The organism is Aeromonas sp. AE23HZ002T15, assembly GCF_054165525.2.
On the sequence record NZ_CM201342.1, the window covers coordinates 2,970,001 to 3,024,812 of the forward strand.

59 protein-coding genes, 2 rRNA genes, 1 other RNA gene and 1 riboswitch (2 of these 63 only partly in view) are annotated in these 54,812 nt (G+C 61.1%); of the genes, 38 read left to right on the forward strand and 24 right to left on the reverse strand.

Annotated elements, in window-relative coordinates:
- The 4 genes from ACT5M9_RS13805 to ACT5M9_RS13820 form a co-directional block, all read left to right on the forward strand.
- Positions 1–2,598, forward strand: a 23S ribosomal RNA gene (locus tag ACT5M9_RS13805) (it extends 291 nt beyond the left edge of the window).
- Between the two features lie 122 nt (positions 2,599–2,720).
- A 5S ribosomal RNA gene (rrf, locus tag ACT5M9_RS13810) occupies positions 2,721–2,835 on the forward strand.
- A gap of 270 nt (positions 2,836–3,105) precedes the next feature.
- Positions 3,106–3,423, forward strand: a complete 318-nt coding sequence (gene tmaR / locus ACT5M9_RS13815) for a PTS system regulator TmaR (protein ID WP_050718773.1) — start codon at positions 3,106–3,108, stop codon at positions 3,421–3,423.
- A gap of 214 nt (positions 3,424–3,637) precedes the next feature.
- Positions 3,638–6,721, forward strand: a complete 3,084-nt coding sequence (locus tag ACT5M9_RS13820) for a transglycosylase domain-containing protein (RefSeq protein ID WP_457982054.1) — start codon at positions 3,638–3,640, stop codon at positions 6,719–6,721.
- Between the two features lie 90 nt (positions 6,722–6,811).
- On the opposite strand, the gene yjgA is transcribed toward ACT5M9_RS13820, so the two are convergent.
- Positions 6,812–7,336: a ribosome biogenesis factor YjgA gene (yjgA, locus tag ACT5M9_RS13825; protein WP_438550826.1), complete on the reverse strand. Its 525-nt coding sequence runs from the start codon at positions 7,334–7,336 to the stop codon at positions 6,812–6,814.
- A 112-nt stretch (positions 7,337–7,448) separates the two neighbouring features.
- Between yjgA and pmbA the strand changes: the two genes are divergently transcribed.
- Positions 7,449–8,792, forward strand: a complete 1,344-nt coding sequence (gene pmbA, locus ACT5M9_RS13830; RefSeq protein WP_457982056.1) for a metalloprotease PmbA — start codon at positions 7,449–7,451, stop codon at positions 8,790–8,792.
- An 89-nt stretch (positions 8,793–8,881) separates the two neighbouring features.
- On the opposite strand, the gene murA is transcribed toward pmbA, so the two are convergent.
- From murA to mlaF, 7 genes are read right to left on the reverse strand one after another with little or no spacing between them, the layout of a single operon-like run.
- The gene (gene murA, locus ACT5M9_RS13835) at positions 8,882–10,138 is read right to left on the reverse strand and encodes a UDP-N-acetylglucosamine 1-carboxyvinyltransferase (protein ID WP_457982058.1); all 1,257 of its coding nucleotides are present in this window, start codon (positions 10,136–10,138) and stop codon (positions 8,882–8,884) included.
- A gap of 18 nt (positions 10,139–10,156) precedes the next feature.
- Positions 10,157–10,414: a BolA family iron metabolism protein IbaG gene (gene ibaG / locus ACT5M9_RS13840; protein ID WP_005306001.1), complete on the reverse strand. Its 258-nt coding sequence runs from the start codon at positions 10,412–10,414 to the stop codon at positions 10,157–10,159.
- Positions 10,414–10,686: an STAS domain-containing protein gene (locus ACT5M9_RS13845; RefSeq protein WP_438550823.1), complete on the reverse strand. Its 273-nt coding sequence runs from the start codon at positions 10,684–10,686 to the stop codon at positions 10,414–10,416. Before ACT5M9_RS13845 ends, ibaG begins: the two co-directional genes overlap by 1 nt.
- Positions 10,683–11,321 (reverse strand): phospholipid-binding protein MlaC, encoded by a 639-nt coding sequence (gene mlaC / locus ACT5M9_RS13850; protein ID WP_438550822.1) that lies wholly within the window; start codon positions 11,319–11,321, stop codon positions 10,683–10,685. The genes ACT5M9_RS13845 and mlaC overlap by 4 nt, the downstream gene beginning before the upstream one ends.
- A gap of 2 nt (positions 11,322–11,323) precedes the next feature.
- Positions 11,324–11,824, reverse strand: a complete 501-nt coding sequence (mlaD, locus tag ACT5M9_RS13855; RefSeq protein ID WP_457982060.1) for an outer membrane lipid asymmetry maintenance protein MlaD — start codon at positions 11,822–11,824, stop codon at positions 11,324–11,326.
- Positions 11,825–11,831: 7 nt separating this feature from the next.
- Positions 11,832–12,611, reverse strand: a complete 780-nt coding sequence (mlaE, locus tag ACT5M9_RS13860) for a lipid asymmetry maintenance ABC transporter permease subunit MlaE (protein WP_438550820.1) — start codon at positions 12,609–12,611, stop codon at positions 11,832–11,834.
- On the reverse strand, positions 12,611–13,411 hold the full coding sequence (gene mlaF / locus ACT5M9_RS13865; protein WP_438550819.1) for a phospholipid ABC transporter ATP-binding protein MlaF: 801 nt from the start codon (positions 13,409–13,411) through the stop codon (positions 12,611–12,613). Before mlaF ends, mlaE begins: the two co-directional genes overlap by 1 nt.
- Positions 13,412–13,618: 207 nt before the next feature.
- Here mlaF and ACT5M9_RS13870 point away from each other — a divergent pair, with 207 nt between their 5' ends.
- The 10 genes from ACT5M9_RS13870 (at position 13,619) to npr (ending at position 20,425) form a co-directional block, all read left to right on the forward strand.
- Positions 13,619–14,614, forward strand: a complete 996-nt coding sequence (locus ACT5M9_RS13870) for a KpsF/GutQ family sugar-phosphate isomerase (protein ID WP_457982062.1) — start codon at positions 13,619–13,621, stop codon at positions 14,612–14,614.
- Positions 14,614–15,168: a 3-deoxy-manno-octulosonate-8-phosphatase KdsC gene (gene kdsC / locus ACT5M9_RS13875; protein ID WP_457982063.1), complete on the forward strand. Its 555-nt coding sequence runs from the start codon at positions 14,614–14,616 to the stop codon at positions 15,166–15,168. The genes ACT5M9_RS13870 and kdsC overlap by 1 nt, the downstream gene beginning before the upstream one ends.
- Positions 15,165–15,725: an LPS export ABC transporter periplasmic protein LptC gene (gene lptC / locus ACT5M9_RS13880; RefSeq protein WP_438550816.1), complete on the forward strand. Its 561-nt coding sequence runs from the start codon at positions 15,165–15,167 to the stop codon at positions 15,723–15,725. Before kdsC ends, lptC begins: the two co-directional genes overlap by 4 nt.
- Positions 15,712–16,230, forward strand: coding sequence for a lipopolysaccharide transport periplasmic protein LptA (lptA, locus tag ACT5M9_RS13885; protein WP_438550828.1), 519 nt, complete (start codon positions 15,712–15,714; stop codon positions 16,228–16,230). The genes lptC and lptA overlap by 14 nt, the downstream gene beginning before the upstream one ends.
- Positions 16,231–16,242: 12 nt before the next feature.
- Entirely contained in the window at positions 16,243–16,968 is a 726-nt protein-coding gene (lptB, locus tag ACT5M9_RS13890) for an LPS export ABC transporter ATP-binding protein (RefSeq protein WP_438550815.1), read from the forward strand.
- A 66-nt stretch (positions 16,969–17,034) separates the two neighbouring features.
- Positions 17,035–18,474: an RNA polymerase factor sigma-54 gene (locus ACT5M9_RS13895; RefSeq protein ID WP_457982064.1), complete on the forward strand. Its 1,440-nt coding sequence runs from the start codon at positions 17,035–17,037 to the stop codon at positions 18,472–18,474.
- 20 nt (positions 18,475–18,494) lie between these two features.
- Positions 18,495–18,782: a ribosome hibernation promoting factor gene (gene hpf / locus ACT5M9_RS13900; RefSeq protein ID WP_042001473.1), complete on the forward strand. Its 288-nt coding sequence runs from the start codon at positions 18,495–18,497 to the stop codon at positions 18,780–18,782.
- Between the two features lie 2 nt (positions 18,783–18,784).
- Positions 18,785–19,231, forward strand: coding sequence for a PTS IIA-like nitrogen regulatory protein PtsN (gene ptsN, locus ACT5M9_RS13905; RefSeq protein ID WP_349920773.1), 447 nt, complete (start codon positions 18,785–18,787; stop codon positions 19,229–19,231).
- Positions 19,232–19,270: 39 nt separating this feature from the next.
- Entirely contained in the window at positions 19,271–20,137 is an 867-nt protein-coding gene (gene rapZ, locus ACT5M9_RS13910) for an RNase adapter RapZ (protein ID WP_457982066.1), read from the forward strand.
- Between the two features lie 15 nt (positions 20,138–20,152).
- Entirely contained in the window at positions 20,153–20,425 is a 273-nt protein-coding gene (npr, locus tag ACT5M9_RS13915; RefSeq protein WP_438550812.1) for a PTS phosphocarrier protein NPr, read from the forward strand.
- Between the two features lie 12 nt (positions 20,426–20,437).
- Here the strand turns inward: npr and ACT5M9_RS13920 are convergent, their stop codons facing one another.
- The 12 genes from ACT5M9_RS13920 to ACT5M9_RS13975 form a co-directional block, all read right to left on the reverse strand.
- Complete coding sequence (locus ACT5M9_RS13920; protein WP_457982067.1) at positions 20,438–22,342, reverse strand: BglG family transcription antiterminator; 1,905 nt, start codon at positions 22,340–22,342, stop codon at positions 20,438–20,440.
- Positions 22,343–22,444: 102 nt separating this feature from the next.
- On the reverse strand, positions 22,445–23,182 hold the full coding sequence (gene dagF / locus ACT5M9_RS13925) for a 2-dehydro-3-deoxy-phosphogluconate aldolase (RefSeq protein WP_457982069.1): 738 nt from the start codon (positions 23,180–23,182) through the stop codon (positions 22,445–22,447).
- Positions 23,182–24,297 (reverse strand): DgaE family pyridoxal phosphate-dependent ammonia lyase, encoded by a 1,116-nt coding sequence (locus ACT5M9_RS13930; protein ID WP_457982070.1) that lies wholly within the window; start codon positions 24,295–24,297, stop codon positions 23,182–23,184. The genes dagF and ACT5M9_RS13930 overlap by 1 nt, the downstream gene beginning before the upstream one ends.
- On the reverse strand, positions 24,281–25,420 hold the full coding sequence (locus tag ACT5M9_RS13935; RefSeq protein WP_457982072.1) for an EF_0837/AHA_3915 family putative deacetylase: 1,140 nt from the start codon (positions 25,418–25,420) through the stop codon (positions 24,281–24,283). The genes ACT5M9_RS13930 and ACT5M9_RS13935 overlap by 17 nt, the downstream gene beginning before the upstream one ends.
- A 42-nt stretch (positions 25,421–25,462) precedes the next feature.
- Positions 25,463–26,113, reverse strand: a complete 651-nt coding sequence (locus ACT5M9_RS13940; RefSeq protein ID WP_438550807.1) for an EF_0833/AHA_3914 family membrane protein — start codon at positions 26,111–26,113, stop codon at positions 25,463–25,465.
- 10 nt (positions 26,114–26,123) lie between these two features.
- A complete protein-coding gene (locus ACT5M9_RS13945; RefSeq protein ID WP_457982073.1) occupies positions 26,124–26,900 on the reverse strand; it encodes a DUF4311 domain-containing protein in 777 nt (258 codons plus the stop codon).
- 21 nt (positions 26,901–26,921) lie between these two features.
- The gene (locus tag ACT5M9_RS13950) at positions 26,922–27,218 is read right to left on the reverse strand and encodes a DUF4312 family protein (protein ID WP_457982075.1); all 297 of its coding nucleotides are present in this window, start codon (positions 27,216–27,218) and stop codon (positions 26,922–26,924) included.
- Positions 27,218–27,583 (reverse strand): SFCGS family glycine-rich protein, encoded by a 366-nt coding sequence (locus ACT5M9_RS13955; protein ID WP_438550805.1) that lies wholly within the window; start codon positions 27,581–27,583, stop codon positions 27,218–27,220. Before ACT5M9_RS13955 ends, ACT5M9_RS13950 begins: the two co-directional genes overlap by 1 nt.
- Positions 27,584–27,599: 16 nt before the next feature.
- Entirely contained in the window at positions 27,600–27,956 is a 357-nt protein-coding gene (locus ACT5M9_RS13960) for a transcriptional regulator (RefSeq protein ID WP_457982076.1), read from the reverse strand.
- Positions 27,957–28,264: 308 nt separating this feature from the next.
- Complete coding sequence (gene degS, locus ACT5M9_RS13965) at positions 28,265–29,386, reverse strand: outer membrane-stress sensor serine endopeptidase DegS (protein WP_438550803.1); 1,122 nt, start codon at positions 29,384–29,386, stop codon at positions 28,265–28,267.
- A gap of 89 nt (positions 29,387–29,475) precedes the next feature.
- Complete coding sequence (locus tag ACT5M9_RS13970; protein ID WP_457982078.1) at positions 29,476–30,834, reverse strand: Do family serine endopeptidase; 1,359 nt, start codon at positions 30,832–30,834, stop codon at positions 29,476–29,478.
- Between the two features lie 81 nt (positions 30,835–30,915).
- The gene (locus ACT5M9_RS13975) at positions 30,916–31,296 is read right to left on the reverse strand and encodes a Z-ring associated ZapG family protein (RefSeq protein WP_438550801.1); all 381 of its coding nucleotides are present in this window, start codon (positions 31,294–31,296) and stop codon (positions 30,916–30,918) included.
- A gap of 140 nt (positions 31,297–31,436) precedes the next feature.
- On the opposite strand from ACT5M9_RS13975, the gene zapE reads away from it, so the two are divergent.
- The 8 genes from zapE to ACT5M9_RS14015 all read left to right on the forward strand — a co-directional run bounded on the left by zapE (position 31,437) and on the right by ACT5M9_RS14015 (position 37,612).
- Positions 31,437–32,531 (forward strand): cell division protein ZapE, encoded by a 1,095-nt coding sequence (gene zapE / locus ACT5M9_RS13980; protein ID WP_457982079.1) that lies wholly within the window; start codon positions 31,437–31,439, stop codon positions 32,529–32,531.
- 266 nt (positions 32,532–32,797) lie between these two features.
- Positions 32,798–33,226, forward strand: a complete 429-nt coding sequence (gene rplM, locus ACT5M9_RS13985) for a 50S ribosomal protein L13 (protein WP_005305895.1) — start codon at positions 32,798–32,800, stop codon at positions 33,224–33,226.
- Between the two features lie 14 nt (positions 33,227–33,240).
- Entirely contained in the window at positions 33,241–33,633 is a 393-nt protein-coding gene (rpsI, locus tag ACT5M9_RS13990) for a 30S ribosomal protein S9 (RefSeq protein ID WP_005336286.1), read from the forward strand.
- A 298-nt stretch (positions 33,634–33,931) separates the two neighbouring features.
- Positions 33,932–34,522, forward strand: a complete 591-nt coding sequence (petA, locus tag ACT5M9_RS13995) for a ubiquinol-cytochrome c reductase iron-sulfur subunit (RefSeq protein ID WP_438549443.1) — start codon at positions 33,932–33,934, stop codon at positions 34,520–34,522.
- A gap of 2 nt (positions 34,523–34,524) precedes the next feature.
- Positions 34,525–35,742 (forward strand): cytochrome b, encoded by a 1,218-nt coding sequence (locus ACT5M9_RS14000; RefSeq protein WP_456501928.1) that lies wholly within the window; start codon positions 34,525–34,527, stop codon positions 35,740–35,742.
- Positions 35,739–36,473 (forward strand): cytochrome c1, encoded by a 735-nt coding sequence (locus tag ACT5M9_RS14005; RefSeq protein WP_457982080.1) that lies wholly within the window; start codon positions 35,739–35,741, stop codon positions 36,471–36,473. The genes ACT5M9_RS14000 and ACT5M9_RS14005 overlap by 4 nt, the downstream gene beginning before the upstream one ends.
- Positions 36,474–36,560: 87 nt before the next feature.
- Positions 36,561–37,190: a stringent starvation protein SspA gene (sspA, locus tag ACT5M9_RS14010; RefSeq protein WP_438549440.1), complete on the forward strand. Its 630-nt coding sequence runs from the start codon at positions 36,561–36,563 to the stop codon at positions 37,188–37,190.
- A complete protein-coding gene (locus tag ACT5M9_RS14015) occupies positions 37,187–37,612 on the forward strand; it encodes a ClpXP protease specificity-enhancing factor (protein ID WP_438549439.1) in 426 nt (141 codons plus the stop codon). The genes sspA and ACT5M9_RS14015 overlap by 4 nt, the downstream gene beginning before the upstream one ends.
- A gap of 51 nt (positions 37,613–37,663) precedes the next feature.
- Here ACT5M9_RS14015 and dolP read toward each other — a convergent pair whose 3' ends face one another.
- From dolP to ACT5M9_RS14035, 4 genes are read right to left on the reverse strand one after another with little or no spacing between them, the layout of a single operon-like run.
- Positions 37,664–38,242, reverse strand: coding sequence for a division/outer membrane stress-associated lipid-binding lipoprotein (gene dolP / locus ACT5M9_RS14020; RefSeq protein ID WP_457982081.1), 579 nt, complete (start codon positions 38,240–38,242; stop codon positions 37,664–37,666).
- A gap of 4 nt (positions 38,243–38,246) precedes the next feature.
- Positions 38,247–38,837 (reverse strand): D-sedoheptulose-7-phosphate isomerase, encoded by a 591-nt coding sequence (locus tag ACT5M9_RS14025; protein WP_457982082.1) that lies wholly within the window; start codon positions 38,835–38,837, stop codon positions 38,247–38,249.
- A 9-nt stretch (positions 38,838–38,846) separates the two neighbouring features.
- Positions 38,847–39,239 carry a YraN family protein gene (locus ACT5M9_RS14030; RefSeq protein ID WP_457982084.1) on the reverse strand — a complete coding sequence of 131 codons (393 nt, stop codon included), beginning with the start codon at positions 39,237–39,239 and terminating at the stop codon, positions 38,847–38,849.
- Complete coding sequence (locus ACT5M9_RS14035) at positions 39,160–41,067, reverse strand: penicillin-binding protein activator (protein WP_457982085.1); 1,908 nt, start codon at positions 41,065–41,067, stop codon at positions 39,160–39,162. Before ACT5M9_RS14035 ends, ACT5M9_RS14030 begins: the two co-directional genes overlap by 80 nt.
- Before the next feature lie 79 nt (positions 41,068–41,146).
- Between ACT5M9_RS14035 and rsmI the strand changes: the two genes are divergently transcribed.
- The 15 genes from rsmI to lfiI form a co-directional block, all read left to right on the forward strand.
- Complete coding sequence (gene rsmI, locus ACT5M9_RS14040; protein ID WP_457982086.1) at positions 41,147–41,980, forward strand: 16S rRNA (cytidine(1402)-2'-O)-methyltransferase; 834 nt, start codon at positions 41,147–41,149, stop codon at positions 41,978–41,980.
- A 164-nt stretch (positions 41,981–42,144) separates the two neighbouring features.
- Positions 42,145–42,530, forward strand: an RNA gene (gene rnpB, locus ACT5M9_RS14045) — RNase P RNA component class A.
- Between the two features lie 244 nt (positions 42,531–42,774).
- Entirely contained in the window at positions 42,775–43,632 is an 858-nt protein-coding gene (gene lfiM, locus ACT5M9_RS14050; RefSeq protein ID WP_457982087.1) for a lateral flagellar motor switch protein LfiM, read from the forward strand.
- Positions 43,633–43,639: 7 nt separating this feature from the next.
- On the forward strand, positions 43,640–44,017 hold the full coding sequence (lfiN, locus tag ACT5M9_RS14055) for a lateral flagellar motor switch protein LfiN (protein WP_457982088.1): 378 nt from the start codon (positions 43,640–43,642) through the stop codon (positions 44,015–44,017).
- Entirely contained in the window at positions 44,017–44,751 is a 735-nt protein-coding gene (gene fliP, locus ACT5M9_RS14060) for a flagellar type III secretion system pore protein FliP (RefSeq protein ID WP_438549431.1), read from the forward strand. The genes lfiN and fliP overlap by 1 nt, the downstream gene beginning before the upstream one ends.
- 1 nt (position 44,752) lies before the next feature.
- Positions 44,753–45,022 carry a flagellar biosynthesis protein FliQ gene (fliQ, locus tag ACT5M9_RS14065; RefSeq protein WP_438549430.1) on the forward strand — a complete coding sequence of 90 codons (270 nt, stop codon included), beginning with the start codon at positions 44,753–44,755 and terminating at the stop codon, positions 45,020–45,022.
- The gene (gene lfiR, locus ACT5M9_RS14070; RefSeq protein WP_456501920.1) at positions 45,019–45,801 is read left to right on the forward strand and encodes a lateral flagellar biosynthetic protein LfiR; all 783 of its coding nucleotides are present in this window, start codon (positions 45,019–45,021) and stop codon (positions 45,799–45,801) included. Before fliQ ends, lfiR begins: the two co-directional genes overlap by 4 nt.
- Positions 45,798–46,934, forward strand: coding sequence for a flagellar biosynthesis protein FlhB (gene flhB / locus ACT5M9_RS14075; protein ID WP_457982090.1), 1,137 nt, complete (start codon positions 45,798–45,800; stop codon positions 46,932–46,934). Before lfiR ends, flhB begins: the two co-directional genes overlap by 4 nt.
- A gap of 3 nt (positions 46,935–46,937) precedes the next feature.
- Positions 46,938–49,013 carry a lateral flagellar biosynthesis protein LfhA gene (lfhA, locus tag ACT5M9_RS14080; protein WP_457982091.1) on the forward strand — a complete coding sequence of 692 codons (2,076 nt, stop codon included), beginning with the start codon at positions 46,938–46,940 and terminating at the stop codon, positions 49,011–49,013.
- Positions 49,014–49,207: 194 nt separating this feature from the next.
- Positions 49,208–49,295, forward strand: a riboswitch (cyclic di-GMP riboswitch).
- A gap of 253 nt (positions 49,296–49,548) precedes the next feature.
- Positions 49,549–50,811, forward strand: a complete 1,263-nt coding sequence (lafK, locus tag ACT5M9_RS14085) for a lateral flagellar response regulator transcription factor LafK (protein WP_457982432.1) — start codon at positions 49,549–49,551, stop codon at positions 50,809–50,811.
- Positions 50,812–50,822: 11 nt separating this feature from the next.
- Entirely contained in the window at positions 50,823–51,149 is a 327-nt protein-coding gene (lfiE, locus tag ACT5M9_RS14090) for a lateral flagellar hook-basal body complex protein LfiE (RefSeq protein ID WP_438549426.1), read from the forward strand.
- Positions 51,150–51,166: 17 nt separating this feature from the next.
- Entirely contained in the window at positions 51,167–52,906 is a 1,740-nt protein-coding gene (fliFL, locus tag ACT5M9_RS14095) for a lateral flagellar M-ring protein FliFL (protein ID WP_438549460.1), read from the forward strand.
- Positions 52,893–53,921 (forward strand): lateral flagellar motor switch protein FliGL, encoded by a 1,029-nt coding sequence (fliGL, locus tag ACT5M9_RS14100; RefSeq protein WP_438549425.1) that lies wholly within the window; start codon positions 52,893–52,895, stop codon positions 53,919–53,921. Before fliFL ends, fliGL begins: the two co-directional genes overlap by 14 nt.
- Positions 53,922–53,933: 12 nt before the next feature.
- Entirely contained in the window at positions 53,934–54,626 is a 693-nt protein-coding gene (lfiH, locus tag ACT5M9_RS14105) for a lateral flagellar assembly protein FliH (RefSeq protein ID WP_457982093.1), read from the forward strand.
- A protein-coding gene (lfiI, locus tag ACT5M9_RS14110) for a lateral flagellar FliI-like assembly ATPase LfiI (protein ID WP_457982094.1) crosses the window boundary here: on the forward strand, positions 54,619–54,812 show its start. Its footprint extends 1,138 nt past the window's final position; 194 of the gene's 1,332 nt are visible here — the first part of the coding sequence; it begins with the start codon at positions 54,619–54,621; the stop codon falls past the right edge of the window. Before lfiH ends, lfiI begins: the two co-directional genes overlap by 8 nt.

Consider the following 54,812-nt stretch of genomic DNA (forward strand, 5'->3'; position numbering starts at 1 on the left):
GGAACGGTCCTGGAAAGGCCGGCGATACAGGGTGATAGCCCCGTACACGAAAACAACCTTGATGTGAAATCGAGTAGGGCGGGACACGTGACATCCTGTCTGAATATGGGGGGACCATCCTCCAAGGCTAAATACTCCTGACTGACCGATAGTGAACCAGTACCGTGAGGGAAAGGCGAAAAGAACCCCTGTGAGGGGAGTGAAATAGAACCTGAAACCGTGTACGTACAAGCAGTGGGAGCCCTTCGGGGTGACTGCGTACCTTTTGTATAATGGGTCAGCGACTTACATTTTGTAGCGAGGTTAACCGTATAGGGGAGCCGTAGGGAAACCGAGTCTTAACTGGGCGTCTAGTTGCAAGGTGTAGACCCGAAACCGGGTGATCTAGCCATGGGCAGGTTGAAGGTTGAGTAACATCAACTGGAGGACCGAACCCACTAACGTTGCAAAGTTAGGGGATGACCTGTGGCTGGGGGTGAAAGGCCAATCAAACTCGGAGATAGCTGGTTCTCCCCGAAAGCTATTTAGGTAGCGCCTCGGACGAATACTACTGGGGGTAGAGCACTGTTTGGGCTAGGGGGTCATCCCGACTTACCAACCCCATGCAAACTCCGAATACCAGTAAGTAATATCCGGGAGACACACGGCGGGTGCTAACGTCCGTCGTGAAGAGGGAAACAACCCAGACCGCCGGCTAAGGTCCCAAAGTTCTGGTTAAGTGGGAAACGATGTGGGAAGGCTCAGACAGCTAGGATGTTGGCTTAGAAGCAGCCATCATTTAAAGAAAGCGTAATAGCTCACTAGTCGAGTCGGCCTGCGCGGAAGATGTAACGGGGCTCAAACCAGGCACCGAAGCCGCGGATTCACGCTAAGCGTGAGTGGTAGGGGAGCGTTCTGTAAGTCTGCGAAGGTGTGTCGAGAGGCATGCTGGAGATATCAGAAGTGCGAATGCTGACGTAAGTAACGATAAAGGGGGTGAAAAGCCTCCTCGCCGGAAGACCAAGGGTTCCTGTCCAACGTTAATCGGGGCAGGGTGAGTCGACCCCTAAGGCGAGGCCGAAAGGCGTAGTCGATGGGAAGCAGGTTAATATTCCTGCACGACTTGTAATTGCGATGGGGGGACGGAGAAGGCTAGGTGGGCCAGGCGACGGTTGTCCTGGTGAAAGTGCGTAGGTGGTGTTTCTAGGCAAATCCGGAGACACAACACTGAGACACGAGACGAACGCACTACGGTGCGGAAGCCATTGATGCCCTGCTTCCAGGAAAAGCCTCTAAGCTTCAGATTACAAGTCATCGTACCCCAAACCGACACAGGTGGTCGGGTAGAGAATACCAAGGCGCTTGAGAGAACTCGGGTGAAGGAACTAGGCAAAATAGAACCGTAACTTCGGGAGAAGGTTCGCTCTTGATGGTGAAGTCCCTTGCGGATGGAGCTGTCGGGAGTCGCAGTGACCAGATGGCTGGGACTGTTTATCAAAAACACAGCACTCTGCAAACACGAAAGTGGACGTATAGGGTGTGACACCTGCCCGGTGCCGGAAGGTTAATTGATGGGGTTAGCGCAAGCGAAGCTCTTGATCGAAGCCCCGGTAAACGGCGGCCGTAACTATAACGGTCCTAAGGTAGCGAAATTCCTTGTCGGGTAAGTTCCGACCTGCACGAATGGTGTAACCATGGCCATGCTGTCTCCACCCGAGACTCAGTGAAATCGAATTCGCCGTGAAGATGCGGTGTACCCGCGGCTAGACGGAAAGACCCCGTGAACCTTTACTACAGCTTGGCACTGAACATTGAACCTACATGTGTAGGATAGGTGGGAGGCTTTGAAGCGATGACGCCAGTTGTCGTGGAGCCGTCCTTGAAATACCACCCTTGTATGTTTGATGTTCTAACGCAGGGCCCTGAATCGGGCTCGCGGACAGTGCCTGGTGGGTAGTTTGACTGGGGCGGTCTCCTCCCAAAGAGTAACGGAGGAGCACGAAGGTTGGCTAATCCTGGTCGGACATCAGGAGGTTAGTGCAATGGCATAAGCCAGCTTAACTGCGAGACGGACAGGTCGAGCAGGTACGAAAGTAGGTCATAGTGATCCGGTGGTTCTGAATGGAAGGGCCATCGCTCAACGGATAAAAGGTACTCCGGGGATAACAGGCTGATACCGCCCAAGAGTTCATATCGACGGCGGTGTTTGGCACCTCGATGTCGGCTCATCACATCCTGGGGCTGAAGTCGGTCCCAAGGGTATGGCTGTTCGCCATTTAAAGTGGTACGCGAGCTGGGTTCAGAACGTCGTGAGACAGTTCGGTCCCTATCTGCCGTGGGCGTTGGATGATTGAAGGGAGTTGCTCCTAGTACGAGAGGACCGGAGTGAACGAACCTCTGGTGTTCGGGTTGTCACGCCAGTGGCACTGCCCGGTAGCTAAGTTCGGAATCGATAACCGCTGAAAGCATCTAAGCGGGAAGCGAGCCCTGAGATGAGTCATCCCTGACCCCTTGAGGGTCCTAAAGGGCCGTTGGAGACCACAACGTTGATAGGTGGGGTGTGTAAGCGCGGCGACGTGTTGAGCTAACCCATACTAATTACCCGTGAGGCTTAACCATACAACACCCAAGAAGTGTTCTGAGACTTGTAACAAACCCCAAGAACTACTCAAAAATTCAGTGATAACGACAAGCCACGAGCAACATCGTTATTCACGTCAGCTTTCTGGATTAAGAATTTGCCTGGCGGCCATAGCGCCGTGGAACCACCTGATCCCATGCCGAACTCAGAAGTGAAACGCGGTAGCGCCGATGGTAGTGTGGCATTCGCCATGCGAGAGTAGGACACTGCCAGGCACCCAATTGAAGAAGCCCGCTCAGATGAGCGGGCTTTTTTATTGCCTGAAATTCTTATCGTAGATCTCATACCCATTCACGATTCCCACTTGGCGACATTGCCGATTTCTTTCTCACAACCGCACCGTGCTGGTCTGGATTGGGGTTGTATCTGCACCATAACTCGGTAGAGTAAGGGGCATTCAGGGCCACCCGTACCATGTCTTCATCTTCTCTCTGGTATGGTTCTACCCGACCCGTTTTCATTCACCTTCTGTTAGTGGTATCGATATGGAACAAGTAAACAAATCTACCTTCAACGATGTGTTGGAATATGTGCGTATGTCCCGTCGCCAGAACAAGCTCAAGCGCGAGATCGTCGATAACGAGAAGAAGATCCGTGACAACCAGAAGCGGGTGCTGCTGCTCGACAACCTGAGCGACTATATCAAGCCGGGGATGAGCATCGACGACGTGCAGGCCATCATCGCCAACATGCGTGCCGATTACGAAGAGCGCGTCGATGACCACATCATCAAGAATGCCGAGCTGTCCAAGGAGCGCAAAGAGCTGAGCACCAAGCTCAAAGGCATGAGCTCCAGCAAATAATATTGGTCTGATCTCACAAAACACCGGCTTTTGGCCGGTGTTTTGCTTCTGCGTATCAGCTCGGATCTCTCGGTGCACCGCAACAATCGACTCCCATTTTCATAATCGCCCTGTTAACATCCCTTCAAAGCGGTCAATAGTTTTCAAGCCCTTGACTTGAAACGACTAAGCTTGAATGAAATACAATAAATTGCGCAACCATGGTGGGGCTGATATGGGCGCATCAAAACAGACGGATTTGAAGACAGTGGCATCTCAGGATTCATCCGTACCGCATGCGGACGGGCAACACAAGCGAAAACGCCGTCCCTGGTGGCGTTGGCTGTTCTGTTTCATCTTCTTGCTCTGCCTGGCGGCGGTCATCGCTCTGGTTGGCTACGAGATGAAGACTTCCCGCCTGCAATCGCAGGAAATATCTCATTACGCCGCCAAGCTGACCTATCAGCTGGAGCCTGGTCCCAGCAAGCAGATCACCTTCCCGGATGATGGCCCCTTCGACAAACGGCTCGGCTATGTGCTGATGCCGATGATCCAGGAGCGCCTCATCCAGCGCGGTTATCAGGTGACCGAGCAGGTTCGTTTCTCTGACGCGCTCAACAACTACGCCAGTCACGGCTTCTTCGTGCCCTATACCGAGAAGGTGCAGGCCGGACTGACCCTGCACGACTGCCGTGCCGAGCCCTTCTATCAATACAAGTACCCGACCCACTACTACCCTGACTTCAACTCTATCCCTCCGCTGGTGATCCAGTCGTTGCTGTTCATCGAGAACCGGGATCTGCTGAGCAATGAGCAGCCCCTGGCCAACCCGGCGGTGGACTGGCCCCGCTTCGGCAAGGCGGCCCTGTCGCAAGTCGGCAAGGCGCTGGATATGCAGGATCAATCCGCCGGGGGCAGTACGCTGGCGACTCAAGTGGAGAAGTACCGCCACTCCCCGGATGGGTTGACCCTCTCCCCGACCGAGAAGATCCGCCAGATGGTCTCAGCTAGCGTCCGTGCCTACCGGCTGGGCCCTGAGACACTGGAGGCGCGTAAGCTGGTCGCCTGGGCCTATCTCAACTCGGTACCGCTTTCGGCGGCTCCTGGTTACGGCGAGGTTCATGGTCTGGGGGACGGTCTCTGGGTCTGGTTCGGTGCCAATGTGGATGAGGTCAATCGTCTGTTGGATCCCGAACGCAATCAGGATGCCACCCTGGCTGAGCAGGGGCAGGCCCTGCGTCAGGTCGTCTCCCTGATGATCGCTCACCGCCGTCCCTCCTACTACTTGGCACAGGGGCGGGAAGCGCTGTCGACCCTGACGGACAGTTACCTGCGTCTGTTTGTTCAGGAAGGGATGATCACGCCGGCGCTGATGGAGTCGGCGCTCAAGGCCAAACTGGGATTCCGTGACTTCCTGCAGGCACCGGCGATCACCCGGGTCAACAACAACAAGGGGCTGCAGGTAGCGCGTACCCGCCTCAGCCGCCAGCTCGGGGTGCAGCTCTACGATCTGGACCGCATGGATCTGACCGCAGATACCACCCTCAACATGCCGCTGCAAAACGAGATTTCCCGCTATCTGCAGCAACTGGCGGATCCCACCTTCGCGGCTCAGGTCGGTCTATTTGGTGAGCGTTTGCTCTCGCCGGAGAAGACGGGGGACGTGAAGTACAGCTTCACCCTGTTCGAGAAGACGCCGGAAGGGGTCAAGGTGCGGGTGCAGACCGACAACACGGATCAGCCGTTCGACATCAACGAGGGCAGCAAGCTGGAGCTGGGCTCCACCGCCAAGCTGCGGGTGTTGACCACCTATCTGGAGATCGTCACCGAACTGCACGACAGCTATGCGGAGATGCCGGCGGAGACCCTGCGCAAGATCGAAGTCTCCAACCAGGACAATATCAGCCGCTGGGCCATCGGTTATCTGATGACCGCCAGGGACAAGAGCCTGCCCGTGATGCTGGAGGCGGCGCTGGATCGCAAATACTCCGCCAGCCCCTATGAAGGCTTCTTCACCGGTGGTGGCATGCACACCTTCAACAACTTCCGCAAGGAGGACAACGGTCGCATTCCTCCCATCCGCGATGCCCTGCGTGAATCCATCAACCTGCCCTTCGTACGGCTGATGCGAGACATAGTGCGCTATAGCCTCTACAAGGAAGGCAACCGCGCCCAGTTGCTCAAGGATGACAAGGATCCACGCCGTACCGAGTACCTGGCCAGGTTCGCCGATAAGGAAGGGCAGACCTATTTGCTGCGCTTCTGGCGCAAGTATCAGGGCAAGACCCCGGATGAGCGGCTGGATACCTTCCTGGATGGTCTGAAGCCCAGCGCCGTGCGCCTCGCGGCCGTCCATCGCTATCTGATGCCGGAAGCCTCCCAGGCGGACTTCGCCGCCTTCCTGGCCACGCGGCTGCCACGGGAGAAGCTGACGGACAAGCGGATAGAACAGCTCTATACCAGCTATGGGCCGGGCAAGTATTCGCTGCCGGATCAGGGCTATATCGCGCGGGTTCACCCGCTGGAGCTGTGGCTGCTCTCCTACCTCAAGGAGTTCGACAAGGCGACCTTTGCCGATGCGGTCGCGGCCAGTCGCGACGAACGCCAGGAGGTCTACAGCTGGCTGTTCAAGACCCGCCATCGCAGCGCCCGGGATACCCGCATCCGTACCATGCTGGAGGTCGAGGCCTTCCTCGATATTCATCAGCGCTGGGCCAGGCTGGGTTATCCGTTCGATCACCTGGTGCCGTCCCTGGCTACCGCTCTCGGTAGCTCGGGCGACAGACCGGCGGCCCTGGCAGAGCTGATGGGGATCATCCAGAATGGCGGGCTGCGGGCCCCGACCCAGCGTATCGAGTACCTGTCGTTTGCCAAGGACACGCCCTTTGCGACCGTGTTCGAGCCGGCCAACGTGCAGGGCTCCCGGGTGATGGCGCCCGAGGTGGCGAATGCTCTGCGCAATGCGCTGTCGAAAGTGGTGGAAGGGGGCACGGCAAGGCGCATCGCCGGGGCCTTCGCCCTGCCGAATGGCACCATACTGCCGATGGGGGGCAAGACGGGGACCGGGGACAATCGGATAGAAACGGTGGGCCGCTATGGCAACGTGACCAGTTCCCTGGCACGCAACCGTACCGCGACCTTCGTGTTCTACATCGGCAACGATCACTTCGGCACCCTGACCGCCTATGTGCCGGGCAGCCAGTCCGACAAGTTCCGCTTCACCTCGGCTCTACCGGTGCAGGTGCTCAAGGGGATGGCGCCGCTGCTGATGCCCTATCTGCAGCCAGGGACCCATACCCAGTGCATGGCGGGCAGCTGATGCCTGTGTTCAGAAGATAAAAACGGGGCCATATTGGCCCCGTTTTTATCTATCGGCGACGACCCTGGGTCATCGCTGGTGAGTCATCACTCACAGCTGATCTTCGATCTCGCCGCGCAGATACTGGTACATCTCGCGGAAGGCCACCGGCGGCTTGTTCAGCTCCCGCTCCTTGTTGGCGGTGCGGATCAGCTGGCGCAGCTTCTGGCGATCCAGCTCGTGGAACTGGGCCATCAGCTCGTTGAGGGCACTGTCCCCTTCGCTGATTAGCCGCTCGCGCCACTGCTCCAGGCGGTGCAGGCGAGCATTCACGGTGGAGTGACGCATCTTGATGATGGAGAGCGCCTCGGCGATGGGCTCTATATCCCTGCTGCGCATCAGGCGGCCGATGAACTGCAGGTGGCGGCGGAAGGATTCATCCTTCTTGGGCTTGAGTTTGCGACCCAGTTCGACGGCTTCTGCCAGTTCTTCGTCCAGGGGGAGCTTTTCCAGCTCGCTGTGGCTCAGGGATACGATCTCTTCCCCCATCTTCTGCAGCGCTTCGGCATCGCGCTTGAGCTGACTCTTGCTGGGACCCCAATCGTCCAGTTCGTTGTCGTCTTGATACTGACTCATCGGTCTCTTGATTCCTGTCATTCACGTTGGTGGATATGTTACCAGCTTCTCCCGCTGGGCGCAGGGGTCTGATATGCTTAGCCCCTTTCCTTTCTTCATACAGATGTGAGTTATGGACCAGCTAGATCAAATTCGCCAGGATCAAGCCCACCTCGAGGCCGTGGTGGCCGAGGCACTGGAGATCGCCAAAGGGCTGGGTGCCGGGCTTGCCGAAGTATCTATCAGCAAGCAGACAGGTCTGTCGGTGAATACCCGGGGCTGCGAGCTGGAAAGCATCGAATTCAACAAGGATGGGGCGCTCGGCATCGCCGTCTATCGCGACGGCTGCAAGGGCTCCTCCTCCACCACGGATCTGGGCAAGGCCGCCATCCGTGCCGCCGTCGAGGCGGCGATGGAGATTGCCCGTCACACCTCCCCCGATGACTGTGCCGGCCTCGCCGATGCCGAGCTGCTGGCCTGGGACGCCCCGGATCTTCAGCTGTGCCATCCCACCTTGCTGGACCCGCAACAGGGCATCGAGTTGGCCATCGAGTGCGAGCGGCTGGCGCTGGGGCGGGATGCCCGCATCAAGCACTCCGACGGCGGCAGCTTCTCCAGCCACCTGGGGGTCAAGGTCTATGGCAACAGCCACGGCTTCGTCAAAGGCTATGCGGCGTCCCGCAACTCCTTGAGCTGTGTGTTGATCGGCGAGCAGGATGGGGACATGCAGCGGGACTATGGCTACTCCTCCAGCCGTACCCTGGAGGGGCTCTGGAGCCCCCAGCGCATCGCCGATGAGGCGGTGGAGCGTACCCTCTCCCGGCTCGGCGCCCGCAAGATCAGCACCCGCCAGGCACCCGTGCTGTTTCACCCCGATACCGCGGCCGGTCTCTGGGGCCACCTGGTGATGGCCATCAGCGGTGGCAACCTCTATCGCAAGTCGAGCTTCCTGCTGGACAAACTCGGTGAGCAGGTGTTGCCGCAGTGGCTCAACATCCAGGAGTTCCCGCATCTGCTGGGAGGCTTGGCCAGTACCCCGTTCGACGGGGAAGGGGTGCGTACCCGCGACATGGACATAGTCCGCGACGGCCGCCTGATGAGCTGGCTGCTCACCTCCTACTCGGCCCGCAAGCTGGGTCTGACCACCACGGGCCATGCCGGCGGCATCCACAACTGGCAGGTGTCGAACACGGGCCAGGACTTCCAGGGCATGCTCAGGGAGATGGGGACCGGTCTGCTGGTGACCGAGCTGATGGGGCAGGGGGTCAACATCGTCAACGGTGACTACTCCCGTGGCGCCGCCGGTTTCTGGGTGGAAAATGGTGAGATTGCCTATCCGGTGGAAGAGATCACCATTGCAGGTAATTTGAGCGACATGTTCCGCTCCATGGTCGCGGTGGGGACGGATGTGGATGAGCGATCCAGCCTCAGGACAGGTTCAGTGCTGATCGAGCAGATGAAGCTGGCAGGGCACTGAGCCGGGTCCAGTCAGTCTGGAACGATGAGATGAAAAAGGCCCCCTCACGTGAGGGGGCCTTTTCTATGGGTCGAGCTAGGGAGGGTCACTTACTCCTTGATGCGCTCGATGCGACCGCCCAGGCCTTGCAGCTTGTGCTCGATGTCTTCGTAGCCACGGTCGATGTGATAGATGCGCTCTACCATGGTCGTGCCTTCGGCGACGAAGCCGGCCAGCACCAGGCTGGCAGAGGCGCGCAGATCGGTGGCCATCACCTGGGCACCCTTGAGCTGCTCGGTATCACGGCAGATGGCGACATTGCCCTGCAGCTCGATGTCGGCGCCCATGCGTACCAGTTCCGGCACGTGCATGAAGCGGTTCTCGAAGATGGTCTCGGTGACCATGCCGGTGCCCTTGGCGACCGCGTTCAGCACGGTGAACTGGGCCTGCATGTCGGTGGGGAAGGCCGGGTAGGGAGCGGTCTTGATGGTAACCGGCTTGAGGGTACGGCCGGTCATGTCCAGACTGATCCAGTCCTCGCCCTTCTCGATCAGCGCGCCTGCCTCTTCCAGCTTGACCAGCACGGCCTCCAGCAGGGAGGGATCCGTCTTGCGGCAGGTGATCTTGCCACCGGTGACGGCGGCGCCCACCAGGAAGGTGCCGGTCTCGATGCGATCGGGCTGCACGCTGTAGCTGCCACCGTGCAGACGCTCGACCCCGTCGATGATCAGGGTGTCGGTGCCGGCACCCTGGATCTTGGCACCCAAGGCATTGAGGAAGTTGGCCAGATCCACGACTTCCGGTTCACGGGCGGCGTTCTCGATCACGGTGCGGCCATCCGCCAGGGTGGCGGCCATCATCAGGTTCTCGGTGCCGGTGACGGAGATCATGTCCATCAGGATGTGGGCACCCTTGAGGCGACCATCCACCCGGGCCTTGATGTAGCCATCCTCGATGGCGATCTTGGCGCCCATCAGCTCCAGGCCGTGGACGTGCAGGTTGACCGGACGGGCACCGATGGCGCAGCCACCGGGCAGGGAGACGTCGGCCGCCCCGAAGCGGGCCGCCAGCGGACCCAGTGCCAGGATGGAGGCGCGCATGGTCTTCACCAGCTCGTAGGGAGCGACGTGATTGTTCACGGCGCCGGTCAGCACGGTCACGTTGCCGTTGACCTTGGTGCTGGCACCCAGCATCTCCAGCAGCTTGAGGGTGGTGCCCACGTCTTTCAGGCGCGGCACGTTGGAGAGCTGGATCTCCTCATCACACAGCAGGGTGGCGAACAGGATCGGCAGGGCGGCGTTCTTGGCGCCGGAGATGGTCACTTCACCGGAGAGGGTGCAGGGGCCGGTGATCTTGAATTTGTCCATGTTTACTTCGTTACCAAATCAGGAGGGCAATAGGAATTTACGTTCGCGTTTCCATTCGGCATCGGTAAAGGCCTTGATGGAGAGAGCGTGGATGGCGTTGCTGGCGATCTTGTCCATCAGCGGGGCATAGATGGCCTGCTGTTTCTTGACCCGGCTCATGCCGTCAAACATGTCACCGACGGCGATCACCTGATAGTGACTACCGTCCCCTTTGACATGGACTTCGGACAATGGCAAGGCCTCGAGGAGTATCGCTTCAATTTCAGAGACTTGCATTATGCGTCCTCAGTTGTGAGCGGGGTTGATTGAAACAAGTTGGCCACCCCGTACAGGTTGGCCAAGGTAAAGAAATCGGCGGAGGCGCCCACCAGTGTCGGCGTGGCGCCCCGGGCCAGCACGGCCTTGGCCCATTTGACCAGGAGCGCCAGGCCGGCGGAGTCCAGGGTGGTGACCTCGCCGAGGGCTAGCTCATCCTCCTGCCACCACTCGGCGCGGCGCTGCCAGAGCGCGATCACCTGTGGGGCCTGCAGCTCGCCGCTCAGCGTCATGACTTGATGACCAGCGGTTTGGCGTTGTGCTCGCGCAGCTGGGCGATCACTGCGTCGATGCCGTTCTGGCGGATGAGGCCACCGAGCTCGTTCTGCTTGGCAGAGAGCAGGCTGATCCCTTCGGCCACCATGTCAAACGCCTTCCACTCGCCGGTCTTGTTGTTCTTGCGCAGCTTGAACTCGAGGAAAATGTCCGGCTTGCCCGCCTCGGTCACGCTGACGTTGACGGCGGTGATGTTGCTGTCACCCACGGCCTTGCCCGGCTGCACCTTGACGGTCTGCTTGTCGAAGTGGGCGAGGGCATCGGCGTAGGAGCTCACCATGTACTCGGTGAACACATCGACAAAGGCATCACGCTGGGCCGGGGTGGTCTCTTTGATCTGGTTGCCGAGCACCTTGTAGGCGGCGAAGCGGTTATCCACGTAGGGCAGCAGCTCCTCGCGGATGATGACCCTCAGGTGATCCGGGTTGCTCTTGACCTGCGCCTGATCGGCCTTGAGGCGGGCGAAGGTCTGCTTGGCGGCTTGATCCACCAGGGCATAGGGATCCGTGGCATTGGCGCCTGCGGCCTGAGTGGTCACGGAAAACAGCATGCTGGTCATCAGGCCCAGCAACAGGGCGATCTTCTTGAACATGGTTACTCCTTGCTTGCAGGCGGATTGGTGGCCGGAGACGACTGGCTGTAGAGGAACTTGCCAATCAGATCTTCCAGCACTATGGCTGATTTGGTGTCTGCGATCATGTCGCCATCCTTGAGCATGCTGGTGCCCATCTCCTCATCGCTGAAACCCGGCGCCAGGCCGATGTACTGCTCACCGAGCAGGCCTGAGGTCAGGATGGAGAGGGTGCTGGTATCGGCAAACTCACCGGCCTCTTTTTGCATCTGCAAGGAGACCACGGGGACCTGGGTCTTGGCGTCCAACGTGATGTCACTGACTCGGCCGACGACGACCCCGCCGACCTTGACCGGCGAGCGCACTTTCAGGCCGCCGATATTATCGAAATGGGCGCGCAGGGTATAGGTTTCTCCTTCCGGTTTGAAACTCAAACCCGCCACTTGCAGGGCCAATGCCAGAATGGCGGCGATGCCAGCCAGCATGAAGGCGCCAACCAGGAATTCTACTTTGCTGAACTTCATCTTTACCTTATCCAAACATGACTGCGGTGAGTATAAAATCCAGACCGAGCACGGCCAGGGATGAGTGGACCACGGTACGGGTGGTCGCCTGACTGATCCCGGCCGAGGTCGGCTTGGCATCATAGCCATTGAAAAGCGCAATCCAGGTGACGACCAGCGCGAAGATCACGCTCTTGATGGCCCCCTGCATGATGTCATCCTGCCAATCGACGGACGCCTGCATGGCGGACCAGAAGCTGCCCTCGTCCACCCCCAGCCAGTCGACACCGACCAGCTTGCCGCCGAAGATGCCGATCAGGCTGAACATGAAGGCCAGCAGCGGCATGCTGATGACCCCGGCCCAGAAGCGCGGTGCCACCACCCGGCGCAGGGGGTCCACCGCCATCATCTCCAGGCTGGAGAGCTGCTCGGTAGCCTTCATCAGACCTATCTCGGCGGTCAGCGCGGAGCCGGCCCGGCCGGCGAACAGCAGGGCGGTGACCACGGGGCCCAGCTCCCGCAACAGGGAGAGGGAGACCAGAGGCCCCAGGCTCTGCTCGGCCCCGAAATCCTTCAATACGTTATAGCCCTGCAAGGAGAGCACCATGCCGATGAAGAGGCCGGACACCAGTATGATGGCGACAGACTGTACCCCCACCACATAGAGCTGCTGGATCAGCAGGGGGAAGTGCTTGCGTGGCTGCGGGCGACCCGCCAGCGCATGAAACAGCATGATGGTGGCGCGACCGATGGCGTTGATGAAACGCACGCCGACCCGGCCCAACTTGCTTACTTGGCTTATCAACATCAGAGATCCTGTAGCAGTTCGCCTGCCGGAAAATGAAACGGAACAGGACCGTCAGGCAATCCACGCAGGAACTGCTCGACCTCGGGATTGCGCTCCTCGCGCAGCTCGGCCGGGGTGCCGTGCGCCACCACCTTGCGGTTGGCGATGATATAGGCGTAGTCGGCGATGCTCAGCACCTCCTTCACGTCGTGGGTGACGATGACGGAGGTGATGCCGAGGGCATCGTTCAGATCCTTGATGAGCTTGACCAGTACCGCCATGGTGATGGGATCCTGGCCCACGAAGGGTTCGTCATACATGATGAGATCCGGATCCAGCGCGATGGAGCGGGCCAGGGCGGCACGGCGCGCCATGCCGCCGGAGAGTTCCGAGGGCATCAGCCTGGCGGCGCCACGCAGCCCCACGGCCTGCAGCTTCATCATGACGATGGTGTGGATCAGCTCCTCCGGCAGGCCGGAGTGCTCCCGCAGCGGGAAGGCCACGTTGTCGAACACCGTCATGCCGGTGAACAGGGCGCCGCTTTGGAACAGCATGCTCATCCGCTTGCGCACCTCGTACAGGCGGGAGCGGGAGAGGGTGGGGATGTCTTCCCCGTCAAACAGGATATGACCAGATTCAGGCTTCAACTGGCCACCGATCAGCCGCAGCAAGGTGGTCTTGCCGATGCCACTCGGCCCCATGACGGCGGTGACCTTGCCACGGGGGATGGTCAGGTTGATCCCGTCATACAGCAGCCTGTCTCCGTGACTGAAGGTCAGGTCGGAGATGGTGATCAGGTCATTGTTCAAACAATTGTCCATCCGGTATAAAAGAAGAGCGAATTTTATGGGCTAGTCTAGGTCTAAGCAACATCAAGGAACAACTATTGAGCGCAGATCTCCCTCAAAAGCGCGACAGTTTTATGTAACAAGGTACGTCAGCAAGTTGGTGGCCCCGCATCCGATTCGCTTATCTCGGCAGACTTTTTTATAATCCCGCAGCAAATTTCGGTCCGGAGCCGTGCCTTTATGTCTGTAAAGCCTGAAAAAGTGTCTGAACTGTTCGATTTTCGTCGCAGTGCCCGCGCGGTGCTGGACATTGAAAAACAAGCGATTGATGGACTCTATCAGTACCTCGACGAGCATTTCGACAAGGCTTGCGAGATGGTGCTGCGCTGCGGCGGCAAGATAGTGGTCACCGGCATGGGTAAGTCAGGCCATGTGGGCAACAAGATAGCCGCGACCCTGGCCAGCACGGGGACGCCCGCCTTTTTCCTCCACCCGGGTGAAGCGAGCCACGGGGATCTGGGGATGATCTCCGCGGGGGATCTCATCATCGCCATCTCCAACTCCGGCGAGAGCGACGAGATCCTGGCCCTGCTGCCGGTGCTCAAGCGCCGCGGCATCCCGCTCATCTGCATGACCGGCAACCCGGCCTCGACCATGGCCAAGGAGGCCAACGTGCACCTGTGCATCCGGGTCGAGCAGGAGGCCTGTCCCCTCGGCCTGGCCCCCACCTCCAGCACCACGGCGACCCTGGTGATGGGGGATGCGCTGGCGGTGGCCCTGCTGGAGGCCCGCGGCTTCACCGCCGACGACTTCGCCCTCTCTCATCCGGGTGGGTCGCTGGGCAAGCGCCTGCTGCTGCGGGTGGGCGACCTGATGCACAGCGGCGAGCTGTTGCCCCGGGTGGGGATAGATGCCACCATCAGCCAGGCCTTGCTGGAGGTGAGCCGCAAGGGGCTCGGCATGACGGCTGTGGTGGACGAGCAGGGTGTGCTGGCGGGTCTGTTCACCGACGGTGACCTGCGCCGGATCCTGGATCTGCAGGTGGATATCCATCACACCTCGATCGCCAAGGTGATGACGGTCAACTGTGTTACCGTAGGGCCTGAGATGATGGCGGCCGAGGCCGTCAAGCTGATGGAAACCAGAAAGATTAACGGATTGCTGGTGGTGGATGGGGAACGACGGCCGCTGGGCGCCTTCAACATGCACGACCTGCTGAAAGCCGGGGTGATTTGATGCAAGATGTACCGACCCTCTATGGTCCGGTGACGCGCAGCCAGTTCGAGAAGGCGGCGCAGATCCGCCTGCTGGTGTGCGATGTGGATGGGGTGCTCTCCAACGGCTTCATCTACATGGGTAACAACGGCGAAGAATTGAAGACCTTCTGCACCCGGGACGGGGCGGGCATGCGTGCCCTGCTCAACGCCGGGATAGAGATCGCCATCATCACGGGGCGCAACTCCCGCATCGTCAGCGATCGGATGAAGAGCCTGGGGGTGCAACACCTGGTGCAGGGGGCGGATCAGAAGCTGCCCCACTTCGAGGCCTTGCTGACCAAGCTGGGGCTGAGTGCCGAGCAGGCGGCCTACATGGGGGATGACACCATAGATCTGCCGGTGATGCAGGCCTGCGGCCTCGGTATCGCGGTGGCGGACGCCCACCCTCTGGTGCTGGCCCGCGCCGATCTGGTCACCCGGCTGGGGGGCGGTGTCGGCGCGGTGCGCGAGGTGTGCGACCTCATCTTGCAGGCCCGGGGGCTCGGTGACTTCCAGCCCGAGGCGTCGCGATGAACAAGCAGACTATTCTCTTCGCCCTGCTTTTCCTGGTGGCCTTGGCTGCCTGGCAGCTGGGTGACATAGAGTTGGCGCCTGAGTCGACCACCAAGGTAGAGAATTATCAGCCTGATTTCACCGCCAAGAACCTGGTCACCACCCGCTTCGACGAGCAGGGGAAACGGACCGAGCGGCTGGAGTCTGAGTTTGCCGAGTATTTCCAGATCCTCGAGCAGGCGACCTTCAACAAGCCGGTCATCTACCTCTTCGATGAGAAGGGGGAGGCCGAGTGGAAGGTGACGGCCGAGACCGGGGTGCTCAATACCGATGACAACGTGATCCTGCGGGACAAGGTGCATCTGGATGGCCTGTTGCCGGCCTCCTTCATCTCCACCCTGGACACCCAGTATCTGGAGATGGACATGGTGACCCAGGACGTGAGAAGCAACCAGCACATCCGCATTCAGGGTCAAGAATTCCAGACCGAGGGCGTAGGCCTCAAGGGTCATCTGGAACGTAAATATTTCGAATTACTGGATAAAGGCCATGCCATTTATTTCAATGAAAAACGCTAATCTGGCCCTCGCGGCCCTGTTGCTGTGCGGCGCGGCAAATGCCAAAGAGTCCGACTTCACCGAGAAGGTCTATGTGGACGCGGTCAAGCAGGTGGCCGAGATGCAGGACAACCGCGTCACCTTCAGCGAGGACGTCATCATCACCCAGGGCACCATCAAGATTAAGGCCGACAAGGTCGTGGTGATCCGCTCCGGGGAGAAAGGCGCCGAGGTGATGACCGCCTACGGCAGCCCGGCCACCTTCTTCCAGATCCTGGACAACGGCAAGCCGGTCAACGCCCACGGCAACAGCATCCGCTACGAGCTGAAGAACCGCCTGGTGACCATCACGGGCAACGGCCAGCTCAAGCAGGAAGACAGCCAGGTCAATGGCGATCTCATTCGCTACGACATCGTCAAACAGAAGATGATCGCCGAGAGCAAGGGGCCAACCCAGCGCGTCAAGACGGTGTTCCTGCCGGATCAGGTCGAGAATTTCGACAAGCCCGCCGATCAGAAGAAGTAGGAAACAACAGCCATGGCAGTGTTAAAAGCAGTGGGCTTGCAGAAGAGTTACAAGCGTCGCATGGTGGTCAGTGACGTGAGCCTGGAAGTGGGCACCGGCCAGATCGTGGGGCTGCTTGGCCCGAACGGGGCTGGCAAGACCACCTCCTTCTACATGATAGTGGGGTTGGTGCAGCGGGATGCCGGGCTCATCACCATAGACGATCAGGACATCAGCCTGCAGCCCATGCATATCCGGGCGCGCAACGGCATCGGCTACCTGCCCCAGGAGGCCTCCATCTTCCGCCGCCTGTCGGTTTTCGACAACCTGATGGGGGTCATGCAGACCCGCAAGGGGTTGAGCAGCGAGGAGCGGGAAGACAAGGTCGAGCAATTGCTGGAAGAGTTCAACATCACCCATATCCGTGACAGCCTGGGTCAGAGCCTGTCAGGGGGGGAGCGCCGCCGGGTCGAGATCGCCCGGGCGCTGGCAGCAGAGCCGAGATTTATTCTGCTGGATGAGCCTTTCGCAGGGGTTGACCCCATTTCTGTCATAGATATCAAGAAAATCATCCAGCACCTGAAGGAACGGGGCCTGGGGGTCTTGATCACCGACCACAACGTTCGTGAGACGCTGGATGTGTGCGAGAAGGCCTATATCGTCAGCCACGGCAAGATGATTGCCGAGGGGGCCCCGGCGGACATCCTCGCCGATGAGCAGGTCAAGCGCGTCTATTTGGGCGATCAATTCAGTCTATAGTAAGGGGGCATTCCCTCATTTTTGTTAGGTGACTGCCTCGCTGAACATAAGGATATCCCGACGTAGATGAAGCCGACATTACAGTTGCGTCTCGGTCAGTCCCTGACCATGACGCCACAATTACAACAAGCGATTCGTCTGCTCCAGCTCTCCACGCTGGAACTCCAGCAGGAAATTCAGCAAGCGCTCGATAACAACCCCTTGCTGGAGCAAGAGGAGAGCGAGGCGCAGGAAACCAATCCGACCGAGGTGGCCGACGCCAGTCAGCTGGATTCCAGCGACGCCATGGCGCAGGACAAGATGCCGGACGAGTTGCCCGTCGATACGACCTGGGACGAGGTCTACTCGGCCGGGACGGCCCAGAGCGCCGGCCCCATCCACGATGGGGAGGAGAGCGTCTATCAGGGGGAAACCACCGAAAACCTGCAGGATTATCTGTTGTGGCAGATGCGGCTGACGCCGTTCAGCGATCTGGATGCCGCCATCGCCCTCGCCATCATCGACGCCATCGACGAATCCGGGTATTTGACGGTATCTCTCGAGGATATTCAGGCTGCAGTCAGCAGTGAAGAGGTAGAAGTTGAACTGGATGAGGTCGAAGCCGTGCTCAAGCGGGTGCAGCATTTCGATCCGCTCGGCATCGCCGCCCGCTCCGTGCAGGAGTGCCTGCTGATCCAGTTGGGCCAGTATCCGTCCGATCTGCCCTGGCTCAACGAGGCGAGGGAGGTGATCAGCGAGCACATGGATTTGCTCGGCAACCGTGACTATCGCACCCTGGCGCGCAAGACCCGGCTCAAGGAGAGCGACCTCAAGGAAGTGCTGGACCTTATCCAGCAGTTGGAGCCCAGACCCGGCAACGGCGTCATACAGAGTGAATCCCAATACGTGATCCCGGATGTTTCCGTGGTCAAGAAAGGCAGCAAGTGGGTGGTGGAGCTCAACCCGGATTCGGCGCCGCGCATTCGCGTCAACGAGACCTATGCGGCCATGGCCCGCAATGCGCGCAGCAGCACGGATACTCAGTTCATCCGCTCCCACCTGCAGGAGGCCAAGTGGTTTATCAAGAGCCTGGAGAGTCGGAACGACACCCTGCTCAAGGTGGCCAGCTGCATCGTCGAACAGCAGCAGGGCTTCTTCGAGTATGGGGAAGAGGCCATGAAGCCCATGGTGCTCAACGACATTGCCGAGGCGGTGGAGATGCACGAGTCGACCATCTCGCGGGTGACGACCCAGAAGTACATGCATACGCCTCGCGGCATCTTTGAACTGAAGTTTTTTTTCTCCAGTCACGTGAATACGGAAGGAGGAGGAGAGTGCTCATCGACCGCTATTCGCGCCTTGATCAAGAAGCTGGTGACGGCGGAAAGCCCCGCCAAGCCGCTTAGTGATAGCAAGATCGCGGATTTGCTGGCCGAACAGGGTATTATGGTGGCGAGACGCACGATCGCAAAGTACCGTGAATCCTTGTTGATCCCGCCATCCAATCAGCGCAAACGCCTGGTTTAGGCAAACAAAAGGAAGACGTTATGCAAATTAACCTGACCGGACACCATGTCGAGATTACCGAAGCTCTGCGTGATTATGTGAACAACAAATTTGCCAAACTCGAGCGTCACTTTGACCATATCAACAACGTGCATGTGGTGTTGAGCGTCGAAAAACTGAACCAGATTGCCGAAGCCAAGCTGCATGTCAGCGGAGGCGAGGTGTTCGCCAACTCGGAGCATGCCGACATGTATGCTGCGATTGATACCCTGCTGGATAAGCTGGACAGACAGATTATCAAGCATAAAGATAAGTTAAATCAAAAATAACTATGCAACTTGAACACATACTGAGTCGGGACTGCACCAAGAGTGCGGTCCCCTGTACCAGCAAGAAACGCGCTCTCGAGATCATCAGTGAACTGGCCGCAGAGCGCCTCGGCACCTCCCGTCAGGTGTTGTTTGAAAGCCTGCTGGCGCGGGAAAAAATGGGCAGTACCGGGATCGGTGCCGGTATTGCCATTCCTCATGGCCGGATCGACGATGCCTTTGCACCGACGGCTGTGTTGATGACCTTCTCCGAACCCATCCCTTTCGACTCGATCGACAATCAACCGGTTGACCTGCTCTTTGCATTGCTGGTGCCGGAAAGCGAGTGCAAGCAGCATCTCAAGACCCTTTCCCTGATGGCATCCAAGCTGGGTGACAAGGCCGTCTGCCGCCAGTTGCGCCAGGCGACCAGTGACGAAGAACTCTATCAGATCATGACCTCGGCCTGATGCCGGAGCGGCACGGCCAGGTTGGCGTGAGGGGACAAGATGCAATTAATAGTGGTAAGCGGTCGTTCGGGCTCCGGCAAGACGGTCGCCCTGCGGGTGCTGGAAGATCTGGGGTACTACTGCGTAGACAACCTGCCGGTCAATCTGCTGCCCCAGCTGATCGTCTCGGTGGAGAGCCAGTACGACAAGTTGGCGGTCAGCATAGACGTGCGCAACCTGCCCACCGAACCGGATCGGCTGGAGAACCTGCTGGCCCAGGTTCGCAATGAAGGGCGGGTGGAGTTTTCCAGCTTCTTCTTCGATGCGGACAATACGACCCTGCTCAAGCGTTATGGCGAGAGTCGCCGGCTGCACCCCCTGTCTCGCAACAAGCTGTCGCTGGACGAGGCCATCCGGGAGGAGACCCATCTGCTGGCGCCGCTCTCCTCCACCGCCGATCTGCGCATCGACACCACCAACCTCAGCATTCACGACCTGAGCGAGCTCATCAAGACCCGGGTGCTCGGTAAGAAAGAGAACGAGCTGGTGCTGGTGTTCGAGTCGTTCGGTTTCAAGTACGGCATCCCCAAGGATGCGGACTTCGTGTTCGACGCCCGCTTCCTGCCGAACCCCCACTGGATCCCCGAGCTCAAGCCCTTTACCGGTAAGGACGAGCCGGTGGCCAACTATCTCTCCAGCCAGGCTGATGTCATGCTGTTCATCCAGCAGATCGAGAACATGCTGGGTACCTGGTTGCCCCATCTGGAGCGCAACAACCGCAGCTATGTGACGGTGGGCATTGGCTGTACCGGCGGCCAGCACAGATCCGTGTTCATCGCCGAACGGCTGGCGAGCGCGTTCCGCCTGCTCGGCAAGAACGTGCAGATCCGCCACCGCACCCTGGACAAGCGCTCGGCGCAAGCCTGACAAAAGGATGCACAGATGACTGTTTCCGCCTCGGTAGAAGTCAAAAACAAGCTGGGTATCCATGCCAGACCGGCCATGATGCTGTTCGAGCTGGTGCAGGGCTTCGATGCCCACGTCTTGCTGCGCAATGAGGACGGGGTCGAAGCCGATGCGGACAGCGTGATCGGCCTGCTGATGCTGGACTCCGCCCAGGGCAAGCAGGTGGAGGTACAGGTGGAGGGGCCGGAGGAAGCGGAGGCCCTGGCCGCCGTGGTGGCGCTCTTCACCTCGGGCTTCAACGAGGAGTAGGCGTCTCTCTGACTAGGAGCCGGTGCGCGCCAGCGCCTTGAAACCGGCGAAACTGCGACAGGCCAGCAAGTTCTTGCTGGCTTTTTCGTTCATCAGGGTCAGGAAGAGATCGTAGAGGCCCATGGCCTCCTCATAGTCCGCCTTGGCGATGGCCAGTAGGAAGATGAGGGTGGCGGTCTCGCCATTGCCCCAGTCGATGCCCTGGGGCGCCAGGACTGTGTACACCAGGGTGCGGCGGGCCAGCAGGCCGAGGGAGTGGGGCAGGGCTATGCCATCCCCCAGCATGGTGGAGACGATGTGCTCCCGCTCCTGCAATGACCCCCGAAAGCCGTTCTCCACCAGATCCTCCACCTCCAGCTGGCTGCAGATACGATCAAACAGCGCCGCCTGGCTGAGCGGTTCGGTGACCACCATGAAGTGGTCGGCATCGAAGTACTTGTCGAGCAGATAGGGGCGGGTGCGATCGACCAGCACCAGCTTGCCGAGCTGCTCCAGCTGATACTGGGCCGGGAAGGGGGTCACCTGCACCACGGGGACGTTCTTCTCGCTCACCTTGACCGTGCTGATGACGAAATCCTGCTCGATCCGCGCCAGCCCCTCGTAGTCCCGCACCGATTCCAGGCTGGTCAGCTGCAACTGGGGATATTCCCGCTTGATCCTCGCCTCCAGCACCCGGAAGGTGGCATTGCCGGCATCGCACAGCAGCAGCGCCTGGGAGGGGCGGCTGTAGCCGATGTCATAGTGGCGCTCCAGCCCGACCCCGATATGGATCACTAGGTAGCCTATCTCGTGATGGGTGAGGTGATAGGGGGTCTGCTTGATCCACTCGGAGATGGCGGCCAGGGTGATGTCATAGGCGAGGGGATAGTACTGCTTGATGTGATCCGCCAACGGGTTGTGGCTGCCTATCTGATATTTGATCCGCAGCAGCATGGCACTGATATGGGCCAGCAGATCGTTGTGCAGCTGGCTGTCGTGACGCAGATCATAGGGATAATGCTGGTGGATGTACTCCAGCAGGTGTTCCACCAGTTGGGCGCTCTCGGCGGCCATGGCCGGGCTGAGCTGCGGGGTGTCGGTAATGAGCCGGGCCTGGATCTGGATGGCGAGGCCATTGACCTCGGGCTCCCCGGGCCGGGTGAGGGTGGGCAGCTCCCCATAGATGTCGCGGGCCACGGCGGTGAGGGGGGCGGTCAGATCCTCGCTGCTAAAGGTCAGCAGCTCATGGCCAGCCGCCTGGCGCAGCAGGGCCACGGCACAGTAGATGGTGAGCTGCTGCAGGCTCTCATCGGCCAGCCTGAGTTGATGACGACCCAGCTGGGCGTGGATCCGGTTGCCGATGATTTCCAGTGTCTTGCTGGGGCAGAGGTTCGGCAGCAGGCCCTGCAAGGGGCTGTTGCGGGTCTGCTCCCGGTAGAGCAACTGGGTGAGGCAGGCCCGGATGGCCGTTTCCTCCCCCTGGATGCGCATGCCGAGGCGGGGCTTGCTCTCGATGCTGAGCCCGAAATGGGTCAGCCGCTCCCTCACTTCCGCCATGTCCCCCTGCAGTGCCGCCCGGCTCAGATACCAGGTGTCCGCCAGCTCATCGAGCTTGATCCCCTGCTCGGCGGTGAGCAGCAGCAGTTGCAGATGCAGCACCCGCTCCCGACTGGTGCGAGGCAGGCTGGTCTCCTGCTCCTGCGCCGCCAGCAGCTCGTCAAACAGCCCCTGATTGTAAATCTTGAGTTGATAGCCACTGCCGCGCTGGTGGATGAGGTGGGCGCCGTGGGTGGCGATCAGCTCGTTGAGGGTCGCCACGTCGGTGCGCACCGTGCGGGTGGAGACATTGAGGCGACGGGCCAGCTCCTCCTGCGGCAAGGCCTCGGCGTGGAGTTGGGTCAGCAACTGATGGAGTCTGGGGTGGGGCAGCTTGGTCATGGGAAGAGGGGACTCCTGTCGCGGGGGAAGAAGGATGTTAACAGACTGAATCGTCAACAAGCCAGGCACCAGCCAGAGGTTGGACCGGTGCCGTTGTCATCGTCACGCCAGCAGCTGTTTCACCATGGTGAGCAGGGTGCGCACGTCCTCGGGACGGGTCTGGCCTTCGTCATCGATGATGGAGCTGTAGACATGGGGGATCACCTTCTCGACCCCGGCATCCAGGGCGATCCGAACTATCTCCTCGAAGTTGTCCAGATCGATGCCGCCGGTGGGTTCCAGCCAGAAGCCGTGGCGGGCACAGGCCTCGGCCACCGCCTGATACTCGTCCCGGCTCTTGAGCCCCCCCATGGGGAAGAACTTGACCGAGCTGCCGCCCATGTCCTTGAGCATGGCGATGGCGGTATCGATGGGCACTAGGCCGTCGGCCTGGCCGGCGCTGAGGGGGCCGGTGGAGATCTTCACCATGCCGGGGGTGCCGGTGGGGGAGACGAGGCCGTTGACCAGGCTCTGGGACTGACCGAGCCGCGCCCGGCTGGCACCGACCCCGGTGAAGACCTGGTTGACATGCTGGGGCTGCAGCAGGCCGGCCAGCTCCGCCACCATGGCGGACTGGCGGGGATCCCCCGCCCCCAGGCCGATGGAGAGGGCGTTGTCGATGAGCGCGGCATACTCGCGCATGTCGGCGACGGCGGCGGGGACATCCGGGTAGTTCTTGGAGAGCACGCCGACCAGCACATGGCCTTCGGCCGCCTCATAGACGTCGACGGCATTCTGTTTGGATCCGGCCAGCACGTTGAGGCAGACGCGGTCGCGGTAGTAGTTCGGAATGAGAGACATCAGTGGTTCTCCTGGGTGAGTTGGGCGATGGCCGCGTGGATCTGGTCGAGTTGGGCCGGGCTGACGCTGCGCACATCGATCTCGATATGGCCCTCGTTGGCCTTGTAGCCGCGGCAGTAGATGGCGGGGCTGCCCTGCTGCAGGCGTGCCACCACCTGGACCGTAGTCATGCCGAGGCGCTCATGGTCGAAGGCGATGTCGGTGCGGGCGATGTCGCGCCCTGCGCTGTCCCACACCACTCTGGCGGTGACGCCAGGCAATAGGTTGAGGCGATCGATGAAGGGGATCATCTTGCTCACCATGGCGGCGCCGCTCTCTTTTTCCTTCTCCAGATAGCGCTCGATGGCGTGGGTCAGACCGAGGATCCCCTCCTTGCCGACCTTCATGGCACGACCTATGCCGTTCGCCTGCTGCTTGACCCACTCCACATACTGGGCCTTGCCGAGCACCAGACCGCTGGTGGGCCCCTCGATGGCCTTGGCGCCGCTGTAGATGACCAGATCGGCCCCCTGCTGATAGTAAAGACGCAGATCCTCCTCCGCCGCCGCATCGACGATGAGCGGCAGCTGGTGGGCCCTGGCTACCTCGGCGGCTTCGGCTACCGACAGAATGCTCTTCTGCACGCAGTGGTGAGACTTGATGTAGAGGATGGCGGCCGTGTTGGGGTTGATGGCTGCGGCCAGCTGGGCTGGGGAGCACTCGTTGGCATAGCCGGCCTCCACCACCTTGCCGCCCCCCAGGTTGACCATGGTGCCGACTGGGGCGCCGAAGTTCACGTTGTGACCCTTGGGCAGCACGATTTCGCTCGGTACATGGTGGGCATGGGCGTGCAGCTGCTCGAGGCGATAGGCGTCACCGCGCACTATCAGGGCCGCCACCGACTGGGCGATACCGGCGCTGGCGCAGGAGACCACGACCGCATCTTCCACCCCCAGCAGGCTGGCGAGGTAGGCACCTGTCTTGTTGACCAGATCCTTCACCTCGAAGTAGTGACCCAGGCCGAAGTTGACCGCCTCGACCACCTCCTGCTCCGGGGTGGAGACGCCGAGTATGGTCATGCGCCCGGAGGCGTTGATAACGGGTTTGAGCCGATATTTCTCATAAACAGAAGGCATGGTGTGATTTCCCATAGTGAGTCAGAACCAGATCGCCGCCCACCAGGGTGGCGAGGGGAAGCAGTTGCAGGTCGCCGCTGCGCGATTGCGCCTCGGTGTCCGTGAACAGGGTCTGGCCTTTGGCCAGATCGAACAGGGTCAGATCGGCATCGGCCCCCACCTCGAGTCGCCCCTTGCCGGGCAGGCGCAGGGCATCGGCGGCCTGATGGGTGACGCAGGCGAGCACCTGTTCCAGGCTCATGCCGATGACGAAAAACTTCGACATCACGTGGGCCAGGCTGTAGACGGGGCCCTTGATGCGGTTCTTGCAGTAGATGTCTGAGCTGATGGTGTGGGGCAAAATTCCCTGGCGGATAGCGTGCTCCGCCACCTCGAAGCTGAAGCTGGCCCCGCCATGGCCGATGTCGAGGCGCAGGCCACGCTGCATGGCGTCGCGCACCGCCTGACGCAGCTCGCCGGCCGGGGTCAGGATGCGGTTCGGCTTGCCGTTGAAGCAGTGGGTCAGCAGATCCCCCTCGCCCAGCAGGGCGACGATCTCGTCCAGATCCGGTGGCGTGTTGCCCACGTGCACCATCAGCGGCAGGTCGCCGTTATCGCGCTGGATCTGTTTGGCGATGCGCAGGGGCTGCAAGCCATTCTCGCCGACCACGCTGCCACTCATGCGTGCCTTGATGCCGACGATGAAGCCAGGGTGGCGGCGGATGGCCGCCAGGGCCAGGGCCGGGTCTATGTCGGCCGGGTTGGCCAGCTCGTTCTGGCGCAGCAGGCCGATGCGGGAGATGTTGAGCAGGGCGTGGACCCGGGTCTTGCAGTCCGCGGCCAGCCGCTGGAACGCATCCACGTCGTCGGCCCCCGTGCTGCCCGCGTCGATGACGGTCGTGACCCCTGATTCGACCCCCACCTTGTCCGGTTCGTCGTGATAGATGGGGGAGGCGGGATAGCAGTGGGTGTGGCCATCGATCCAGCCTGCGCTCACATAGGTTTGCCCCGCCAGATCCAGGGTCTGTCTTGCCTCGGCCGTGGCGGGGAGAGTGCCCATGGCCGCTATCTTGCCGTCCAAAATGGCGATGTCGATGAGCTCGCCATTTCCCTGGCGTCCCGCTCTGATGATGAAGTCATACATGGTGCTGGCCTCTAGAAGACCGCCCCGCGGGGCGGCCGGTGTTTATGCAAGGGCTATCGGGAAGAAGGTGCCTAACAGCATGGCACCCAGGATGGCGCCGCCTGTGATGGGCTTGTTCCAGATGTAGAACAGCAGCGCCCCCAGCAGGGACCCCAGACCGATGGGGATGGAGGCCCCCATGGCGGAGAGGATGATCAGGGGGCCGAGGAAGCGCCCCGAGCTGTTGCCAGCCCCCATCATCACATCCGCCCCATAGGTGGAGTTGCTCTGGTTGATGGTGAACTTGCGCGCCAGGATGATCACGTAGCCGATGGCCAGGCCAATGCCCATGCCGGTGACCAGGGAAGCGGTGAAGTTCTCCACCGGGTAGACGATGCCGGCGCCCAGCAGCAGGGCGGGAACCCCCAGGCCGACACCGGTCTGGATGGCGCCGCCGATATCCAGGATCCCCACCAGGGAGCCTTCGATGATGCGGGCGAACAGGAAGCTGGCGCCAAAGGCGGCGACCGCGCCATAGGCACCGGTGTCCATGCCGGCTTTCAGCATGGCGACGAAGGCCACCTCGTTGAAGGCGCCAACCCCGTACAGGTAGAACATGTGGGTTCCGGCAAAGACCCCGGCCGATAGCAGGCCGACGAAGATGGGGAAGGACCAGTCCGCATACCAGAAGTTGTTTCTCAGTTTCTCATCCATGGGATAGCCCTTATTTGCCGCTCATCAGGTTGTGGACATTCTCCAGCCACAGGGGGATCCCCATGTGGAAGGACTCGATCAGTTTCATGTCGAAGCCACGGAAGAATCCGCTCAGCACGAACAGCAGCACTATGGCCGCCATCATCACGCGGGTGACATGGTTCCAGCCGCTCTCTTCGACGCCCTTGCCGATCAGGATGCCGAGCACCAGGCCGGGAACGGCGTTGCCCATGATGAGCTGAGCCATGCCGCCGAAGATGGTGGCCCAGAAGCCGGACTTCTTGCCCGCCTCGATGGCGGCCAGCCAGAAGATCACCGGCATCACTGTGTTGATCAGGAGGTTGGCGGCCGGCACCAGCACCTTGACGGCGGTGACCTGCAAGGCGGCGGGGACGGCGGCGGCCGTGCTGTTGAGGAAGGCGACGACGATGGCACCTATGATGCCGCAGGCGATGGCCATCTTCCTGGGATCGTGCAGGGTGGTGGCGAGATCCCGGTTCTTGATCATCAAGGCAGCGGCACCCCAGTTTGGCAGGATGCGGTGATCCACATCCTGGGTGAAGGCCCCTGCCGCGACCGTGGAGGCCCAGGCGTTGAAGAAGAAGCCAAGACCGAAGGAGAAGTGTGACGCCGGGTCCCCCTCACAGGAGTTGAGCTCGCCCAGGGTACGGAAGGCCCCCATGCCCTGCACCGTCGGTGCGTGGAACATCCGCGCCGCGCCGGCCCCGACACCGACGCCCACCAGGCCGCCGATGATCAACGATTTGAAAAGAATGATTAGAAACATCCAACGTGTCCTTTTTGTGGGTTAAACCAGGCTGAAATTCACCTTGTCCACGTCCAAGCTGGTGACCTTGACGGCGATCTCCAGCTGGACGCGGAACTCACGGCGCTGGCGTGGCAGGAAGAAGAACAGAAACTTCTCCACCCGGACCGACTCCTCGGCCTTGAGGACCTGAACCTCGACCGGTTCGAGCCGCAGCATGACGTGCTGGCTGCCCTTGAGCAGCATGGGTTGCACCTGGCTGAGGGCGGCGGCGAACGCCTGCTGGCGAGTCGCCCCCTTGCCGTTGACGATGACCTGGGTGGTGAAGTGTTCTTTCATCAGGCGCGACCGTGTTTCTTGGCGAAGGCTTCGATCAGCTTCTGGCCCAGCTCTTCCTTGTCCATGAAGCCGAAGCCCAGCACCACGCAGCCTTCGTTGATGGCGGTGACGCCCTCCTCGATGGATCGCATGCCGTAGCGGCACTTGTAGCCGTATTTGGTCTGGGCCGTGATGGCGCCAGCTCCGCCGCTGCCGCAGAAGGAGATGCCGAGATCCGCCTGCTCCTTGTTCATCACATCACCGAGCTTCATGTCGGCGGCCATGCCGGGGATGACGGTGACGCTGGCACCGGCGGCTTCGGCGCCTGCCCCTACTTTCTGGCCCTTGCCGAGACGATCTCCAATCACGAGTTTGATGGCTGACATACAGGTATCTCCTTGATTAAGGGTTCAGTACTGAACTGAGTTCATTTTCTTTGGCGACTTCGAAATGGACGGACAACAGATGGGCCTCTTCGTAGGCCAGCTTGTCCAGCCAGGCGACGACCTGTTCGGCCAGTCGCAGGGAGAGGGGGGAGATCTCGTCAAACAGGCTGAGATCGACTTCCGGCAGGGCCTCCCCGCTGTAGGAGCGCCACACCATGGCTTTGACGTGGGAGGCCAGCATCTGCCGCTGCACCTCGTTCGGGAGTATGCCCTGCTCGGCCAGCAGGGGATAAATGCGGGCCAGGGTCAAGTCTGTCTTGCGCAACAGGTCCGGGCTGTCCGGAGTCAGGGGGCTGTCGGGGTTGGTCTTCAAGGTCTGCTCTCCAAGGCTGGCAGAAGGAATGACCCTACCCTAAGGGGGCAAAGCAGTATGGAGGAGGCAGCTTTTTTCCGATTCGAACTGGAAATCCCCCCGGGAAGCAGACCCAAAGCGGACGTTTTTGTGGTTCAGAGGGGCAAAAAGGGGGGCCTGGCGCCGGGCGAGCGTGATCGGCGCCGCACTTTGGGGCCGGGATCCTGATGACGGGCGGGATGTGGAATTGTGAGTCGCCTCACGCAAAGGGAGAGAGGCGGAAATGAAAACAGGGCCATAGGGGCCCTGTTTGCAGTAGAAGCGCGGGCTTAGCTGGTCGAGGCCGCACCGCTGGCGGGCAGATTCTGGTAGCGCACGTCTTCCTCGATGATGACGTCCACGTCCAGGGGTTTGCCATTGCGGATGACGGAGATGCGCAGCTTGGTGCCGGGACGGCTCTCGACGATCTTGTCCATGACGGCGCGTACCCCGCTGATGGCCTCGCCGTTGACCTTGAGTAGCACGTCACCGCGCTTGAGGCCGGCCTTGCTGGCCGGCCCTGTCGGATCCAGGCTCTCCACCACCAGACCCTGCAGGTCACCCAAGTTCATCATGCGGGCGACTATGGGGTTGATCTCGACGCTGGAGATGCCGAGGTAGCCGCGGATGACCCGGCCGTTGGCGATCAGCTCGTCCATGATGCGCTTGGCCAGCTTGTAGGGGATGGCGAAGCTGATGCCGTAGCTCTCCTGGTTGCCGTTGAGGTGGTAGGCGGCTGTGTTGATGCCCACCAGATCCCCGCGGCCATTGACCAGGGCGCCACCCGAGTTGCCCTCGTTGATGGCGGCGTCGGTCTGCAGCAGATCCTGCCGGCCATTGCTGTCCGGCCCCATGCTGGAGAGGCCGATCCGGCCGGTGGCGCTGATGATGCCCTGGGTGATGGTCTGGCCGACGTTGTAGGGGTTGCCGATGGCGAGCACCACGTCCCCCACGTCCGGCAGGCGGTCGGGATCCTGGGGGATCACCGGCAGGTTGTCCGACTCGATGTAGAGCACCGCGAGATCGGTCAGCTTGTCGGAGCCGACCAGTTCGGCGCTGAAGACCCGGCCATCCTGCAGCGCGACTATGATCTGGTCCGCGTCGGCGATGACGTGGTAGTTGGTCAGCACGTGGCCACGGGAGCTCATGATGACCCCGGATCCCAGGCCCTGGGGCCTCAGCTCGGCCTTCTCGCCGCGATTGCCGGCGAAGCTGCGGGTGTAGATGTTGACGACGGCGGGGCCGGCGCGATGGGCCGCGTAGGAGAAGCTCAGCTCGCGGGCATTGGTGATGAGGCCAGGCAACTGGGCACCACCGCGGAAATTGGGGAACAGCAGCAACAGAAGAGCCGCCACGGTGAGACCGAAGGCGACAGACTTGCCCAAGTAGCTGATCAAAGGTGGGATTTTCATGTCATTCTCATCCGTACATGCTGCGCGCAGAGAATAACATCATCGGTGGATAAAAATCACCCGCGGCGGTTGCCGCGGGTGTGAGAGGCTTAACGGATCACCAAATAGAGGGAGGAGTCGCCGCGCTGGATGTTCAGCGCCAGCACTTCCGGCTTGTCCTTCAACGCCTTGGTCAATTCGCCCAGGGTGTTGATGCGCAGGCGGTTGACCCCGATGATGATGTCGCCCTTCTGCAGGCCGGAGGCGGCGGCAGGGGAGCGCGGATCGATATCGGCGACGGCCACGCCGCTGACGGGGTCGCTGGTGGTGCTGAGCTTGGCCCCTTCCAGTGCCGGGTGCAGGGCGCTGGCGAGGATCTCGCTGTCATCCGCCTTCTTCAGGGTGACCTTGACGGTCTGCTCCTTGCCATCGCGGATGAGGCCGAGGGCGACCTGCTTGTCGGCTCCCATGGTCGCAATCTTGGCGCGCAGTTCACCGAAGGAGCGGATGGCCTTGCCATCGATGCTGACGATGATGTCGCCCGCCTTGATGCCGGCCTTGGCGGCGGCGGAGTCAGGCATGACCTGGTTGACGAAGGCGCCGTCCTTCTTGTTGTAACCGAAGGACTTGGCGATGTCCGTGGTCAGTTCGGTACCGGTGATCCCCAGCTGGCCGCGGCGTACTTCACCGTATTTGACGATCTGCTCGGACAGGTCGCGCACCATGTTGGACGGGATGGCGAAGCCGATGCCGATGTTGCCGCCGTTCGGGCCCAGGATGGCGGTATTGATACCGATCAGTTCGCCGCGCAGGTTGAGCAGGGCACCACCTGAGTTGCCGGAGTTGATGGCCGCATCGGTCTGGATGAAGTTCTCCAGGTTTTCGATGTTGAGGCCGCTGCGGCCCAGGGCGCTGACGATGCCGGAGGTGACGGTCTGGCCCAGGCCGAACGGGTTGCCGATGGCGAGCGCATAGTCACCCACCCGCAGGTCGTCGGAATCGGCGAACTTGATTTGTACCAGGTCGTCGGCCTTGATCTGCAGCAGGGCGATGTCGGACTGCTTGTCCTCGCCTATCTTCTTGGCCGCGTATTCACGGCCGTCCTTCAGATTGACCTTGATCTCGTCCGCCTCGTGAACCACGTGGGCGTTGGTGATCACATAGCCTTTCTTCGCATCTATGATGACGCCGGAGCCCAGCGCCTGGAAGGGCTGCTCGCTCACCTGCTCGTCAGGCATGTTGGGGCCGAAGAAGAAGCGGAATTGTTCGGGCAGGCGCTGGCGGGTGATCTTCTTGCCAGAGACGGAGATGTTGACCACGGCAGGGGTGACCTGCTCGAGGACAGGGGCCAGGCTCGGCATCTCCTGGTTGTTCGCCAGCAGGGGCAGGGCAGCTTGCGCTGGCGCCGCAGACAGGGCGATACCGACACTGAGGGCTAAGACACTGAATACAGAAAGAGATTTACGCATATGAGAAACAGCTCCCAGAAAAAGTTGCAGTGCAATCGTCAAGGTCTGACCACGATAAGGCGTAATAAGTTCCACCAGGAACTAGCTGGATTGCTTGAGCAGGCCAGAGGCTCCCGCGTAGTCACGGGGGGGCAGACCCGGTTCCTCGTTGGCTGACTCGTCCTTCACCTCTTCGGCCTGGGGCTCGCGGAACAGCGGCTCCTGCACCTTGGCCAGGAACTTGCTCTGCTCGGCCATGTGGCGATAGAGGGTCTGGTATTGATCGGCCAGCTGCTCCATCAGGGCGGCGCTGTCGGCGAAGTGGGTGTTGATCTGGCCCTGATAGCTTTCCAGCTCCTTGTGAGCTTTTTTCAGCTCCTGCTCCAGGCGCCCGGCATCCCGGCTGCGGACAGTGAAGCGACCGACCAGAACGCCGATGATGAGAGCGGCTACCGCCAGCAGGATCCCGTTTAACAGAGTCATAGATGCTCCTTGTTACAGCTAAATCGATGAGTGTTGAGACGGCCGGAGTGGCCGCTATGCCTCGATGGCACTATACCGTGCGCCCCGAGGGCGTGATACCATTTTGTCCTTCATTCAGGGACTTGGAGGCGGTTTACAGGATGACCCCGCAGCAAAAATACCAGCAGGATTTGCAGCGTCCCGGCTTTTTGGCCGACCCGGCCCAGGCGATGGCCGTGGCCAGGCTGGAACGACTCTATCAGGATTTGTGCGCCAGCCCGACTCCGACCAGATCCCGTGGCCTGTTCGGCTGGCTGCAGAAAACCAGGCCGCCAGCCCCCATCCTTGGACTCTATATGTGGGGCGGAGTGGGCCGAGGCAAGACCTGGTTGATGGATACTTTCTTCGAGAGCCTGCCGGGGACGCGCAAACTGCGCATTCACTTCCACCGCTTCATGCACCGGATCCATGATGAACTCAAGGGGCTGACCGGCCAGGCCGATCCCCTCAAGCTCATCGCCCGCAAGCTGGCGGATGAGACGGATGTTATCTGCTTCGACGAATTCTTCGTCTCCGACATCACGGACGCCATGCTGCTGGGCACCCTGTTCCAGGAACTCTTTGGCCACGGGGTGGTGCTGGTGGCGACCTCCAACATCCCCCCCAAGGATCTCTATCGCAACGGCCTGCAGCGGGCCCGCTTCCTGCCCGCCATCGAGCTCATCGAGCGCCATTGCGAGGTGCTCAACGTGGATGGGGGGGTGGACTATCGGTTGCGCACCCTGGAGCAGGCCGAGATCTATCACTTCCCGCTGGACGCGCAGGCCAAGTGCAACCTGGACCGTTACTTTGGACAGCTGACCGGTCTGGGGCAGGCGAGCCCGTCCATGCTGGAGGTCAATCATCGCCAGCTGAGCGCGCTCGGGCAGGGGGAGGGGGTGCTCTACATGGAGTTCGAGCAGCTCTGCTGCACCCCCCGCTCCCAGGGGGACTACATAGAGCTGGCCCGGGAGTTTCACACCGTCTTGCTGGCGAATGTGCAGCCAATGGGGATGGGGACGGATGATGCCGCCCGCCGTTTCATCGCCATGGTGGATGAGTTCTACGAGCGGCATGTGAAACTCATCCTGTCGGCGGCCGTACCCATGGCCGAGCTCTATGGAGAGGGTCTGCTGAATTTCGAATTCAGGCGCTGCCTTTCCCGGCTTCAGGAGATGCAATCGCACGAATACCTTGCCAGAGTGCACCTTCCTTAGTCACAATACCGCGCCTGCCAGTCGGATGGGCATCTGCGGCAGGTAGGGCCGGGCGACATTTGCTAGCTTCATGGCAGTGAAATTAGCAGGTGATATTTAAGGCAACTTCACTTATAATCGCCCGGCCCACGTTACAGCTGTCGATAAGACAGCAACACTTTAAGCTTTACTTGTATTCGAAGGGGTACAGGTAGGCCATCGTTTGTTGTTTGTGGGAGAGCCCCCATAAGCAATTGGGTCTGTAACAGGTAATTGGGTTTAACTTAATGAAAACTTTCGTTGCCAAGCCAGAAACCGTAAAACGTGACTGGTACATTGTGGACGCAGAAGGTAAAACTCTGGGTCGTATCGCCACCGAGATCGCTGCTCGTCTGCGCGGTAAGCACAAAGCGGAATACACTCCGCACGTTGACACCGGTGATTACATCATCGTTGTAAACGCCGAGAAGGTACACGTAACCGGTAAGAAATCTACCGACAAAATGTACCACGCTCACTCCGGTTTCCCGGGTGGTATCAAGTCCATCAGCTTCGACAAGCTGATTCAGCGTAAACCGGAAATGGTAATCGAAGCTGCCGTCAAGGGCATGCTGCCGAAGGGCCCGCTGGGTCGTGCCATGTTCCGTAAGCTGAAAGTTTACGCAGGCGCAGAGCACGCTCATGCTGCTCAGCAACCTCAAGTACTGGATATCTAACGGGAACTGGCAACATGGCAGAAAATCAATACTACGGTACCGGCCGTCGCAAAAGCTCCACTGCTCGCGTCTTCATCAAAGCGGGTAGCGGTAAAATCGTAATCAACCAGCGCTCCCTGGAGCAATACTTCGGCCGTCCGACTGCCCGCATGGTAGTTCGTCAGCCGCTGGAGCTGGTTGAGATGACCGAGAAACTGGATCTGTACATCACCGTTAACGGTGGTGGCATCTCCGGTCAAGCTGGTGCGATCCGCCACGGTATCACTCGTGCTCTGATGCAGTACGACGAGACCCTGCGTTCCGAACTGCGTAAAGCAGGCTTTGTTACTCGCGATGCCCGTAAGGTTGAGCGTAAGAAAGTCGGTCTGCACAAAGCGCGTAAGCGTCCGCAGTACTCCAAGCGTTAATTCGCTTTTGGTACGCACTCTCACGAGTGTCAAAAAAGCCTGGCAATCGCCAGGCTTTTTTTATTGGTAATATTCCATCCGCCATTGCTAACCATACGTCACAAAAGACAAAAAAATGTGTATTTATTGTTTTCACCCATCGACTCTCTTTCTTGTCAGGTTGTTATCTTTTCTTTAAAATTCCCTTGTCTTTCTGTGTCAATTGCCACTCCGCTTCCGCCGCAGTTGTCATGGGGGAGTCGAAAGGGAAACGGGACACTAATAAGAATGAGCGGAGTCCACATGGGAGAGTTTTTGGATGAGCAATGCGCCAGTTGATACCGGCCGCCGCAGATTTCTTACCTGGTCAACGGTTGCCGTTGGCGGTGTAGGAGCTGCTTTTACCGCAGTGCCGTTTATAAAATCATGGAACCCGAGTGCCAAAGCCAAAGCGGCGGGGGCCCCGGTTGAAGTCGATATCAGTAAGTTGGAACCGGGTCAGCTCATCCGTGTCGAGTGGCGTGGCAAGCCGGTCTGGGTGGTGAAGCGTACCAAGCAGACGCTGGACGCCCTGGCGGCGCACGACGGCAAGCTGCGGGATCCTGCCTCCGATGAACCACAGCAACCGGACTACGCCCACAACGGCTACAGATCCATCAAGCCCGAGATCTTCGTGGCCGTTGGCATCTGTACCCATCTGGGTTGCTCCCCCTCTTACCTGCCGGACAGCTTCGGCGAGCAGGTCCAAGGGGTGACCTCCGGCTTCTTCTGTCCCTGTCATGGCTCCAAGTTTGACATGGCTGGTCGGGTATTCCAGGGCGTTCCCGCGCCGTTGAACCTGGTTATCCCGCCATATCAATTCCTCAGCGACACCACCATCCTGGTGGGCGCCGATGGCAAGGAGGCCTGATCATGTTGACCAAACTCATGGGCTGGATCGACGATCGTTTCCCGCTCACCGCCATGTACAACGATCACATGGCCAAGTACCCCGCGCCCAAGAACCTGAACTTCTGGTACTTCTTCGGCTCTCTCGCCATGCTGGTGCTGGTCAACCAGATCATCACTGGCATCTGGCTGACCATGAACTACAACCCTTCCGCCGAAGGTGCCTTCGCCTCGGTGGAGTACATCATGCGGGATGTGGACTACGGCTGGTTGCTGCGCTACATGCACTCCACCGGCGCGTCCGCCTTCTTCGTGGTGGTCTACCTGCACATGTTCCGCGGCATGATCTACGGCTCCTACCAGAAGCCGCGCGAGCTGCTGTGGATCTTCGGCATGTTGATCTTCCTGGTGCTGATGGCGGAAGCCTTCATGGGCTACCTGCTGCCCTGGGGCCAGATGTCGTTCTGGGGGGCCCAGGTCATCATCTCGCTGTTTGGTGCCATTCCGGTCATCGGTGACGATCTGACCCTGTGGATCAGGGGGGACTACGTCATCTCGGGTGCCACCCTGAACCGCTTCTTCGCGCTGCACGTCATCGCCCTGCCGCTGGTGCTGGTGATGCTGGTTGCCATGCATATCCTGGCGTTGCACGAAGTGGGCTCCAACAACCCGGACGGCATCGACATCAAGAAGCACAAGGATGAGAAAGGCTGGCCGCTGGATGCGGTGGCGTTCCACCCTTACTTCACCGTCAAGGACATGATCGGGGTGGCAGGCTTCCTGTTCCTGTTCTGCGCCATCATCTTCTTCAAGCCGGACATGTGGGGTTACTTCCTCGAGAAACCGAACTTCGAGGTGGCGAACGGTCTGAAGACCCCGGAGCACATCGCCCCGGTCTGGTACTTCACCCCCTTCTACGCCATCTTGCGGGCGGTGCCGGACAAGCTGCTGGGGGTCATCATGATGGGCCTGTCCATCGTCGTGCTGTTCCTGCTGCCCTGGCTGGATCGCTGCAAGGTGCGCTCGGTGCGTTATCGCAGCACGCTGCACAAGCTGAACATCGCCCAGTTCGTGGTCTGCTTCGTCATCCTGGGGGTGCTGGGCGTACTGCCGTCGACGCCGACCCTGACCCTGGTCGCACAGATCTGTTCACTGGGCTATTTCGGATTCTTCGTCCTGTTGTTCTTCTACAGCAAGAATGAGAGCACCAAGCCGCTGCCGGAGAGGGTGACATTCAAATGAAAAGAATAATTTTCGCGGTACTGGCCCTGTTGCCGAGTCTGGCACTGGCGGCCGGCAGCGGTTTCCCGCTCGACAAGGCCGATTACGACCTGGGTGACAAGGCGTCCCTGCAACGCGGGGCCGCCACCTTCATGAACTACTGCGCAGGTTGTCACTCCACCCAGTACCAGCGTTACAACCGGGTGGCTGCCGACATCGGCATCCCGGAAGACCTGATGCGGGAGAACCTGATCTTCACCGGCGCCAAGATCGGCGATCTGATGAAGAGCGCCATGTCCGAGAAGGATGCGGCGCGCTGGTTCGGGGCGCCACCGCCGGATCTGACCCTGGTGGCCCGAGTGCGCGGTGCGGACTGGATCTACACCTATCTGCTCTCCTTCTACGTGGATGAGACCCGTCCATTCGGGGTGAACAATGCGGTCTTCCCGTCCGTGGGCATGCCCCATGTGCTGGAACCGTTGCAAGGGACACCCAGGGCCGAATTCGGCACCCACGAGGTGGATGGCCAGCAGGTTCAGCAAGTCGTCAGCATCAAATCTGACGGCAACGGTGAAATGAATAACGAAGAATATGATCAGACGGTACTGGATCTGGTAAACTTCTTGGTCTACTCGGCTGAGCCGGTACAGCAGGAGCGCGAACGCATGGGCTTCTGGGTACTCGGTTTCATCGCTATCTTCTTCATCTTCACTGTGCTGTTGAAGAAGGAATTCTGGCGCGACGTTCACTAATCGACCAGATCAGGGTAATATGACGCACGGCAATGGAGATAAAACACCTTCATTGCCGTTTCTGCTTTTTAATGACGGGAGGGTTCAATGGCTGTAGCTGCCAATAAGCGTTCGGTAATGACGCTGTTTTCCGGTGCCAACGATATGTTCAGCCATCAGGTGCGCATTGTCCTGGCGGAGAAGGGGGTGAGCGTGGATATCTGCCAGGTTGACCCGAGCAACCTGCCGGATGAGCTGGCCGAGCTGAACCCGTACAACAGTGTACCGACCCTGGTGGATCGCGAGCTGGCGTTGTACACCTCGCGCATCATCATGGAATACCTGGACGAGCGCTTCCCGCACCCGCCCCTGATGCCTGTCTATCCGGTGGCTCGCGGCAACAGCCGTCTGATGATGCACCGCATCGAGCTGGACTGGTACTCCCTGGCCGACAAGATCATGGCGGGCACCGATGCCGATGCCGCCCGTGCCGAGCTGCGGGACAACCTGCTGGCCATCGCCCCGATCTTCGGCGAGATGCCCTACTTCATGAGCGAAGAGTTCGGTCTGGTGGACTGCTACATGGCTCCGCTGCTGTGGCGTCTGCCGAGCCTTGGCATCGACTTCACCGGTCGTGGCGCCAAAGAGCTGAAGGCCTACATGGTTCGCCTGTTCGAGCGTGAATCCTTCCAGGCCTCCCTGACCGAGGCCGAGCGCGAGATCCGCGCCGGCATATGAGTATGGAACCCACCATGACTCCCAGTCGCCCGTACCTGTTACGGGCATTCTTTGACTGGCTGCTGGATAACGATCTGACCCCCCACCTGGTGGTCAATGCCAACATCCCCCATGTGATGGTGCCGATGCAGTTTGTACAGGATGGCCAGATCGTTCTGAACATAGCGCCACGGGCCGTGGGCCAGTTCCACATGGATAATGATGCCGTCAGCTTCAGCGCCCGTTTCGGCGGCGTGTCGCAGCAGGTCTACATCCCCATGGCGGCCATCCTGGCCATCCATGCCCGGGAGAACGGCGTGGGTACCCTGTTCCCGCCCGAGCCGGGTTATGATCTCTGGCTGGAACAGGCAGAGGCACCGGTGGAACCGGAGCCGGAGCCGCCGCGCCCCAGTGGTCGCCCGACCCTGAAGGTCATCAAATAAAAAACGCAGCCAACTGGCTGCGTTTTTTCATGCTCGCGTTCCTGCCCGTGATCAGTTCTGGGCAAACTCGAAGGCCTTGATCACCTGCTTCACGCCGCTGACGTGGCGGGCTATCTCCACCGCCTGATCCCCCTCCTGACGGGTCACCAGACCGATGAGGAAGACCTCGTTGTTCTCGGTCACCACCTTGACCTTGGTGCTGTCGAAGCCCTTGGTGCCCAGCATGTCGGCCCTCACCTTGGAGGTGATCCAGGTGTCGTTGCTGCGCACTCCGATGCTCACCGGCTTGCCGAGGCGCAGCTCGTTGTAGACGTGGCGAACCCCTTCGATGCGGGCCACCACCTTGCCCGCCTCCTGCTTGTAGGCATCGGACGGAGTCTGACCGACCAACAGCACGCGGCCGTTGTTGCTGTAGACGCTGATCTTGCTGGCGGCACTCAGCGGCTTGTTGTCTGCCAGTAGGTTGGCCGCTTTCAGTTCTATGGTCTGATCGTCCCACTGGGCACCCAGGGTGCGGCGATCGCCGGTGGCCTTGGTGGCACCGGCGGCGCCCCCCACCACGACGGCGGCGCAGCCTTGCAGCAGCAGGGAGGTGGTCAGCAGGCCCAGGACCCATATCTTCTTGTTCATGGTTTCAATCTTCCTGTTGCGGGAAAAGCGTCTGGTCGATGAGATCACAGAGGCAGTGCAGGGTCAACAGGTTCACCTCCAGAATGCGGGGGCGGCGGGCCGATGGCACCCGGATCTCGACGTCGTTGGGGCCGAGCAGGCCGGCGATCTCGCCGCCGTCGCCACCACCGAGCACTATGATGGTCATGTCGCGGGAGAGGGCCGCTTCCGCCGCCTTGATCAGGCTGCGGCTGTTGCCCGTGGTGGTGATGACCACCAGGATGTCCCCCGGTTGACCCAGGGCGCGGATCTGCTTGGAATAGACCTCTTCGAAGCCGTGATTGGTGGCGATGGCGCTGATGGTCGCCATGTCCGGGGTCAGGGCCATGCCGGGCAGGGAGGGGCGCTCGGTCTCGTAGCAGTTGACCAGCTCGGAGATGAACAGCTGGGCCAGGGCGGCGGAAGGACCGTTGCCGCATGCCATCACCTTGTGGCCATTGAGCAGGCAGATGGTCAGCATCTGGGCCGCGGTATGGATAGCCTCTGGCAGCGCCTCGGCGGCGGCTATCTTGGTCTGGATGCTCTCGGTGTAGTTCTCTTTGATGGGATCAGTCATGGGGTCCTCTTAAAATGCGTTCCGGATCCAGTGTGGCTGGTCGCCCTCGAACGCGATCACATCGAATCGGCAGGCCTGGCTGGCCTCGTTGATGGCATGTTGCTTGAAATAGTGGCGCGCGGCCAGCAGGATCTTGTGCTGCTTGCGCCGGGTGACCGAGCCGGCGGCACCGCCATGGCTGGCGCTCTCGCGATATCTGACTTCAACAAACACCAGGGTCTCCCCCTGGCGCATGACGAGATCGATCTCGCCCCCCCGGCATCGATAGTTGCGGGTCACGGGTTGCAGGCCCTGGGCCTGCAACCAGCGTTCCGCTACTCGCTCAAAGTGCTGTCCCTTGCTCGTCGGTGACGGGAACAGGTTCTGCCACTGCCGGTTCACTCGTGCCAGTAGACCCTTCATGGGGGCTCCCTTCTATCTGGGGCACGGCGCTGTCGCTCACCAGCTTGCCATTCTGGTAGATGGCCCAGTCCAGCATGCGCACTATGTTGCCCTGAGGATCCACGCTCAGCTGACCGCTCATACCCGGCTGCTGCATGGCGTTGACCTTGCGCATCTGTGGCAGGTTGCCTGCCAGGCTGACCGCATCATAGCCGAGGGCAAACAGACGCAGCAGGTCACCCTGGGTCTGGGGCCAGAGCGCGGCGATTTGCTCCCGCTCCTTCTCGTAGCCACCCAGCAGCAGCGGCATGTCGGAGATGTGCATGCCGTTGAGCTCGGAGGCTACTTCGGTAGTGCCACTGTCATAGCCACGGGAGCTGCTGTAGATGGGCAGGCTGCCCATGGGGTTGACCGAGATGTCCACGTAGGGCTTGATCATCCGGGTCTCCAGGCTGTTGGCCACCACATAGACGGCGTCTATGCTGCGGGGCGCGGCATCGGAGAGCTGGACTATCTCGCCGGCGCGGGCGGTGGAGCGGCCGCTCAGGGCGTTCTTGACCATACCCTGCACCTCGTTGCGCGCCCCGAAGGTGGCGACCACGGGTTTCTCCTGACTCAGACCCGCCCAGGACTGCTCGAATGCCTTGATGCTGCTGTAACCGATCCGGCCCTGGGCCGCGATCAGCAGGGGCTTACGATAACCCTGACCATAGAGGTACTGGGCGGCCTGGCCCGCATCGGCGGCGGCGGAGAGGGAGAAGTAGTAGGTGTTGTCATTGATGATGGGCTTGTCCAGCTCGTTCAGCGCCAGCACCGGCACGGTCGGATTGGCCTTGAGCAGCTCCTCGACCCTGTCCTTGAGCAGGGGGCCGATGATCATGTTCGCCCCTTCCTGGATCGCCTGCTTGTAGAGATCCCCCATCGCCTTGCCCTGGGTGTCGTAGAAGTTCAGGGTGAACTGACCCTGATTCTCCTTGTAGGACATCAGCATGCCGTTGCGAATGGCGGCGCCCTGGGCTTCCAGGTTGCCGGAGAGCGGCAGGAAGACGGCGACCTGCTGCAGCGTCCCCGCATTGGTGGTGGCGAGATCGCCGAGGCCGGCGGGCATGTCGCTCTGGGCCGGGTGATCCGGGAAGCTCTGCTTCCACCCCGCCAGTTGGCGGGAGAGCTGGCTGGGCTGGGCGCCGAACTCGTTCACCAAGGCCGCCAGTCGCAGCCAGCCTGTGGTCACGTCGGGGGCCGGTGCCTCTTCCAAAGCTTGCAGGGTGGAAGGGGTCATGCTTTTCAGCAGGGACCAGATCTGCTGGTGATTGGTGGAAAGCTCATTCTTGGCGAGATAGGATTCCAGCAGGATCAATGACTTGGCGGCACCGAACTTGTTGTTGATGTCGAGCTGCAGCACCACTCGCTGGCGATACCAGTCCTTCTGGGTGTCCGCATCCAGCGCCACCTCCGGTTTGCCCTCCAGCAGGATCAGCGCCTGGTTGGCGTTGCCCTGGGCCAGCAGCAGATGGGCCTGCAACAGTTGCAACTGGGCCTTCTGCTCCTCGCTCTGGGCCTGTTTTTGCAGTTGCTGGTAGAGCGCCGAGGCGGGCTTGGCCTGGCCGAGGGCCAGGTAGCTGCGGGCCGCCATCACCTGCCAGGTGAAGGCCTCGGCCGGCTTGGCGGGATCCACCTGCTCCAGATACCACTGGGCATTCTTGGTGAGATCCGAGAAGGCCGACGGCATGCCGGGCTGGCCGGCGGATGGATTAGGCTCCGACGCACAGGCGGCGAGCAAGAGCGCCGCGAGTAGGATGCCGAAGAGTCGTGATACACTTAGCTGCTTTGTAACCCGGTTCAAGTTCATTCCCCGACCAGTGTTGAAGTTCTCCATAGTGTAAACGGGCCAATATGGCGACACAATTGTCGGGACGCTCGGAGATCCCATGAGTGACATCCCAACCCTGTATATAGTCCCCACCCCGATCGGCAATCTGGCGGATATCACCCAGCGTGCATTGGACATTCTACGCAGTGTCGATCTGGTGGCCGCTGAGGATACCCGTCACACTGGCATCCTGCTCGGTCACTACCAGATCTCGGTGCCGACCTTCGCCCTGCATGACCACAACGAGCAGCAAAAAGCCGACGTGCTCATCGGCCGCATCAAGGAGGGCAAGAGCGTGGCCCTGGTCTCCGATGCCGGCACCCCCCTCATCAGCGACCCCGGTTATCACTTGGTCACCCGCTGTCGCGAGGCCGGGGTCAAGGTGGTGCCGCTGCCGGGGCCTTGCGCCGCCATCACGGCGCTCTCTGCCGCCGGTCTGCCCACCGACCGCTTCGCCTTCGAGGGCTTCCTGCCGGCCAAAGCCAAGGGACGGGACGACAGGCTGCAGGCCGTCATCGAAGACACCCGCTCCCTGGTGTTCTACGAGTCCCCGCGCCGGGTACAGGAGACGGTAGAGGCCATCGCCCGCATCCTGGGGGAGCGTCAGGTGGTGGTGTGTCGGGAGCTGACTAAGACGTTCGAGTCCATCCATGGCCTGCCGGCCTCCGAGATGCTGGTCTGGCTCGGCGAGGATGAGAACCGCTGCCGCGGCGAGATAGTGCTGGTGGTGGCCGGTGCCAGCAAGCTGGATGAGGAGCTGCCGGCGGAGGCGATCCGCACCCTGGGGCTGCTGGTGGCGGAACTGCCGCTGAAGAAGGCCGCCGCCCTGACCGCCGAGATCCACGGCGTGAAGAAGAATGCGCTCTATAAATACGGCCTGGAGCACCACTAGGCAGCACGAGTCACTGCGCTATCCCCGCGTACGGCATGAAACTCCGTCAGCCCTCATCGAATCGGTAAAATGGCTGGCTTTGACGGTGTTCAAGCCTAGTCTCGCGGTGGAAAGCACAATTGCGGGTTTACCCGGGGCGGGGGACAAGGCTATAATCCGCGCCCGGAGTTGGCTGGGCAATCGCTGCTTCGTCGTTGTGTCCCTCGGGACAGACGGGCGGAGGGGAGGAAAGTCCGGGCTTCATAGGGCAGGGTGCCAGGTAACGCCTGGGGGGCGTGAGCCTACGACCAGTGCAACAGAGAGCAAACCGCCGATGGCCCGCAAGGGATCAGGTAAGGGTGAAAGGGTGCGGTAAGAGCGCACCGCGCGACTGGCAACAGTTCGTGGCACGGTAAACTCCACCCGAAGCAAGACCAAATAGGCCCCTATTGGCGCGGCCCGCGTTGGGGGCGGGTAGGTTGCTTGAGCCAGCGAGCGATTGCTGGCCTAGAGGAATGATTGCTACCGGGGCAACCCGGAACAGAACCCGGCTTACAGGCCGACTCCGACCTATTCAGGTAAGCGATTACCTTAAAATCCCGGCCCTTAACAGGGGCCGGGATTTTTATTTTCAGCCTGCTGGATGGCGCATGGCGCCTTTTGGGGTTTTGTAATAAAGTTCTCGCCCATTTCGGTCGCTCTGTGTCGGCTGGACTATTTGTATCGATCACGCGGCTGGCCTGATGAGTGTCTCTATGGCAGTAGGGCGAGATGAAAATGGCTAAGGTGGTTTTGTAATGTCATCAAGCGGCGTAATGCTCACACCTTCTCGGCTGCTGTCCGCCGAGCGGGGCAGGGCCCTTCCCCATTATGATCTTCTGGGTGTCGACAGAGCCAATCAGGTTCGGCTCAAACAACTGAATGCCCAGCTGGGTGCCTTCTCGCTGCAGGCGTCGGGCTGCATGGCCCAGCTGTTCAACGCGGCGGATTGCGACCTGAATTACCAGGACTTCGCCTCCTCCCATCCCCAGGAGCAGGACGATCACCTGGTCTGGGTCGAGGCCCGCACCCCCATAGACCCGCAGCGCGTCGCCTATTTCTCCATCGCCCCCTCGGTGATCTATCGCCTCGCCGTGCTCTTCTTCGGCGGATCCCTGCAACACAAGGATGCAGCCAGCAACCATGGCAAGGGGCTGACGGACACCGAGCAGCGCCTGCTGCTGCGGCTGTGCCAATACCAGGTGGACATCTGGTCGGCCTGCCAGGGTCAGGGGGATCTCGCCTGGCAGTTGGCGCTTACCACCCGTGACGCCCTGCCTGCCACCCGACTCTGGGCGGCACAGGCCCGGCTGGTGGCGGGGGGCAGCACCCATGAGTGGCAAGTCTGGCTGGCGCCTCCCGAGGAGGCCGTCAGCATAGGCTCCTCCCGCCAGGTGCCAGAGGGCCAGCTGGAGCAGGTGCTGACACAGGTGCCGGTCAGCCTGCGGGTCGTGATGGGACAGATGTCCATGACGCTGGCGGATCTGGAGTGCCTCAAGGTGGGGGATGTGCTCTCGCTGGATTTGCCCGAGGTGGTGCCGGCGCTGATCGGCAACCGCCCCTGTTTTAACGGACGCATCGCTGAACATAAAGGCAGCCTGGTGTACCAGGTTGCAACCGTGGTAGAGGAGTAGTCGAAGCATGAACGAGCACAATATGAATGACCCGCTGGACCTGGATGGGCTGGACCAACTGTTTGGTGACGACATCAGCATGCCGAGTGCCGCCGACTACATGGCGCCCACCAACAGCACCAAGCAGCGCGATCTCTCCTTCTTCCATCAGATCCCGGTCAAGGTGACCCTGGAAGTGGCCAGCACCGAAGTCTCCCTCGGCGAGCTGATGCGGGTGGAGGAGGGGGCCGTCATCGAGCTGGACAAGCTGGCGGGCGAACCCCTGGATGTGCGCGTCAATGGCCGCCTGCTGGCAAGGGGCGAGGTGGTGGTGGTCAACGGCAAATATGGCCTGCGCCTGGTGGATGTGGTGGATACCAAGCTGCTCGGTGGTATGAACGACTGATGCGTTTCCTGCCGGTTGCCCTGCTACTGTGCTCCCTGCCTGGCTGGGGCGCAGACATGACGCTGTTCTCTGTCTCCCCGAGCGCGGCCGGGGGCGAGGATTACAGCATCAAGCTGCAGATCCTGTTCTTCATGACCCTGCTGGGTCTGTTGCCGACCCTGTTGCTGATGATGACCAGCTTCACCCGGATCATCATAGTGCTGGCGATTCTGCGCCAGGCCCTGGGGTTGCAGCAGAGCCCGCCGAACCGGGTGCTGATCGGCATCAGCCTGCTGCTGACCCTAGCCATCATGCGCCCGGTCTGGACCGAGATGTACCAGCATGCCTTCGTGCCCTATGACCAGAACGAGATCACCCTGACGGAGGGGCTGGCCCGCGCCGAGAAACCCCTGCGCCAGTTCATGCTGGCCCAGACCCGAGAACCGGATCTGGAGCAGATGCTGCGCATCTCGGGGGAATCCACCACGCTCGCCAAGAGCGAGGTGCCTTTCGGTGTGCTGCTGCCCGCCTTCGTGCTGAGTGAGCTGAACACCGCCTTCCAGATAGGCTTCATGCTGTTCATCCCCTTCCTGGTGATCGATCTGGTGGTGGCCAGCGTGCTGATGGCGATGGGGATGATGATGTTGTCGCCGCTGATCATCTCGCTGCCCTTCAAGTTGATGGTGTTCGTGCTGGTGGACGGCTGGTCCATGACGGTCGGCACCCTGGCCGCCAGTTTCGGCGGCGGAGGCTGACATGAGCCCGGAACAGAGCGTGGCCCTGGTCGGGGGGGCCGTGAACCTGGTGGTCATCATGGTTTCGGTGCTGATCGTGCCCGGTCTCATCGTCGGCCTGGTGGTCAGCATCTTCCAGGCCGCGACCCAGATCCAGGAGCAGACCCTCAGCTTCCTGCCCCGCTTCATCGTCACCCTGCTGACGCTCATCTTCACGGGGAACTGGCTGCTGTCGCAGATCACCACCCTGTTTGCCGACCTGTTCCAGAAGATCCCCGGGCTCATCGGATGAACTCCCTGCTGTCGCTCAGCGCGGCCGAGCTGACCGCCTGGCTGGGCCAGTGGTGGTGGCCCTTCGTGCGCATCGCGGCGGCCTTCTGGGTGATGCCGGTGTTTGGTGATGGCCGCATCCCGGCCCAGGTGCGCCTGCTGCTGGCCTTCGTCATCAGCCTGCTCATCGCCCCCATGCTGAAAGGCATGCCGCTGCTCGACCCCTTCAGCGTCGGGGCTCTGGTGCTGACCCTGGAGCAACTGCTGTTCGGGCTCTTGTTCGGGCTCTGCGTCCAGATGCTGTTCATGGTAATGACCATGGCCGGCCAGATCCTCTCCATGCAGATGGGCCTGGCGATGGCGGTGATGAACGACCCTTCCAACGGGGACACTGCCCCCATCGTCAGCCAGATCATGCTGATCTTCTGCTCCCTGCTGTTCCTCGGGCTCAACGGCCATCTGGTTACCCTGGATGTGCTGGTGCAGAGCATGCGCAGCTGGCCGCCGGGATCGTCCGTCTACTCCCTCGATGTGAAGGGGGTCATCGGCCTGTTCGGCTGGAGCATAGGCGCTTCTCTGATCCTGACCCTGCCCGCCGTGGTGGCCATGTTGATGGTCAACCTCACCTTCGGGGTGCTCAACCGTACGGCCCCCTCACTGAATATTTTCTCCCTGGGCTTCCCCATGACGCTGTTGCTGGGGCTGTTGACCATGGCCATCTCCATCAGCGGTGTGCCGGCCCGCTATCTGGATCTGGTCGGCCATGTGCTGGCCCAGCTCAGGGCCCTGACGCCCCCATGAGCCAGAACAGCGCCCAGGACAAGACCGAAGAGGCCTCCTCCCAGAAACGGCGCAAGGCGAGGGAAGAGGGCCAGATAGCGCGCTCCAAGGAGCTGAGCTCCGCCGGTTTGCTGCTGCTCGGCGGCTTGGCCATGCAGTGGATGGTGCCGAGCTTCGGCCTGTTCTTCGCCGAGCTGATGAAGCAGCCCCAGCGTTTCAACTGGCAGGGGGCGCGGGATCCCCAGATGATGGTCCAGTGGACCGCGGACGCGCTGATCGGCATGTTGTGGGTGCTGCTGCCGCTGTTCGGCCTGCTGGCCCTGTTGCTGGTGCTGCTCAGCATAGTGCCGGGGGGCATGGTGCTGACTTGGAAGAAGCTGATGCCGAGCGGGGAGAAGATCAACCCGCTCAAGGGGCTCAAGCGAATGTTCTCCTCCCACAGCCTGATGGAGCTGCTCAAGTCCCTGCTCAAGGTGCTGCTGATAGGGGGCACGCTCGCCCTGATGCTGCAGCACCAGTGGCCCCTGCTGATGATGATGAACCGCATGCCACCCCAGGCAGCCATGGAGCAGGCGCTGAGGATCCTCTCCCAGGCATTCATCTTGCTAGGCAGTGTGCAGATGCTGATCGCCGTGCTGGATGTGCCCTATCAACGCTGGTCGTTGAACAAGCAGTTGAAGATGACCAAGCAGGAGGTCAAGGACGAGCACAAGAACAGCGAGGGTCGCCCCGAGATCAAGGCGAAGATCCGCCAGGTGCAGGGCATGCTGGCACGGGCACGCATCGAACAGCGGGTGCCCCAGGCGGATGTGATCATCGTCAACCCGACCCATTATGCGGTGGCCATCAAGTATGATCCCGAGCGGGCCAACGCCCCCTTCGTGATCGCCAAGGGCATCGACAGCATGGCGGAGCGGATCCGCCAGGTGGCGAAGCAGCACGACAAGATGGTGATGAGCCTGCCGGAGCTGACCCGGGCCATCTATCACTCCACCCGGGTGGATCAGGAAGTGCCGGCGGGCCTGTATACCGCGGTCGCCTATGTATTGAATCACGTATTGCAGCTACGGGCCTATGAGGCAGGCAGGGGGAAGAAACCCAACCCCCTCGCTCCCCTGCATGTGCCGCCCGAGTTACGTCAACCTGAGAGGTAAGTTGTGAACTGGCGTGTATTGACCCAATCCTATACAGCTATCCCGCTGATGCTGTTGGCCATACTGGCGATGATGATCCTGCCTCTGCCGGGCTGGCTGCTGGATGCCCTGTTCACCTTCAACATAGTGCTGGCGGTGCTGGTGCTGCTGGTCTCCGTCTCGGCCCGCCGGCCGCTGGACTTCTCCGTGTTCCCGACCGTGCTGCTGGTCGCCACCCTGATGCGGCTGTCCCTCAACGTCGCCTCCACCCGGGTCGTGCTGCTGCACGGCCACGAGGGGCACGAGGCCGCGGGCAAGGTGATCCAGGCCTTCGGTGAGGTGGTCATCGGCGGCAACTATGTGGTCGGTCTGGTGGTGTTCGTGATCCTGATGATCATCAACTTCGTGGTCATCACCAAGGGGGGAGAGCGGATCTCCGAGGTCTCAGCCCGCTTCACCCTGGACGCCATGCCGGGCAAGCAGATGGCCATCGATGCCGATCTCAACGCCGGTATCCTGGACCAGCATCAGGCCAAGACCCGCCGGGAGGAGATAGCCAGAGAGGCCGACTTCTACGGGGCCATGGACGGGGCCTCCAAGTTTGTGCGCGGCGACGCCATCGCCGGTCTGCTGGTGCTCATCATCAATCTGGTGGGTGGCCTGGCCATCGGTATCTTCCAGCACTCCCTGCCGGTCTCCGATGCGTTTCGCATCTATGCCCTGCTCACCATAGGTGATGGTCTGGTCGCCCAGATCCCCTCCCTGCTGATGTCCACCGCCGCGGCCATCATAGTGACCCGGGTCAGCGACGAGGGGGAGATGTCGGATCAGGTCGGCCAGCAGATCCTGGCCTCGCCCCGTGTCATCTACACGGCGGCGACCATCATGCTGATCCTGGGGCTGGTGCCGGGCATGCCCATGCTGGCCTTCCTCAGCTTCGCCGCCGTGCTGGCCTGGACCGGCTGGAGCGTCAGCAAGCGCAGGGCCCAGGATCCGGCGCTGGATGCGGCCGAGGAGCTGACCCGGCAGATGGTGCAGCCCGAGCCACAGGGGCTGGACTGGCAGGATCTCGCCCCCGTGGACACGGTCGCCATCGAGCTCGGCTATCGGCTGGTGCCTCTGGCGGAGGCGGACAAGGGGGCCGAGCTGCTGGCCCGGGTGCGCGGCATTCGCAAGACTCTCTCCGAGCAATATGGCTTCCTGCTGCCCGAGATCCGGGTGCGGGACAACCTGCAACTGCAGCCGGACCAGTATCGCATCAAGCTCTCCGGCATCGCCCTGGCCATGGGCAACGTGGATTGCCAGCGGCTGATGGCCATCAGCAGCGGGGAGACCTATGGCGCCCTGGATGGCGAGCTGACCCAGGATCCGGCCTACGGCATGAATGCGGTCTGGATCTCCCCGGACAACAAGGCCAAGGCGCTGAACCTGGGTTATTCAGTGGTGGATTCCGCCACCGTCATCGCCACCCATACCAGCAAGTTGCTGAGGGAGCAGCTGGATGTGCTGTTCGGCCATGACGAGGTGGGCAAGCTGGGCCAGTACCTGGCGGTCCAGTCCCCCCGGCTGGCGGAGGAGCTCAACCTGGCCCTGACCCAGATGCAGCAGTTGCGGGTGTTCCGCCAGTTGCTCAAAGAGCAGATCAGCCTCACCGACATCCGCACCATAGCTACCACCCTGCTGGATGCGAGCGAGCTGACCAAGGATCCCGTCCTGCTGGCCTCGGACGTGCGCTGCGCACTGAGGCGGCAGATCGTCAGGCAGGCCATCGGTTCCCGGGACATCCTGGCGGCCTTCACCCTGGATGACAGGCTGGAGCAGACGCTGCTGAGCGCCATGAACCAGTCCCAGCAGCAGGGTAAGATCCAGCTGGACAGCTTCCCGGTGGATCCCCAGCTGCTGGCCCAGTTGCAGCAGAACATGCCGCTGGTGAAGGAGCAGTTGCAGCAGCAGGGCTATGCCCCTGTGCTGGTGGTCATGCCCCAGCTCAGACCCCTGATCGCCCGCTATGCCCGCTCCTTCTCAAAAGGTCTCAAAGTGCTCTCTTATAACGAGATCCCGGAAGACTTGCGGGTGGAGGTAATTGGCACCCTCGGCTGAAGTTGAATTGCCATGTCAACATCTTGATCAGGAAGTGGTTATTCCGCATATCTACTTGAATTGTCATATAAAGCCGTTATGATGTGACGGCTTTTGACGTGATGCACACTGGAATAAATAACAAAATACAAACAATCAGGTGTATCTCATGGCTTTAAGGATAACAAAGCCATGCCATCCTAATACGGGTCGTCGCATGATAAAGGCAAACTGAACTGAAAAGTCAGGACGCAAAGCCTCCGGTCTAACAGCATTGATGCTAACGATAGCGGGGTTACCAAGGCCATGATTCTCGCCTTGTTTTCATACCACTATAAGGTAAGCGCTCAATTAAGAAGCGTTATTCTTGTCGTGGTGCGTTTTTATTTATCACGGTCAGTTCTGTTGATTGATTCATGTGCAATCACAGGTTCGGGTTAATATGTTTTCTGATTTATCTATCAAGGAAAATTCAATACCCGTCGGTGTTGAATCGCACGCACATTTATTATTTGTCTCCTCATCGTTATCAAATGGAAACGATATTGGGGAGATGTTGTTGAATTGCGGCTACCGGGTTTCCTGCCAGGATTCCATCTCCCGGGCCAAGCAATTCCTCTCCTGCCATTCGGTGGATCTCATCCTGCTCGACATGGCGGTCATGACCGAAGCCGGCCCCTCCAGGGTGCATGAGCTGACGGGGGCCGACTGCGTCATCCTGGTCAATGAGGATCAGGCCTACCTGGCGGCGGAAGCCATGCGGGCCGGCGCCATCGATTACATCATCAAGCCCTTCAGCCAGCGCCAGATCCTCGATGTGGTGAGGGGGGCCTTGCGACTGCGCCAGGCCATTCCCAACCTGGTCGCGACCTCTGCCCTGAGCCTGCAGGTACTGCAACTCGCCAGGCGCGCCGCCAAGACCTCGGCCACCATCCTCATCGGTGGCGAGTCGGGGACGGGCAAGGAGCGGCTGGCCCGCTACATCCACGACATGTCCAACCGGGCGAACAAACCCTTCGTAGCCATCAACTGCGCCGCCATCCCGGAGGCCATGCTCGAGTCCATCCTGTTCGGTCACAGCAAGGGGGCCTTCACCGGCGCCACCGCCAGCCAGCAGGGCAAGTTCGAGCTGGCCCAGGGGGGCACCCTGCTGCTCGACGAGATCTCAGAGTTGCCCCTGGCGCTGCAGGCCAAGCTGCTGCGGGTATTGCAGGAGAAGGAGGTGGAGCGGCTCGGCAGCCATCAGGTGATCCCGCTGGATGTGCGGATCATCGCCGCCAGCAACCGGGATCTGAGGACGCTGGTGGCACAGGGGGAGTTTCGCGAAGACCTGTTCTATCGGCTCGATGTGCTGCCCATGAACTGGCCCGCCCTGCGGGAGCGGCCCGACGACATCCTGCCCCTGGCCAGCCACTTCATCGAACGCTACGCCGCCCAGCAGGGTTATCGGCTGAGCGAGGGGGCCAGCAGGCAGCTGCTCTCCTACGACTGGCCCGGCAATGTCCGTGAACTGGATAACGTCATCCAGCGGGCCTTAATTATGGCTCGCGGATTGCATATTCAGGCCGTCGATTTGATGCTGCCCCATTACGCAGCGGAGGCTGACAACCCGTTGTCGCAGGCCCTCGCGGCCCCCGAGGGGCTCAGCGAGACCAAACGGCATGCGGAATTTCAATTCGTCCTGGAGACGTTGCGCCGTTTTCGTGGTCACCGCACCCGGACGGCGGAAGCCCTCGGGATGACGACCCGGGCACTTAGATACAAGCTGGCGGCCATGCGTGAGCAAGGCATCGATGTCGAGCAGCAGATTCAGAACTAAGGGATAACCGAGTGAAGATTGAGATGATGTCATCACAGGTGACACTCCTGCAGCAGATGCAGGAAATGCAGCGAGTCGCCAACCAAGCTCCTTCCATCGAACCAAACGAGGCATCGACTGTCTCGTTCAGCGATGCCATGAAAGATGTCGTCGGGCGGGTGAACGAACAGCAGAATATAGCGTCCAGGCTCATGACCGCAGTCGATGCGGGTCAGAGCGACGATCTGGTGGGGGCCATGGTGGCCAGCCAGAAGGCCGGCCTCAGCTTTTCCGCCCTGATGCAGGTGCGCAACAAGCTGATGACCGGCTTCGATGACATCATGCGCATGCCGCTCTGAGGTTGGTGATGACTGAATTGGTATCCTCCTCCCAGGGGGCATCTGTCTCCCTGATGGCACGGGTTCAGGAAGGGATGCGCAACTGGCGCACCCTCTCCCGGGACAACAAATCCATCCTGACCATAGCGCTGCTTGCCGCGATCGTGGCGGGCACCATAGTGGTCATACTGTGGACCTCCAGCAAGAACTACGTCCCCCTCTACGGCAAGCAGGAGCTCTACGACACCGCCAATATCATGGAGATGCTGGAAAAAGAGCAGGTGCCGTTCCGGTTGGAGAAGAGCACAGGCCAGATCCTGGTGCCCGAGAGCCAGCTCGCCCACGTCCGTATGGCCCTGGCGGCCCGCGGCGTCAGAGCCGCCATGCCGGCCGGCCTCGAGGGGCTGGACAACGTCACCGGCCTCGGCACCAGCGAATTCATGGAAGGGGCCCGCTATCGCCATGCCCTGGAAGGGGAGCTGGCCAGGACCATCATCTCCCTGGATGCGGTGCGCAGCGCCCGTGTCCACCTAGCCATTCCCAAACGAACCCTGTTTGTCGGTCGCGATGAAGAGAAACCCAGCGCCTCCGTGATGCTGGATCTGCAGCCTGGCCAGTCCATGGAACCCGGCCAGGTCGAGGCGATCGCGAACCTGGTGGCGGGCAGCATCTCCGGCATGAAGCCCGGGGCAGTGACCGTGGTGGATCAGGCCGGCCAGCTGCTGAGCGCCGAGATGGGCGACAAGGCGGGCTTTGGCAAGCAGAGCGTCCAGCAGATGGAATATGTGCGCAAGCTGGAGCAGTACATCCGCCAGCGGGCCAACGACATGCTCTACCCCATGCTGGGCACCGGCAACTTCCGGGTGCAGATAGCCGCGGACGTGAACTTCAACGCGGTGGAGGAGACTCAGCAACAGCTGGATCCCAACGGCGTGGTGACCAAGGAATCCAACAAGTCTGACAAGACCATAGACGCGCTGGCTCTCGGCATTCCGGGGGCGCTCTCCAACCGGCCTCCCGAGACGGCACCCCAGGCCGATCAGGCCGCGCAGGAGGGGGCCGCGACCCCCGAGCCCCCCAAGAATGACACCCGCACCGAGCGCCAGGAAGTCAGCAAGCAGTATGAGAACAGCCGCACCATAGTGCACACCCGCTATCAGCAGGGTCGCCTCGAGCGGATGAACGTCTCCATTCTGCTGAATCAGCAGATAGGCCCTGAGGGTGGCTGGAGCGCCGCTCAGCTGGATCAGATCCGCCAGATGGTGGAGCGCTCGGTCGGCTTCGACAGTGCCCGCGGCGATCAGATCAGCCTGCAGGTATTCGATTTCACCGGCGCCGTGCCGGTCACGCCGCCCGAGTCCAGCTGGCTGGAGACCCCTTATTGGCAGGACTCCCTGCGCTACCTGGTGGGCGGTCTGCTGGGGCTGACCCTGGTGTTCTTCGGCATCCGCCCCCTGGTGAAGCACCTGGTGCGGACCCAGCAATACCCTGAAGCCGAGCCTGAACAGGAGCAGGATGAGGAGCTGGAACCCCAGGTCGGTCTCTCCATGCGCCGGGAAGGGGATGGCGAGCTCGAGGGATCGCCGCTTGGCAAGAGCCTGCTGCAGAACGAACACAGGGTGGATCCCCAGTTCTCCTCGCTGGATCTGGAGGCCCTGCCTGAACCCGGTTCCGAGCTGGAGGTTCAGCTCAAGCACCTGCAACTGCTGGTAGACAAAGACACGGCCCGGGTGGCGGAAGTGGTCAGACAATGGGTGAGTGGCAATGAACAACGTTAATCTGAACCAGAGTGCGGTCGACATCGATATCGACAACCTCGAGAAGGCCGCCATCCTGTTGCTGAGCATGGGCACAGAGGCGGCCGCCAAGGTGATGCAGAAACTCTCCCGGGATGAGGTGCAGCGCCTCATCTCCAAGATGGCCGGCCTCTCCGGGGTGAGCTCCATCGAGGCCAAATGGACCCTGCAGCAGTTCTTCAACCAGTACCGTGAGCAGAGCGGCATCGGCAGCGCCTCAAGGGAGTATCTGGAGCAGACTCTGGATCTGGCGCTGGGGCAGCGGCTCTCCCGCAGCCTGCTCGACAGCCTCTACGGTGATGTCATGAGCCAGGACATCCAGCGCCTGCAGTGGGTGCCCGCCGATGTACTGGCCCGCTTCTTCCGCAACGAACACCCGCAGATGCAGGCCGTATTGCTCGCCTTCCTGCCCCCCCAGACGGCGTCGGCCGTGCTCGACGCCCTGCCGGGCTCGGTGCACGACGACTTGCTGGTGCGGGTCGCCAGCCTGAGTTCGGTCAGCGAACACGTCTTGGCGGAACTGCGGCTGACGCTGGATCGCTGCCTCGCCTATGTGGCCGATCAGTCCGGCGCCAAGGTGAACGGGGTGCGCCAGGTCGCCGACATCCTGAACCGCTATCAGGGCAACAAGGAGCAGATGCTCTCCCTGCTGCGGGAGCATGACGGGGACATGGCCCTCGAGATCGAGAAGAACATGTTCGACTTCATGGCTCTGCGTCGTCAGAGCGACGACACCCTGCAGCGCCTGGTGCAGGAGCTGCCGGCGGATCTGCTGGCGCTGGCCCTGAAAAACACCGAAGCCAGCTTCCGCAAGGTGGTGCTGGGTGCCATGCCGAAGCGGATGGCGCAGGCGCTGGAGGCCCAGATCCAGGATCAGGGCAGCGTCTCCCTGCGCAAGGTCGAGCAGGCGCGGGAAGAGGTGATGCAGATGGTGCGGGAGCTGGTGGAACAGGGCGAGCTCGAGTTCCAGCTGTTCGAAGAGCCGACCGTCAGCTAACAGGAGAGAGCCATGAGTCAGCAGGTTCGCAAACTGGCGGCAGGCGCCACCCGTCTCTACCGCTTCCCGGCCCTGGGACAGAGCGGGGAGGAGGCCCAGAGCCAACAGGAAGAGTTCGAGTATGGCTATCAGCAGGGGCTGGAGCAGGGACAGGCCGATGGCTACCAGTCCGGCTACCAGCAGGGGCTGACCAGCGGTCTCATCGAAGGGGAGGCCAAGGGGCTGCAACAGGGGCAGGTCCGCGGCCTGGCCCAGGGGCTGGCCGAGGGGCGCGCCTCGTTCGATCAGGCCATGGTCCCCTTCGCCAAGTTGCAGCAGCAGTGGGAGTCCCTGACCCAGGCCCGCATGCTGGAGCAAAAGGAGTTGATCGCCCAGCTGGTCGCCCAGGTGGCCAAGCGGGTGATCCAGGCCGAATTCACCCTCAATCCCCAGCAGGTGTTGCAGCAGGTCGAACAGGCCATGGCCACCCTGCCCAGCGAATCCGAGGATCTGGTCATCTATCTCAGCGAGGGTGACCGGCAGCGGCTGGCGGAGCAGGGGGTGACCCGCTGCGAGAAGTGGCCGCTGCAGGTGGACGGAGCCCTGGGGGTCGGGGACGCCAGGATCGAGACCCGAGCGGCTGTGATCGAGATCAACACCAAGGAGCGCCTCGACCGCTGCATCGATCAGCTCAACCAGACCCTGGCCTTGCCCAAGGATGCATGAGTCCCTGCAGCGGGTCCTGAACTCGGCCCTGAGCGAGCTGGACGAGGTGCCGGCCTTTCGCCGTTATGGCCGCCTGGTGCGGGTCACCGGGCTGACCCTGGAGGTGGTGGGCTGCCAGCTGGTGATGGGGCAGCGCTGCCGGGTGGACTGTGCGACCGGGGAGCCCCTGCTGGCCGAGGTGGTCGG

Coding starts and splice junctions, on each gene's coding strand:
- tmaR (WP_050718773.1), top strand. CDS start 3,106: ATGGAACAAGTAAACAAATCTACCTTCAACGATGTGTTGGAATATGTG.
- ACT5M9_RS13820 (WP_457982054.1), top strand. CDS start 3,638: ATGGGCGCATCAAAACAGACGGATTTGAAGACAGTGGCATCTCAGGAT.
- yjgA (WP_438550826.1), bottom strand. CDS start 7,336: ATGAGTCAGTATCAAGACGACAACGAACTGGACGATTGGGGTCCCAGC.
- pmbA (WP_457982056.1), top strand. CDS start 7,449: ATGGACCAGCTAGATCAAATTCGCCAGGATCAAGCCCACCTCGAGGCC.
- murA (WP_457982058.1), bottom strand. CDS start 10,138: ATGGACAAATTCAAGATCACCGGCCCCTGCACCCTCTCCGGTGAAGTG.
- ibaG (WP_005306001.1), bottom strand. CDS start 10,414: ATGCAAGTCTCTGAAATTGAAGCGATACTCCTCGAGGCCTTGCCATTG.
- ACT5M9_RS13845 (WP_438550823.1), bottom strand. CDS start 10,686: ATGACGCTGAGCGGCGAGCTGCAGGCCCCACAGGTGATCGCGCTCTGG.
- mlaC (WP_438550822.1), bottom strand. CDS start 11,321: ATGTTCAAGAAGATCGCCCTGTTGCTGGGCCTGATGACCAGCATGCTG.
- mlaD (WP_457982060.1), bottom strand. CDS start 11,824: ATGAAGTTCAGCAAAGTAGAATTCCTGGTTGGCGCCTTCATGCTGGCT.
- mlaE (WP_438550820.1), bottom strand. CDS start 12,611: ATGTTGATAAGCCAAGTAAGCAAGTTGGGCCGGGTCGGCGTGCGTTTC.
- mlaF (WP_438550819.1), bottom strand. CDS start 13,411: ATGGACAATTGTTTGAACAATGACCTGATCACCATCTCCGACCTGACC.
- ACT5M9_RS13870 (WP_457982062.1), top strand. CDS start 13,619: ATGTCTGTAAAGCCTGAAAAAGTGTCTGAACTGTTCGATTTTCGTCGC.
- kdsC (WP_457982063.1), top strand. CDS start 14,614: ATGCAAGATGTACCGACCCTCTATGGTCCGGTGACGCGCAGCCAGTTC.
- lptC (WP_438550816.1), top strand. CDS start 15,165: ATGAACAAGCAGACTATTCTCTTCGCCCTGCTTTTCCTGGTGGCCTTG.
- lptA (WP_438550828.1), top strand. CDS start 15,712: ATGAAAAACGCTAATCTGGCCCTCGCGGCCCTGTTGCTGTGCGGCGCG.
- lptB (WP_438550815.1), top strand. CDS start 16,243: ATGGCAGTGTTAAAAGCAGTGGGCTTGCAGAAGAGTTACAAGCGTCGC.
- ACT5M9_RS13895 (WP_457982064.1), top strand. CDS start 17,035: ATGAAGCCGACATTACAGTTGCGTCTCGGTCAGTCCCTGACCATGACG.
- hpf (WP_042001473.1), top strand. CDS start 18,495: ATGCAAATTAACCTGACCGGACACCATGTCGAGATTACCGAAGCTCTG.
- ptsN (WP_349920773.1), top strand. CDS start 18,785: ATGCAACTTGAACACATACTGAGTCGGGACTGCACCAAGAGTGCGGTC.
- rapZ (WP_457982066.1), top strand. CDS start 19,271: ATGCAATTAATAGTGGTAAGCGGTCGTTCGGGCTCCGGCAAGACGGTC.
- npr (WP_438550812.1), top strand. CDS start 20,153: ATGACTGTTTCCGCCTCGGTAGAAGTCAAAAACAAGCTGGGTATCCAT.
- ACT5M9_RS13920 (WP_457982067.1), bottom strand. CDS start 22,342: ATGACCAAGCTGCCCCACCCCAGACTCCATCAGTTGCTGACCCAACTC.
- dagF (WP_457982069.1), bottom strand. CDS start 23,182: ATGTCTCTCATTCCGAACTACTACCGCGACCGCGTCTGCCTCAACGTG.
- ACT5M9_RS13930 (WP_457982070.1), bottom strand. CDS start 24,297: ATGCCTTCTGTTTATGAGAAATATCGGCTCAAACCCGTTATCAACGCC.
- ACT5M9_RS13935 (WP_457982072.1), bottom strand. CDS start 25,420: ATGTATGACTTCATCATCAGAGCGGGACGCCAGGGAAATGGCGAGCTC.
- ACT5M9_RS13940 (WP_438550807.1), bottom strand. CDS start 26,113: ATGGATGAGAAACTGAGAAACAACTTCTGGTATGCGGACTGGTCCTTC.
- ACT5M9_RS13945 (WP_457982073.1), bottom strand. CDS start 26,900: ATGTTTCTAATCATTCTTTTCAAATCGTTGATCATCGGCGGCCTGGTG.
- ACT5M9_RS13950 (WP_457982075.1), bottom strand. CDS start 27,218: ATGAAAGAACACTTCACCACCCAGGTCATCGTCAACGGCAAGGGGGCG.
- ACT5M9_RS13955 (WP_438550805.1), bottom strand. CDS start 27,583: ATGTCAGCCATCAAACTCGTGATTGGAGATCGTCTCGGCAAGGGCCAG.
- degS (WP_438550803.1), bottom strand. CDS start 29,386: ATGAAAATCCCACCTTTGATCAGCTACTTGGGCAAGTCTGTCGCCTTC.
- ACT5M9_RS13970 (WP_457982078.1), bottom strand. CDS start 30,834: ATGCGTAAATCTCTTTCTGTATTCAGTGTCTTAGCCCTCAGTGTCGGT.
- ACT5M9_RS13975 (WP_438550801.1), bottom strand. CDS start 31,296: ATGACTCTGTTAAACGGGATCCTGCTGGCGGTAGCCGCTCTCATCATC.
- zapE (WP_457982079.1), top strand. CDS start 31,437: ATGACCCCGCAGCAAAAATACCAGCAGGATTTGCAGCGTCCCGGCTTT.
- rplM (WP_005305895.1), top strand. CDS start 32,798: ATGAAAACTTTCGTTGCCAAGCCAGAAACCGTAAAACGTGACTGGTAC.
- rpsI (WP_005336286.1), top strand. CDS start 33,241: ATGGCAGAAAATCAATACTACGGTACCGGCCGTCGCAAAAGCTCCACT.
- petA (WP_438549443.1), top strand. CDS start 33,932: ATGAGCAATGCGCCAGTTGATACCGGCCGCCGCAGATTTCTTACCTGG.
- ACT5M9_RS14000 (WP_456501928.1), top strand. CDS start 34,525: ATGTTGACCAAACTCATGGGCTGGATCGACGATCGTTTCCCGCTCACC.
- ACT5M9_RS14005 (WP_457982080.1), top strand. CDS start 35,739: ATGAAAAGAATAATTTTCGCGGTACTGGCCCTGTTGCCGAGTCTGGCA.
- sspA (WP_438549440.1), top strand. CDS start 36,561: ATGGCTGTAGCTGCCAATAAGCGTTCGGTAATGACGCTGTTTTCCGGT.
- ACT5M9_RS14015 (WP_438549439.1), top strand. CDS start 37,187: ATGAGTATGGAACCCACCATGACTCCCAGTCGCCCGTACCTGTTACGG.
- dolP (WP_457982081.1), bottom strand. CDS start 38,242: ATGAACAAGAAGATATGGGTCCTGGGCCTGCTGACCACCTCCCTGCTG.
- ACT5M9_RS14025 (WP_457982082.1), bottom strand. CDS start 38,837: ATGACTGATCCCATCAAAGAGAACTACACCGAGAGCATCCAGACCAAG.
- ACT5M9_RS14030 (WP_457982084.1), bottom strand. CDS start 39,239: ATGAAGGGTCTACTGGCACGAGTGAACCGGCAGTGGCAGAACCTGTTC.
- ACT5M9_RS14035 (WP_457982085.1), bottom strand. CDS start 41,067: ATGAACTTGAACCGGGTTACAAAGCAGCTAAGTGTATCACGACTCTTC.
- rsmI (WP_457982086.1), top strand. CDS start 41,147: ATGAGTGACATCCCAACCCTGTATATAGTCCCCACCCCGATCGGCAAT.
- lfiM (WP_457982087.1), top strand. CDS start 42,775: ATGCTCACACCTTCTCGGCTGCTGTCCGCCGAGCGGGGCAGGGCCCTT.
- lfiN (WP_457982088.1), top strand. CDS start 43,640: ATGAACGAGCACAATATGAATGACCCGCTGGACCTGGATGGGCTGGAC.
- fliP (WP_438549431.1), top strand. CDS start 44,017: ATGCGTTTCCTGCCGGTTGCCCTGCTACTGTGCTCCCTGCCTGGCTGG.
- fliQ (WP_438549430.1), top strand. CDS start 44,753: ATGAGCCCGGAACAGAGCGTGGCCCTGGTCGGGGGGGCCGTGAACCTG.
- lfiR (WP_456501920.1), top strand. CDS start 45,019: ATGAACTCCCTGCTGTCGCTCAGCGCGGCCGAGCTGACCGCCTGGCTG.
- flhB (WP_457982090.1), top strand. CDS start 45,798: ATGAGCCAGAACAGCGCCCAGGACAAGACCGAAGAGGCCTCCTCCCAG.
- fliGL (WP_438549425.1), top strand. CDS start 52,893: ATGAACAACGTTAATCTGAACCAGAGTGCGGTCGACATCGATATCGAC.
- lfiH (WP_457982093.1), top strand. CDS start 53,934: ATGAGTCAGCAGGTTCGCAAACTGGCGGCAGGCGCCACCCGTCTCTAC.